We start from the raw sequence: 57,671 nt of genomic DNA on the forward strand, positions 1-57,671 counted from the left end.
GGCCGCAGAGGGCCTGCTCATCAGGTGCGGCAAAAATTGATGAACCATCCGGATCGTTCCCGTCAGATTGATATCAATCTCACGGGTTATGTTTTCCAGGTCCCTACTGGTGTCCTGAACGTCAAGCAACCGCATTTCACCCGCATTGTTAACGATCATATTCAGATCAGGGAATTGTTGTGTCACCTCTTTGTAGAGGCGCTCGATATCCTGCGGATCACTTACATCGCTCTGAAAGACGTGTACTTGGGGGAAACGCCTCTTGGTCTCATTCAAGGCCTCTTGTTTACGTCCTGTAACAATGATTGTTGATCCTTGCCGGGTAAGTTGCTTGACCAATTCCAAACCTATACCGCTGGTTCCTCCTGTGATCAGGATAGTGCTATTCTTTAAATCCATATTTTTCTCGCTGTTGTTGATACAAAGTTCAGCCAATGTCAATTGGCGGATGTATCCAAAAGTCGCCAGGTTGTAGTGAAAAGGAAGATTATCAGCTTCTGTGATAGAATGTGCACCTGATGGAACAATAGGCTGTTCAGGCAATTCATATTCCTTTTGACTACATCAAAAGGCGTTTTGGCTACTTCCGCTTTTTATTCCTGCTGCAATTTTGCAGAAACGAAAACAGGATAAAATGAAACAAAGAAGCAAGATGAAGACCTATGTACTGACCCTACTTTTCAGTATGGTGAGCCTGGCGTCATTCGCACAAACAACGGGAAATTTCAAAGGGAAAATTTTGGATCAGTCCACCAAGCAGCCGGTTATCGGTGCCACTGTGCAGATCGAGCACTCACAATTCGGGGCGGTCACCGATACATCCGGGATATTTACAATCAATAACATCCCGGCCGGTACTTATCCGGTAACGATCTCTTCCATAGGATTCCAGACCAGGAATATCAGTGAAGTCGTCATCACACCGGGTAAAACCTATTATTCCGAATTAGAAATTCTGGAAGCGGTAGCCAACTTAAACGAGGCGACGGTCCGCGCATTTAAGGGAGAAAACAATCTTTTGACACCAGTATCCACTTTTTCGTATTCGAGGGAAGAAATTTTCAGAAATCCCGGTGCTCAGGGCGATATCATGCGGGCCTTGGGAAGCCTGCCCGGCGTGGTAAGCAGCGGAGCCCAGTTTTCCGCCATTGCCGCAAGGGGCCAGGGCACTCAGGACAACGTTTATATGGTAGATGATATACCGGTGTTCAACTTGTCCCATTTGGAAGCGGAGGGTTTCAACTCGGGCTTTAATGATCCCAATGGCGGGCGGTTCAGCATTTTTGCACCCAGGATTGTCGACAACGTACAATTCCAGAATGGTGGTTTTGACGCGGTATATGGCCGGAGATCTTCGTCCTATCTCGCGCTTGGCATCAAGGAAGGTAATAAAGAAACCTGGTCGTTTGCAGGACAGTTTGATTTGCTGGGGGCTACTTTAATTGCCGATGGCCCGGTCTCTAAAAAGACAAGTATGTTCGCTTCGGGAAGGTATCAGAATTTTGCAGTGTTGCAAAGGGTGTTGGATCAGCAAAATCCTGTCAGCATCGGCTTTGGCGATTATTTGGTCAAAACGACAACAGAGCTCAATGCAAAAAATAAACTTTCATTTATTGCCATGTATAATCCGGAAAGGCCACGCCGGAGCATTGATGATGTCGATCCAAACTACAATATCAATGATGACAACAGTGGCGGCACCATGCTCTTTAATCATAGGGGTAGCAAAGCGCTGGTCGGGTTGAATCTGAGGACTCTGATCGATAGCAAAAGTTACCTCAGGAACGTCCTGTACTTCCGTTCATCGACGGTGGATAACAACTTCGGCAATTTTACGCCATCATTGGATGAAGAAGGCATGGTCTTAGACCCAAGATATGGCAGATACGAAGACGATCTCAGGCGGATCAAAAACAACCAGTCAGAGGTTGGTTACCGCTCGGTTTATACTAAACGCTTCAATAAAGTCACTTTTACCGCCGGGATTGATGCGGCTATGGTGAACCTGGATTATGAAAGGACCCTGAAACGTGTAGATACGGTCTACACTTTCCGCCGTACGGATCCAAGACCAAGCCCTGGCCAATATTATCAGATTCTGAACCCGTCCCAATACAATTCCAGCTTTGATAACAGTGCCTTCAACGGTTCTGGTTACGTTGCGGTATCATGGAAAATTGCTAATGGTTTTACCCTGAACCCAAGCATTCGCTATGATTACACAGGTTTCACCGAGCAGCATACCGTTTCGCCAAGAATAAGCGGCAGTATTCTGTTGGGTGATAAACAGAGTGTCAATTTTGCTTCCGGTGTCTATTTTCAGGATGCTGCTTTCTCCGACCTGGCAGGGCAAAGCGCTGCCAATAAGCTGAAAAATGAGAGGACCTTTCAAAACATTTTAGGCTATAAATACCAGTTTTCAGGCGATCTGAAACTGGTCGTGGAAGGTTGGCATAAACAGTTCGACGATGTGGTTGTCCAGCCTAACCGGGTGCAGAGCTACCTCAACAATAACGGTACCGGCTACGCATACGGCGCTGACCTGAGCCTTACCAAACGACTTTCACAAAGCTGGTACGGTACCCTCAGTTATTCATATATGGAAAGCAAAAGAAATGACAACAACGGCTTGGGTGAATATGATTACACTTTTAGCATACCACACAACCTTTCCTTACTGGGCAGCTACAAGCCTAACAATAAATGGATCTTTTCGGGTAAATTCCGCTACAGTACCGGCCGCCCTGCCGATGTCTCTACCCTTCATTCCAATGTGCTTGGCAATCCTAACATGCTGCGTTATTCGCAGGAAATCACTGAGATCAATGGCAGAAGATTGCCTGATTATGTCAGCCTGGACGTCCGCGTGGATTACAATGTGCCTTTGAAAAAAGGAATGTTCTCTGCCTTTGTAGACCTGGCCAACATCAACAACCAGTTTAATGTAAATACGGAGGTATTCATTCCTAATACCGGAAACGTGTACAGGGCCGGCCTGGGGATGTTTCCAACTTTTGGGGTAAGGGTTGAACTATAAAAAACAATTGAACATCAATGGACTTATTTGGTAATACCATCCTGATCACAGGCGGAACCAGCGGTTTTGGTCTTGAATTTGCAAAAAGATTTTTAGAGCTGGGCAATACGGTGATCATAACCGGAAGAAACATGGCCAGATTAGAGGAAACAAAAAAACTGTTTCCCGGGGTGCAAATCTTTCAAAGTGATGTTTCCGATATAGCGCATATTGGGAACCTATTCAGCCAAGTGACTCAACGGTTTCCCGAGTTAAACATCCTTATCAACAACGCCGGCGAAATGCGGAAGATAAGCTTGAACCAGCCTCATGAGCTCGCTGATCTCACCCGGGAGATAGACATCAACCTGTCAGGGCCGATACATTTGGTACAGCAGTTTTTGCCACATTTAAAGACCCGGAAAAAGGCTGCAATCATAAATGTAACTTCGGGTATCGCGTTAATGGCGTTTCCGATCTCGCCGATTTACAGCGCCAGCAAGGCGGGGCTCAGGGCTTATACAAAGGCGCTCAGGGTGCAGCTCAGGCATACGGGGATAAAGGTGATCGAGTTGGTCGCACCTGGTTCGAATACACCGCTGAACGAAAAATTTACAACCGACCGGGCTGTGAATGCAAGCGCGTTGATGTCACCTGATAAAATTGTGGATGCGGCCATCAAAGGGATAAAAGACGATCAGGATGAAGTTTACCCGGGCCTATCGAAGCTCATTCGGGTGATGAGCAGGATTGCGCCCCGCTTTTTGTTAGAACAGGCAAGTAAAGCGGGCAAGGAATTCTATTCCGCCAATTAAGGAAAGAGACAAAAAAGGTGGGCAAAAAAACGCATAAATTGATCTTATGATGAACATTGGTGAGATTGCCAGCAATGATGCATATCTACGTGGTTGGAAAAAAGCCACCTTTTTAACCACCTTGCTATTGGTAAGTATTGTCAGCCAGGTCGATAGGATTTTGCCATTCATTTTGGCGGAATCGATCAAAGGGGATCTGGGCCTTAGCGATACGCAGCTCGGGATGGTGACCGGCCTTGCATTCGCTATGTGTTACACGCTTGCAGCTTTGCCCCTGGCCCGCATCTCTGACAGGGGCGGTGCAAAAAATGTACTGGTTTGTTGTATTGTGATTTGGACGGTTATGACCGCCTTGGCCGGGCTGGCTAATAGCTTCCTGATATTGGTGTTGTTGCGCATTGGGGTAGCCCTAGGAGAGGCGGGGAGTACACCCGCCAGTCATTTTCTTATTGGCCAAAGAATTCCTGATTTGTTTCGGGGCAGGGCGATTGGGTTGTTCTCCATGGGAATTCCCTTGGGCACTATGCTTGGATTTGCCCTGGGAGGGTGGGCTGGAGACCATATTGGCTGGCGTAGCGCATTTTTTGCGGCAGGTGCCTTTGGATTGGTTTTAGCCTTATCGGTCATGCTGTTTGTGCCTGGAAACGGAGCATCTGCATTGACAACGGCAGAACCCGATGGGTTTCTCGTAGCAGGCAAAAAATTATTGATGAAACCCGCTTTCCTATGGCTATTTGCGGCAGCTAATCTGCTGGGTTTTGCGTCCGCGCCATTCTATGTTTTCAGCGCTCCATTCCTGATAAGAACTTACGGGCTGACGGCAAGTGAAGTTGGGCTCAGGTTTGGGTTGATACAGGGGCTGCTTGGCATCGCAGCAACGCTGCTGGGTGGAAGGTTTTTCGACCGGGCAATTGCCAAACATTCTAGGTATTTGTTGGGGCCACCAGCTGTCCTGATCATAATTGCTGCTTTCTGTACTGTTGCGGCCTTGTTTATGCCTACAAGCAATTGGGCCATCGCGTTACTGGTGCCAGGTATGTTTTCTTTTGCCTTTTTGTTGCCTTACGCATTTGGCAGCGGCCATTTGGTGGCTGGAAATGACAATAAAGCATTGTCCACGGGTTTGCTTTTGTTTGGGTCCAGTCTTTTGGGCCCGTCGCTGGCGCCTGTGTTGGTAGGTTTTATCAGTGATTTTGCTACGGCTTCAAACGCAGGCAATGGGCTCAGATGGGGATTGTTGATCGGCCCGATGGCAAGTGTGCTTTGTGCGGGTGCTTTATTTATCGCAAACAAAAAAATAGGCGTCACTTAATCGATCACTCATGGTGATTAATATCCTTTCAAGTTCTAACAAAAAATACGATGAATACACCGATTAGAATAAGTTCCATCTCTCAGGCCCATAAAATGCAGGGGTTCGCGCCGCCGCCGCATCCCATGATCAGCATTATTGAATGTGGCCAGCTGAAAGGAAGTCCCGGCATGAGCGTCGTGCTGGATTTTTATATGATTTCGATCAAACGGAATTGCAACAACCTGATGTATGGGCAGCAGAAATACGATTTTGACGAAGGCTTTATGGCCTTTGTGGGACCTAACCAAATTTTAAGCGGGCAGGAGCATGCGCCTGGATATGAACCCAAAGGATGGATGCTGTTTGTGCACCCGGATTTCTTTTGGGGAACACCGCTTGCCAAAAAGATTAAGCAGTACGAATTTTTTAATTACTCGGTAAAGGAGGCCTTGTTTTTATCGGAGAAGGAGGAAAAAGTAATGAATGATATCGTTGCAAATATTATACACGAATGCAACGGGAATATCGACGGGTTCACGCAAAACATCATCGTATCGCACTTGGAGACCCTGCTCAATTACTCAGAACGCTTCTACCAGAGGCAGTTCATTACCCGCAAGATCGCCAATCACCAGATCCTTGACCGGCTGAATGATTTATTGGACAATTATTTTGATAGTGATGACCTTGTGACCAACGGCTTGCCAACGGTAGAGTTTATTTCGGAGGCGCTTCACGTTTCACCAGGCTATTTGAGGAGTTTGCTTAAAAATTTGACCGGACAAAGCACGCAGCAGCACATTCACGAAAAGCTGATTGACAAGGCCAAGGAAAAACTATCTACGACCAGCTTGTCGGTCAGCGAGATTGCCTATGGCCTGGGCTTTGAGCACCCGCAATCATTCAACAAACTTTTTAAGACCAAAACCAAAGTGTCTCCTTTGGAATTCAGGGCATCGTTCAATTGATGATTTTTGATGAGACTGCAACGTAAATTAAAGATCGAATCTGTAAGCTGGATCATTTGCATTTTGCTGCTGACGGGTTGCGACAGCTTCGAATTTAGTGCCAACCAGGTCAGCGACAGGGACTCGCCCAGGGACCTTAATTCGAAAAATCTGACCAAGCTTTTTTCTAATCCGACCGACGATACGGTAACTGTTGTTTTTGTTGGGGATTCGCAGCGCTGGTATGATCAGCTCGACCGGTTTGTAAAAAAGATAAATACACTGGATAATGTCGACCTGGTTCTCCTTGCAGGCGACATCTCGGATTTTGGCCTTTTACAGGAATTTGAGTGGGTCAACGATCGCCTCAGCGGTCTGGAAAAACCATACGTCGGCGTAATTGGGAACCACGACCTGGTTGCGAACGGGGAGGAAGTATATACAAGGATGTTTGGGCGGACTGATTTCTCGTTTGTCTATGACAGCGTCAAATTTATCTGTCATAACACAAACAGTCTGGAATACTCAAATCGTAAAATACCGGACATGACCTGGCTTTCCCGGGAATTGTCCGGCACAACAGATGCTGCGTATATTGTGACCGTTTCTCACGTTCCACCTTTCAGCCCGCTGGAATTTGATCGTGAACTGGCTGAATCGTACCCATTATTATTAAGCCAAACGCCAAAAATGCTGCTGTCTCTTCACGGGCATGTTCACCAGCATCTGGATTTTTACCCATTTGGGGATGGGGTCAGGTATATGACCAGCTACGCTTTTAACCAAAATGCTTTTGTACTGCTTAAAATAGTAAACGGAAAAGTCCTCAAATCGATAGTGGGATACTAGAATGAAACCAAAAATAGGGGTAATGCTTGCGCTGCTGATCGGATCAGCAGATATGAATTGCTATGCGCAATCCGTGAGAAATTTGCTGCCTGATCACTTCGGGATTCAATATGCGGGGAGCATCGGGTGGGTTAGCGTGGGTGCCGGTTACGATTTATTCCGCAGCCGAATACGGATCGGCCTGCAGTACGGCTATGTACCTGAAGATTTGGGTGGGGAGTTGCACATACTTTCCGCCTCGGTGTATTACCAGCCATTGAAGATAAAGGTCAGCAGAACCGTTGCTATTCATCCGCTGGATATTGGAATAAAAGCAGCCTACCATTTTGGCGACCAGTTCTACCTTAACTGGCCCGAACGCTTTCCCCGGGGTTATTATTGGTGGAAGTCTGCGCTCCGGCTTCATTTGGCGACAGAGTCCTCTGTTACCTTTGAATTAAAAAATACAGGTGCAGTAAAAACGGTAACCGGATATATTGACTTAAACACCAATGATCTGTATTTGGTCAGCTATATACTCAATCCGACCGTACTGACAATTACAGATATTGTCAAGATTGGAGGCGGGATCAGGATCCGTTTTTAAAGCTATACTTTTTGGCTACAGCAAAAGGTGTTTTGACTAATTACACCAACTGTATAGATAGCACTTTTGCATTGTTCCCGCGATCGATGAAGTGAAAAAATTGCGAGGGTACAAACCTTGTTGCTATAGTCTTACAAAGTCGGTAAAATCTTTACTTGGAAAATATGAAAATAGCGCTCAAAATTAATGCCGAAGCCAGCACATTTGAAGCGGATCCTGACATGCCTCTCTTATGGCTTATCAGGGACGAAGCGAAATTAAAGGGGACAAAGTTTGGGTGTGGTAAGGGAATATGCGGAGCCTGCTCGGTCCATGTAAACGGAGAATTGGTCCGCTCATGCCTATATCCGGCACATATGGCCCATGGAAAAGAGGTGACCACCATTGAGGGTTTGTCAAAGGATCAGAATCGCTTGCACGTCGTACAGCAAGCATGGCTGGAAGTTCAGGTGCCGCAGTGCGGATATTGTCAGCCCGGCTTTATGATGGCTGCTGCCGATTTTCTGGAAAAGAACAAAAATCCTACGGAAGATGACATTAAAAACAGCATTTCCAACATTTGCCGTTGCGGGACCTACCCGCGCATTATCAAAGCGATTCTCCTGGCTGCGCAAACAATAAAACATGAAAACATCAACTGAAAAGCCAAAAAAGGGATTTTCCAGAAGGAAGTTCCTGGCACGTTCCGGCGCAACGATACTCGGGTCGGTTGCCTTGCTTTATTTTGGAAGATCCAGAGTCCGCGGTGCCCTGAGCAATGTGGCCGCTGATATGAAGTTTGACTCCGGCGTTACCGATTTCGACCCGACGGTGTGGTTTGAGGTTAATGCCGATAATAGCATCACATTGAAGTCTCCCAAAGTAGAAATGGGACAGGGTATTTTCACAGGTTTTGCTATACTGGCGGCCGAAGAACTCGATGTAGATTTTGACGCGATCAAGGTCGTTCATGCATCCACGTTATCGGGCCCGCAAACCACTGCAAGCACCGGTATGAGCAACAGCACCGCTTCTTTGTACACCAGTATCAGAGAAGTGGCTGCTACATTGCGGGAAACCTTAAAACTGGCCGCCTCGAAGTTATGGGGCGGCCCGATAACCACCTTGCAAACTGCCCATGGTGTGGTCACATCCGGGAGCCATCGCGCGACTTATGCGGAAATAGCCCGGCAAACCAAAAAATGGGAGCTGGCCAAAACTCCTGCCTTACGTCCGGCATCCGCTTTCAAAATGATCGGTAAGGAGCACAAACGGGTCGATGCAAGGGAAAAAGTACTGGGTAAAGCGGTTTATGGAATTGATACGGACATTCCCGGAATGCTTTATGGTGCCGTTTTGTATTGTCCGTACTTTGGCGGTGCGGTAAAAACGGCGGATACCACCCATGCCGCAGATAGCCCCGGCGTTTTAAAGATTGTTCAGGATAAGCAGTGGATCGGCGTGGTAGCGAAAACAAGGTATGCAGCGGAGAAAGCCGTCTCCGAGATTGAAGTTTCCTGGGCTTTTGAACCAAATTATTCAACAAAGGATGCGATTAAGGCCATTACAGTAGGCAACGGTACACCAGTAGTCATGCAAGACGAGGGTGATGCCACGATTGATACAAAAAGTGAGCGGGTGATCGGCGAGTACCGGACACCGCTTGGATATCATGCGTCGATGGAGCCCAGTGTCATGATAGCAGATGTATCTGGCGAAACCGTAACATTATATGCCTCTACACAGAATTCAGCTTTCATGCGCGAAACGATTGCCGCTGAAACTGATTTCAAGGAGGAAAATATTCAAATCATTCCAAGATTCATCGGGGGAGGATTTGGCCGCAGGGGATATAAACATAATGGAATTGAGGCCGTTAAACTTTCCAAAGCTGTGGGTAAGCCGGTACACCTGCTTTACAGCAGGCAACAGGAATTTCAAAACGGACATGTAAGACCCAACACGCATCATATCCTTCACGGCCAATTGGATACAAATGGTAAAATTTCGGTTTTGCAACATGAATTTGCGACTGGCTCTATGGCATTCTTAGCTGTTCCCATAGCAAAACCCATTATTGGAGCCGACTTCCCGGCGGCTGGTCACGGAGCCAGGATTCCGTATTCCATTCCAAACAAAACAGCAAAAATATGGGGCGGCGACCTTCCTTTTCAGACCGGCTTGTGGCGGGGTGTGGGCATGTTTGCCAATACATTTGCTATCGAAAGCTTTATGGATGAAATGGCGGACAAAGCTGGCGCTGACCCACTGACATTCAGGATTGCACATTGCGGCAATACCGAACTGTTGCAACGCCGTAAAAAGCTGTTATTGAAGCTTGGAGAAAAAGGCGGATGGAACACACCTAAAACAGATCCGATTGGTCGGGGCATCGCGGCCTGTGAAGACCGGGGTACCATATCGGCGGCGCTGGTTGAGGTACAAATTATAGATAAAAAAATAAGAGTTACACGGGTCGTTCAAGCCATTGACGCCGGAATCATTGTAAATCCAAATGGGGTCAGACAGCAGGTAGAGGGAGCTACGATCATGGCAGTCAGTGCTGCTCTTTTTGAAGAGGCCACCATTGAAAATAGCCAGTGTATGCAAACAAATTTTGTTGATTATCAGGTAGCTACGCTCAGGGACACGCCTCAGATCGAGGTGATCATTCAAGAAAGCCTGGAATTGCCTTCCGGTGTGGGAGAACCTCCCATTTCGCCTGTCGCACCAGCTATTGCTAATGCTATTTATCAGCTATCCGGAATACGTTTAAGATCGCTTCCATTGCAGGCCGCATTGGATACTCATTATCGGAACTCGGATCAATGAAATAATTAAGCGACACCAATCTGATGATGATGGAGTAAAGTGGCTCTCCAGGTTTCCTGGTCGATTTGCAGGTACAGTTAAAATAAAGGTGGGAGTTTATGACTTCCACCTTTTTGTTAAAGACCAAGCCCGCCACTCGTGGGGAAGCCTTTTATATGAACCGTTGAGGATGCGCGTTCAGGCAGGTCGCCCCATTATTCGCTTCGTAACGATTTGACTGGATTCATTAAAGCGGCTCGAATAGTCTGTGAACAAACGGTTATAACTGCCAACAGGGAAATCAGGATGAATCCGGGCAGGACAATGTTTAAACCGGCACTGATGCGGTTAGCAAAGTTAGTCAAAATCAAATCGCTGACATAAACTCCTAGTGGTATGGCTACGCAGAAACTGATAAGTAGCAGAAGCACAAATCCTTTGGATAAGGTTATAATAATATCCCGTTTAGTAGCCCCCAGTACTTTTCGTAAACTTATTTCTCTCTGCCTTTTTTCAACCGAGTAGATGGTCATGCCTAATAAGCCCATGATTCCGATTACGGCGCTTAGGAAAGTGAAAAAGGTGATAATCTTATTCACATCTTTCCCGATCGCGAAGTTGGTTTCAATAGTAGTTTTATAGAATTCGCCTCGAAACGCATATCCAGGGGCTAATTCTTTCCAGGCTGATTGAAGTGCGGCAACTGTTTTCTCGGTGCTATGCGGAGCAATTTTGACATTAAGCATCTTCCACTCGGACGGCTCATTCCTGAGTAGTAATGGCTTTAACGGATCGTCTGCAGGTTTGAATAAAAAGTCTTTTACTACGCCTTTTATCGTAGCCGTCGTAGAATCATTTAAGAAGATCTGCTTGCCTATCGACTCCGCAGCATTACCTAATTGATATTTTTCTGTGAAAAGTTCATTGACAATTACTTCTTTGTTCGTGGTATTTAAAGATGGATTGGACGAAAAATTTGTTCCTGAAATAAGTGTCAAGCCTAACCCCGGTATAAATTCATTGTCAACGGAATAACTGCTAACCGACTTATACTCATCGGTTTCATGTATCTTCATTTTGGCCGAAGCATTCGAATACGTACCTATCGGAATATCCATTGACGAAATACGCTCTACACCCGCAATCCCGGCAAATTTTGACCGGACAATCTCAACCGGAATACCTTGCAAACGAATAGAATAAACCTGATCTGCTGAAAAGCCGTAATCCATATTAATGGCAAATTCTATTTGCTTATGCAGGGTTGTTATTATCATTAAAAACAGCATCGTAAAAGCAAATTGAACCACTAAAAGTATTTTAACTAGCCCAATTCGTTTGAACATAGCGAGATTTTCGATTTTTTGAATCGCCCTGAGCGGATTGAGTTTTGAAATAGTAATAGCTGGTAATAAGCCAGCCATTGCGCCCATTAGTATAGCAAAAATGATAAAGTAGGCAAAGGAACTTAGCGTCGGGCTTACATTCAGATCGAAAAACTGAAAACTCTGCAACGCGCTCAACTCCGCTTTGAAATACATCACAAAACCTATCGCTATTATCAAAGCAATGAGTGCAAGTATGATTCCCTCACTAATGATCTGGAATAAAACCTGGGATCTGTTAGCGCCCATTACTTTCCTCACCCCTATTTCTTTGGCCCTGCTAAACGTTTTTGCCAACGTCAGGTTACTGTAATTAAAAATGGCAGAGACTATGACGATAAAGCCCATCAACGCCAAAAACCAGAGTAGATGGCTTGGCAACCCTTTTCCCATTGCATTGGCGATACTGTAACCCGGCGTAATGTCCGGAAGAGCCTGTAAATCAAATTTATAATGTGCATCCCGATTGTCTATTGCAAGGTTTTTGTAGTTCGGCAGCGCGTACTTGTTAATCGCCCTGATTGCCTGTTCGGCGTTGGTTTTGGGCCTGACTTTAAGGTACGTATAGGCTGCATTGATATTAGCCCAATTATCGACTGTGTCCTCGCTCGATTTTTCGGAAAGCAACGCATCGAATTCAAAATGGGTTTTACCCGGATTAGGCCCGAGAATACCAGTAATTTTGTATATATCCCGGTTACCTAATTGGATCGTGCTGTTAATGGGGTTTTTACTTCCAAAGAGTCTTTCGCTTAATTTAGATGTAAGAATAATGGAGTTTGGCTCCTTTAGAGCATGAGCAGCATCGCCACTCTGAAGGCTGAAAGAAAAGATGTTTAGAAAGTTCTCATCTGTGACTTTTCCTTGAAAATCAAACCGTTGATTGTTTTTAATAATCACATCATCAAATGGCTTTAAAACCGTCACGGTTTCTACCCACGTGAAGGTTGATTCAATAACCTTTCCGATAGGTTTGGGGCTAGTGGCATACGGTTCGATTTCACCATTTTTTCGGGTGGCTATCGTATTTACACGGTAAATTAACTCCGCATCTTTGTGGAATTTGTCGTAATTGTAGCCGTCTTGATACAACAGTAAAATCAGAAAACCCGCCGACATGCTCAAAGCCAGCCCGAATAAATTCAGTAGGGAAAAAGTTTTATGCTTTAAGATAGTTCTCCAGGCGATTTTGAAGTAATTGCGAATCATATGCGGATCGAGAAAAAGGGGGGATGAATAGGTGCTCCTATGCTTAGAGTGGCCACGAAGCCGACGGGCAATGAAATAAGGCCGACAAAATCTGATGGTTTGTTCGATGTACAAGCGTCTGGCAGTCGGCTCGCCCAATTCGGCAACTTGATGCTCAAATTGCTCATGTAAGTCGCCCAGCAACTCTTCGTGCAACTCTTCCGGGCATATAAACCTCAGCATCCGGTCGGCCCAAACAGGCGGTAACACTGTATGTGGTAGTTGCGGCATGGTCTACGAAAAGGACAGGTTCGGTATAGCCTCCCACAGGTCATTGCGGGTCTGCCGCAGCTCATCCAACGTGCGTTTGCCATAGGCGGTGATCGAGAAAAGTCGTTTTCGGCGGCCTCCCCGAGCTGCTGTTGCTCCGCCCAGCTCTGAATTGACGAAGCCTTTATCTTCCAGCCGGTACAAAGCAACATGAACCCCACTGAGATTGATGGAGCGGTCGGTCCGTAGCTTGAGCTCCTCGGCAATAGACAGTCCATAGGCCGTGCCGTTGAGAATGGCCACCGTCAGCAGGACGAGTTCTTCAAATTCTCCCAGATACGTTCTAGTCATATGTGCTCGATTTGATTTTCTTACTATTTGCTAAACAAATTAAGTGCCAGAAATTTAAGAGTATGATTATCAATACATTAAAAGATCAAACATACGCTATGTTGTCCGGAAACGCACAAGTTCTGTTCGCTGTTGGACGGCAGAGTAAAATCTTCCCGGTCGAAGCTCTGGCCGAGTCCGCACCATTTCCAATGACTGTTTGGAAAAGGCGGGCCTCACCGAGCTGACCCGGCGGTTAAGGCAATTGAGCTAAGCGGATCCCGCTTGCGAAAGATGTTGATCTATGGTGTAGCGCCAACGCGGACTATTTACCGTTACCCAATTCAGACGGCGTGCAATTAAACTGCTTTTTAAAAGCTACTGAAAAATGGGATAAGCTTTTGAAACCCAGGTCAAGATAAATATCGGCGGGTTTTTGCGCCTTTTTACTGATGAGCAAATGGGCTTCCCGAAGCCGTCTCTCCACAAGCCATTGACTGGGCGGTTGGTGGTATATCTGTTTAAAGTCCCGTTTGAAGGCCGAGATACTTCTGCCGGTCAGGGTTGCAAAACGTTCGACACCGACATTGAAAGTGAAGTTCTTGTTCATGAAGGCTTCCAGGTTAATTTTTTCCGGAGGTGCAAAATCGAACAGGAACGAGGAGATTTCCGGATGCATTTTCAACAGGATAATCAATAGCTCCTCATATTTCACATCCTCGAAATCTTTGTCCAGGGCCATCACACCCCGATAGTAAGGTTTGATGGACTCGATAAAACTGCTAATAAGCAGGTCGTTCTTGATCTCGATAATAGCATCCTTTATCTGGCGATCTGACCTCTCTGGCGCATATCTTTCCTGGAATCCCTTTAGGAAAGGTTCGTCAAAACAGAACACCACAGGTTCAAAGCCTTCGTCAGTAGACAAAAGCTCATACTTGGCCAGCCTGTTTTTTCGAGCGACAAACGCATCACCTGCTTTGATCATATAATTTCTGCTGCCATCGAACATCCGGATAGCGCCTTTAGCGATGTATATAAATACATGATCGGGAATAAACTGTTCCCGTAAAATGTCCGCGGTTACGTTTTCGGCTATGGCTCTCACTTGATGTTGATTTTTGATTTATGAGGTGATCGTTCTCAGCGGATGACCCAGGTAGATCTGGGCCAGCGGCATGATGACAAAAGGGATTTCGATGAGTGCAAAGCGGTAACTCCTGGCCTTGAGTGCCAAAGCCATCATTAAGACCAGCAGCATTGCCCTGACCGCATTACCAATAAAGAAGGTATGTGGTAACAGGATCAGCAATGCCGAGACAATGGATACGATGCCAATTAGAGGCCGCAAAGTTTGGGTGATCCCCAGCGATGCCATCATCTGCTGGTATTCGGGAGTTGGTTTCTGAAAGACGCGCGCGCCGTGGGTGATGCCGAAATAAACGGTTACCAGCATCAACAGCCCGCTAATGATTTTTAAAGTCATGATCAGCCTATTTTTTTATTAAATCATATTTGACTAGTGAATCTACTGCTGCCAGGACCGTTTCCTGCTGGGTTCCAATCGGCGACCATCCAAGTATCTCCTTTGCCTTTTGTGTGCTAACATCCCTGTTCATTCGGGCTAGCAGCAACCCCTCTTTTGCCTGGTCATTGAAAATGGAGGCTACCTTCAGCACCAGGCCGGGCAATTTTCTTTCCGCAACCTTTCCTGCAATTTCCGGCCTCTGTCTTTTGATCAAGGTGGCAATTTCCGGTAGAGAAATCTTCCCGTCCGCCGAGGCAATGAAACGGTTCCCTGCTGCGGCCGGGGTCTCCATAGCCCGGATATGCAGGTCGGCTACATCTCTGACATCGACGACATTCAGCGGGATATTAGGGACAGCTTTCATCTTGCCATTGAGCAGGTTTTCGAGCAAATGAAAGCTGCCCGATACGTGGACATCCAGCGAAGGACCCAGGATGGCCACCGGATTGATTGTCACAAATTCAAAGCCTTCCCCTTCTGTTCGGACAAAATCCCAGGCAGCCTGCTCCGCCAGCGTCTTGGACCGTTCATAGACGGAGACGGCGGTATTGCTGGTGTCCGTCCAATCCTCTTCTGTTGTTTTCCTGGTCTTGTCGGTCTGGGTAAAACCCACCGCGCCGAAATTGGAGGTCATCACCACACGTTTCACGCCAGTAGCCTTTGCAAACCTCAATATTCTTAGAATGCCCTCCCTGGCCGGGCGGAATGCTTCCTGCTCATCCTCTGGCTTGTCAAAGAAAACCGGTGCGGCAACGCTCAATACATATTTGCAGCCTTCCATGACTTCTTTCCAGTTGGCGTCGCCGGTCAATTCAGCCTGTGCGAATGAGAGCCGCTCAAAAGATGCGATCCCGTTTGCAGTCAAAGTCTTTTTTACTTTTTCGGCGCTTAATAAATCACGTACCGTGGTCCGGACGGTGTAGCCCTTTTGGAGTAGTTGCAGGATAACGCGCATCCCCACAAAGCCGGTCCCGCCGGTGACGAGTACTATTTCTTGCTGCTCTTTCATTTCCAGTCCGTTTTGTTGACACTACAAATTTCGGCGATATCCAGAAGGTAAGGTTTCGTGTACAGTCCAAAGTTACTTTATCCAGTGGTCCAAATTTGGCATGCCTGGGAACCGTTCTCGTAACTGACTAAAACACCGGTTTGTTGCCCCGGAGCTCTCAGGCACCGATAAGGCTACTTTCAGACACTGCGGCAAATCCAAGTCGGTAGCGCGGGCCGGTGGCAGGCTTTGCGCATGTCGTCAATTTGGGGTCCGAAGATTTTACGGCCAAAGTTAAGGAGAACACTGAAGGGCAGGGCGTCGACGTGGTTTATGACGGTACCGGTGAGTCCACATTTAACAGATCTGTCCGCTTGGTTAAGGTTGGCGGAACGGCAGTCCTGTATGGCTGGCCCTCGGGTATACCCGTCATAGATACAGATCTCCTGTCTCAAAAACAGATCAGTCTGTTACAGGCCGTGCTTAATCACTATGTCATGGATAAAGTAAAAACTAACACGGCCATCACGGAAATTTTTGAACTGGTGCGCAGGGGCATTTTTGAGCTCCAGGACCCGACGGTTTATGCCGTAGCCGATGCGGCGGCAGCGCATGCCGATCTGGAATCACGAAAAACGACCGGCAGCGTTATTCTCCGGCCCTGAGCAGGCCGTTCTTCAATCTCCGGAAGCTTCAAATCAGTGATCTAGGTTTGCAAGCTGCCCCGCGACCGCGGAAACAGGCCGACATTAGGTGAAATTGCTGGATTTTCTGTGATAGCCCGGTAGCCGCATTCTGTGTTCGGCTCGAAAGAGAAGGTCGTTTCATCGATTAGTACCGCGATGCGGTGGGTATAGCCCCAGCGTTCAAAACGAGCTTCAAATTCACGTTTGATACCCTGGTAGGCAACCGGTATAACAAATGGCTCGTTCATGCTGCCAAAAATAACAGTTAAGTATATTCTGACTGCCTCCTGCGGAAACAATGATGAATCTTTCGGCACTTTCTTTACATATAATTCTGTGTCCGGCAAGGCCGTAAGAAAGAAATAAACTGCGTTCTTTAAGACTGAAATACATCCAATCTCGTACCGCGATATGACATTGTGCTGATCTGACCGCGGATATGAACACCATATCCGTCGATTTGGTTAAGCAATCCGACTGATCAATGCGGAACTTTGTACGATGAAAATCATTATAACAGGTTCTTTGGGAAATATCAGCAAGCGTTTGGCCGAGCAATTAATCGCGCAAGGACATGCGGTGCACATCATTACGACCGATCCGGGGAAATCACGGGTGATAAGTGCTTTAGGTGCAACAGCAGCAACCGGTTCCGTAACGGATGCGGTATTTTTAGGCCGGGTGTTCGCCGGTGCCGATGCGGTCTATACGATGGTGCCGCCAAATTTCGCGGCACCCGACCCGATCGCTTATTACGAGCAGGTGGGGCAAAGCTATGCGGAGGCGATCCGGGCCTGTCGCGTCAAACGGGTAGTACAGCTGAGCAGTTGGGGCGCACATTTACCTGCCGGTACCGGCATCATTGTTGGTTCGCACCGGATAGAAGAAATATTTAATGGATTAGATGGTGTTGATATCACTTATTTGCGTCCCGCCTCCTTTTACAACAATTTGTACCACTATGTGGATATGATCAAAAATTCGGGAATGATCGCGACGAACTACGGCGGTGAAAACAAAGTGGTCTGGGTATCACCGCGGGATATCGCGGAAGCCACTGCGGAAGAATTGGTGCGACCGTCCGTTCAGAAGATACGTTATGTGGCCAGCGATGAGCGCAGTTGTAACGAGGTGGCAGCCGTGCTGGGTGCGGCGATCGGTATACCGGACCTACAATGGCTGTCCTTCCCTGATGAGCAGGTGAAAGCTACGATGGAGCAACATGGCGTGCCGCCTTTAACGGCCGGTTTGCTGGTGGAACTGAACGCAGCGATCCGCACGGGCAAGATGCGCGAGGATTATGATCTGCACCCACCAGTCTTGGGCAAAGTCAAGATCGAAGACTTTGCGCGGGAATTCGCTTTGGCATTTAAATAAGTATCTTGTCCTATGCTGCGGCAGATCAAAACGGTTAGTGAATACCATCGCCTGATGGGCTTGCGGGCGCCGGAGCACCCGCTGGTGAGCGTGGTTCGCTTTGAGGATATCAAAGCGCCGGAAAGTGATGAGCCTATGAGCCTGGTCAATGACTTTTATTCGATCGGGCTGAAACATAACTTCGATGCCAAAATGAAATACGGGCAGCAGTCCTATGATTTTGACTGCGGGATGATGACCTTCATGGCGCCGGGCCAGATCTTGCGCATAGAAGTGGAACCCGGAAAAGAATTGAAACATTCCGGCTGGCTGCTACTGGTGCACCAGGATTTCCTATGGCATACGCCGCTCGCTAAGAAGATCAAAAAATATGACTATTTCAGCTATGCCGTCAACGAGGCTTTGCACTTGTCGGACAAAGAGGAGGCGATCATTACAGGTATGCTGCAAAATATCGAGCGGGAGTACCGCTCGAATATCGACCGCTTCAGCCAGGAGGTGATGGTCAGCCAACTGGATTCCATCCTGACCTATGCCGAGCGATTCTACCACCGCCAGTTCCTCACCCGGAAGATCAGCAACCACCAGTTGCTGGAGCGCTTCGAAGAGGCCCTGCAGGGCTGGCCAGGCATCCCGACCGTGGCCGAGCTGGCGGAGAAACTGCATATCTCCCCCGGCTATCTTGGCTCTGTGCTGCGTGTGCTGACCGGGAAGAATACGCAGCAGCATATCCAGGACCATCTGATCGAAAAAGCCAAGGAAAAATTGTCGACAACGGAGCTAACCGTCAGCGAAATCGCCTATGAGCTTGGCTTTGAGTACCCGCAGTCTTTTAGTAAATTGTTCAAAGCCCGGACCAGCCTTTCACCACTGGAATTCCGGGCCTCGTTCAACTAAATTTATGGATTATACTTGTATGGGGACTCGTTGACGCTAATTCATACATATATATCGACTGATCCCAAACAAGGGAGCTCGGTTTATTCGCAAAAGACCATTGTCGGAAGGCGGAAACTTATTTAAATTTGTGCGTACTCTAGATGATCAGACGGTCTCCTATTGGTATCGCAGTGTCTTTGCTTTGATATATATGTTTGAGTATCATATTAGCAAGCCTTAGTCATATTAAATTCGAGCAGATGATTTTGAACCAGAAGCTTTGGGAACATGCGATTGTTCGTTACGGCATCTGAGGAGTGATGGTTAGATTTGTAATCCGACGGCCATTGCTTTAATCAAGTTACCAATATGCCTCATACTGCTGCTTTGTGGTTGTTTTGCACTATTTGAGTACGACTGCTAGCGGATGGGAGCTGACCAGAATTAAAAACTGCTTATCTATTGGAGGGTATACCTCATCATAATCACGCAGGCGTACGGTAAACTCGGAAATTTGTTGGTTGGCTGATTGTTGCTTTGAATTCAGCTCAGGCATGCCAGTGATCTCGCTGGCAAATGCATTCCGAGTCAGTCCCCATGGCAAGTCCCCTTCAATTAACTGATCATAGAAGGCTCTCCCTTTGCTTTTTTGAGGCGGGAATGTTTTCCATTTTACGGTCAAAATTGTGGTACAGCAAAGGGACCATCGGAATTCGGAAATTGTAGTCATAATGTTTCGGGCTGAATTGGCCATGCTAAGTGTCTAGTTTATTGCAAATTAGTAGTTTGATTAAGATTGCTGGTCGTTGGTCAATCTGCCACGCAAGCTGGCGGTCACTCCGTCGAAAATCTCCGCGTATTAGGGTCGTGCTTATTGAAATTGTTGTTTTAGAGAATGTCATCGTGATGTCCGATGATGTTGAAGGTTCTGTAAAGCACTTGAACCAACATGCAGTTTGATCGCCAAAGAAGGATTGATATATTTGTTGGACCGCTATCAAATAACAATATGAACCAGGATCAGACCATACACCTTGCTGACGACGATGAGGACGATAGAATGCTTATCAAAGACGCATTGGAGGAAATAAACCCTAAAATTAATGTTATTGAAGCTGAAAATGGAGAAGAGTTGGTTGACAATGTGAAAAGGTCAGGCGACCTGGGTGAAACCATGGTGATGGTCGATATGAATATGCCGAAAAAGAATGGCATTGAAGCGATCCAGGAAATCAGGTCGGAACCGAAAACGGCTGAAATTCCAACTGTAATGCTTTCAACTTCAAACAGCCCAGAGCTAAAAAGAAAAGCGCTTGCCGCCGGTGCCAGTGATTTCATAGTCAAACCCAACAACTTTGGTACTCTCGTTGAAATTTTAAAAGGGGTATTAGTGAGGTTAATGGGTAGGAAATAACTATAAACTCACATCTAATCAAATCATTTTTTGTCTTGTTCATTGGACTCTATTACAGATATGTTCGCACGAACTGACCTGAGTGGATAAACTGTCCAACGGTGACATCTATTTTAAGTTTATTCCGTCAGCTAGCAAATACGGCTATATTTTAGATGTTCGCTCCATCAACCGTAAACACTGCTGCGAAACCCATCTAACCGGTTTGGATGCAGGCTACCTAAAACCGCAATGAAGTATGGTACTGTAAGCTTTTTTTGGACGACACAATCGAGTTAGACGGTAAACCCGTTGAGTGTTTCAACCGATGGCTTCCTTTTTCATCGGGCGAAACCGTGAGAGAGTACCACCAGCATTACGTGGGTTATAGTTTAGGCATCACGTTGCTGGGCCGCTCTTTTTTGCGGAAGAAATCACCGTTTCTATTTTTATCGTCTTGCAGTAAGCAAAAGCAGATATACCGGCAGTCGTTCGCGGCTCATATGGGCAGATCCTGCCAACGGCCTGCGAAATTATACCTAGCAGTTGTTCTGATGGCGTGCAGGCTGCGAAACTCGAAGCTTTTGCCGCCGTAAAATGGATATTTCTACACGCGAAATTACTCGGGATATGTAAGTGCCCCATTTGTCAGACAGTTATTTGTTGGTGAATTTCCTTTTACCAGCGATTCTTTCCATTCAAAATGGTGTCAAATTACCCAGCCCTTCGTATGATCGTCGCTGATTATATTCTTCAATCTTTCGGTTGCTAATTGCCTGACCTGATCTGGGTAGAAGAACAAATATGCGTCTAACACTGCTTCTCGGTACAGTCGGTTAAATCGTTCGATATAGCTGTTTTGGGTTGGCCGCCTAGGCTGTATATCGGCGAGGCTATGGTTCGCATGAGTTGAGTAATGTTTGCTAATTATCTTCAAATGCGATGCAGATGCTTCATAGCGGTCCGGAGTGATTTCGTATCATCGTCAAATTCAGCGGATGATCTATTGAAACTCCGGCTAATTGAAATGGCCAGGATTAAAGAAATGACCCCAGTTGCAGCCCAAAACGCATCTGTAAGGGCAGTATAATAGAGTCCTTCCGACCATGCATCAAAGATCCAGTCACCTGTTGTGAATCCATTGACAAGCGGGACTAGAACCGAAAACAGCCCACCAACAAGCAGGTAAAACCAGGTGATCCTGGATTCGGTTTTCAACAGTAAACCTGCTATACTTAGCGCCAGCCACGATACGAAAAACACAGTTCTGACCAGAAAAACGTGATTTTCAATATCTGGCATCACTAGTTCCGTACTAAAAAGAATGGCTATGGCGGGAAAAAGGCTGAATGAAATGGCAAGATACCACATGGTTACCCTGTGATGGAACTGCTTTTGTTTGTCAGTATAGCTTTTTTTATTCCTCGCCTCTTTCCAGAGCAACACACCGCTGATGATTACGAAACAGGTAAACAGGGCCAACAGGAAATAGATCGCCTTCAGGGCAAACCCTCCGAAAGTCGCGAAATGCAGCCGGGATATTCCAAATAGCACGGATTCTGCGTAAGTCCTTTTGCCCGGTAATTTGTCGGAGATCAACTCTCCATCTTTCAACCTTACCGTCACCGAACCGTTACCCGCGAACGTTTTGCTGTTTTCCAGCGAAACCGAAACTATACCGTCTTGCCGGTCATAATGTTTGACTAGCAGGTAATGCAAATCCAATTCCGGATGTTTACTTTTTACTTTTTCAAGAACGCTGGTTAGCCTTAGATTCTTGGTGGTAAAGGCAGATTCTTCACTCACTTTCGTGGCACGTTCCGAAAAGATGTCATCGATAGCCTTTTGCTGACTGCCGTCATAGAATACCACGACCACAGGAAGTAAAACCAGAAATGAGAGCATATAGTAAGCCCCGGTAATCGCATACATTAGCTGAAAAGGCAGTCCAAGTAAACCAAAAACGGTGTGTGCATTAGTCCAGAGATTTTTCAGTGATCCTTTGAGTGAAAAGCCGTGAAGTTTGGTAAGCATATTTTGCCAATGGATCATTACGCCCGTAATCACCGCGAAAGCGAAGAACAGTGCCACAAAGCCGGAAAGGTATCTGCCTATAAAAGGGATCTGGTCAAAAAAGTGCAACCGGTATAAGGTCTCTCCGACCGTAGTTTTTTCATCCTTCAAAAATTCATCGGTCACCGGGAAATAGGTCGTGTAGTAATGTTGCTCGGGTTTGCCTTTGGGTACGATCAAATGCCCGTAAACCTTCACCAGAGGTCTTTTTGCGGATTCTGTGACGATGGTAATGTCTTCTGACAAATCAAATCGGGGGGTGGACTTTTTCAGGCTGCGCAGCATTTGATCATAGTTGACCGGCTGTGGCAATGCCTGCCGTATCACCGGATTTTCCCATTGGTAAAATTCATCCTTGAAGAGCGTGAATGCTCCGGCGAAGAATATTACGTATAAGGCAAAGCTGATCACAATGCCCGAAACGGTGTGGGTGTTAAAAGTGATGTTATAGAGCCGCGGCGATAAACCTTTTAGTTTCATAATCATTTTAGCAGATATATTCCTGCCGCGCAAAAAGTAATCGAAAGAAGATATATGGCCCATACGGTCCATGCATTACGAATCAGGAATGCGATGATCATCAGTGCTGTCCAAAGCAGAAAGACCGAAAACGCGCCCGTAAGGATAATTTCCATGCGATAAGGAAGCGCGGCCGCCAGTAGCATGTGAACGGCCACAGCCAGAAAATAGCCGCCGAAAAGCCCGGCAGTGATCTTGAGGGCACGCTGGCCAGGGGTTGTCAGATATTCCTTTTTAGCTGGCATCGCAGATCAATTGCATAAGTAACAAGAAGTGTATGACTACGGCCATCCCATAAAAGTAAAATTTACCAAGCACCGCAAAAAGCTGGACGATACTGATAGCAAGCACACTTGCAGCCAATGCAAGCAAAAGCCCGCCGGCCCAGCCACCAGTCCGCACATACAACAATGATCCGCCTATCGAGAAAAGCAATCCAATGAGCCGAGGGCTACGGATCCGCGGGCTGAACAAAAAGTGCGGGTAATATTTCGACTTGAAATAGTACAAGTACATCCCCACGAAAACAAGATAGAATTGCAGCATAAATTTTTTTTACAAATATTGATATTATTTAAACTAAATACAAATAAGTGTCTACATTTGACGAAAAATTCGAAAATGATCTATTATGAGAACATTTTTCCTTCTCTTTATCTTCCTGCTTATTAATGTAGTTGCATATAGCCAGGGGTTTACCTTGTCCGGAAAAGTTAAAAATGGAGAGGGCAACGCAATGCCCTTTGTTACGGTCTCGTTGAAAAATACCAGATATGAGACCGCGTCGGAAGTGGATGGTAAATTCCGGCTCCCGAATATTCCGGCTGGTGATTACAAGCTTGTTATAAGTCATGTGGGGTTTAAAACGTTTGAAAAAGACGTCAAGATCCTGGGCCATGTTGTGGTTGAAGACGCCGTTCTGATCGACGATACCAAAGATCTCGATGAGGTCTTGGTAAAAACCGAAAAGCAAAGCCACATGCAGCAAATAAGGCCGATTACGATCAGCAGCGTGGAGATCAAAAATGTGGTGAGCCAGAATGTGCTGATCACTGATATCATCGACCGGCTTTCGGGCGTGCGGATCAGGCGTTCCAGTTCACTGGGAGAACCTTCGGATATTTCGATTAACGGTTTACGTGGCAATGCGGTACGGGTCTACATCGATGGCCTGCCGATGGAATTCATCTACCCGAACTTCGACATTTCGACTTTGCCGATCGGAAACCTGAAACGGATCGATGTTTATAAAGGCGTATTGCCGGTCGACGTTGGTACTGATGCGTTAGGCGGGGGCATTAACCTGGTAACCGAGCAGAAATCGTTCAATTCGCTTCGCGCTTCTTATAACGTGGGCTCTTACAATACGCATCTGGGCGATTTTGCACTGGGGTTGGCCAATAAGAAAAATTACTTCGTCAATGTTACCGGCGCTGTCAATTATTCTGATAACAGTTATAGAATGGACGCCAGGATTTTTGAAAATGGCAACCGGATTGAACGCATCAAGCGCTTTCATGACCAGTATAAGATCTTTTTTGGCGGTATAACCGTCGGCACCCACAGTAAGCCGTGGGCTGACGAGCTGAAACTTTCGGTAAATGTCTCAGGCGGAAACAAGGAGTTGCAAAACGGCGCCAGAGTGAGCGGGACTGCGTTCGGAGAGGCGAAGTACAGGGCCGAAAACCTGACTGCGGTTATAAAGTATGAAAAGGCATTCTGGAATCAACGTGCGTTGTTTTCCACGGCCGCTAATTACAGCAGTCAGACTTTGAATTATGTGGATACGACCAAGAATGTGTACAGCTGGAGTGGAAAAGTAATTGGCAGAAAGCAGAGCCCTGGCGAATATTACGAGGCAAATTCGGATACTTACATTCATGGCTGGATCAACCGGAGCAGTTTTACCTTTAAAATAAACCCTGATCACAAACTACTTTTTTCCAATTTATATGCCAGACAAAAGCTGACCGGCATCGATTATCTGGAAGCGGACCCGATGCAGGATTACCTGCGCATTCCTCAATATCTGACCAAGAATGTCGCCGGAGCGCAATATGAGGGCTTCTTTCTGAGAAGGTTTACTTTTTCAGCCGCCATTAAGAAATACGATTATATCCTCGATGGTGCGGAAAACAACACATTTGAGCTGGTTAAGAAAAAGGATGGCATCTGGGGCTACAACACGGCACTCAAGTATGATATCGCCGAAGGTATTTTTACCCGCGTATCTTTTGAAAAAGGTTATCTGGTCCCGCAGTTTGCCCAGTTCGTAGGCAACGGCTCAGATATCGTGCGCAATACGGACCTGTTGCCGGAAAGTAGCGATAATGTGAATATGGGTGTTGTAATGAGCAGGCCGGTCGGCGGAATTTTAAACATCGCTACGAACATAAATGGGTTTTACCGCAGCCAGCACGACCTTATTTTCATAGGAAATGGTGTGATCAGAAGATACGACAATGCCGACCAGGTGCGGACATTGGGTGTGGAAGGCGACTTGGCACTGACCTTCAAAGATGCATTCAGCCTGAAAACAAATCTGACTTTCCTGCGTAAAACTTTCACAAAAATGAAGCTGGCAGAAAGTCAGTTTCTGGTCGGCACCGACTTTCCAAACAATCCCAATTTTTATGGAAATTCTGAGTTATCATGGCAGAAACCAGGATTATTGAAAACCGAAGATCGTTTCCGGGCTTATCTGTTTTACAACTACATCGCCCCGTTTAATCACATCACCGTTGGCAAAGGTAACAGCATCAAAAATACGCCGGAAGCATACGTGCCCGTTCAGCATCGCCTGGATGCGGGTTTCTCCTACAAGTTCGTGAAACGTAGCCTGACAGCTTCCCTGAATGTCATTAACGTCTTCAATGCCAAGCTTTTTGATAACTACCTGGTGCCGCGCGCCGGGACGAATTTCAATGTAAAGCTCATCTGGGAGGTATCAAGCTTTTAGCAGAATGTGTCTGGCATTAAGCTATAAGCCTGCCTATTGCTTAATACCGACTGCCACCGACCACAACTTTCCAACCAAATCCAATCCCAATGAAAACAACCAATCTATTATTGTCCATTTTTTTTGCAACCGGGCTGATCTCATGCAGCAGCGATGATGAACCCAAATCCGAACCCGAGTCGCTTTATCAGCAAGAAGGATTTTTGTTATCGAGCATTTCGCAATCGACGGCAGGGTACAGCTATTACGCTGGTTTCTTTCCGCAGCAGCCTTCCGGCGAGGTTGATCTGACCAAGAATACGGCTTACAACACCTTCATGGCCAGGACTTCTTATAAAAATTTCCTTTATGGAATTTCGCTGGATGGCGACAACAAGCTATCCAAGCAGGCAATTTTGAAGTCTTCGGGAGCTGTGGTGGAAGTAGCCAGCATTCCATTGCTGGAATATTTGCAGTCTGTGCTGATCGTCAACGAAAACCTGGGTGTTTACTCGACTTCGGGAAACAGGTCCTTGTTCCTTTTTAACCCGGCAACGATGGAAAACCTGGGACAGATCGATATGTCGAAAGCCAAGAATTTTCCTGAGAACGAGTTAAATGTGTATGCGCATCTTACTTACAGGCCCAATGATCACAAGTTATTTGCCTCACTTGTTACGAACAGCAACAAGACCGGCCAGTTTTACGATGCACAGGACGTGTACGTGGAAGTGGTGGATTTGACCACAAGAAAATGGGAGAAGACTGCTGTTTTTAAACAAGCCACTTATCCGGTTTCCCGCGGCTTGGAGCACAGCGTTGTCGATGAAGCGGGAAATGTTTACATCAGTACACAAGGTCAGTATGGGCTGGACGGGCAACTCGGGCCAAATTCTGCGAAAAGGTCCAGGCCGCAGATATTGAAAATTCCAGCCGGGAAAACTGACTTTGACTCGACTTATGCCTTTAACCCGATCAATGCGGTAGGACAGCAGAGTTCGATGTTTCAATTGCTTTTGGGCACTATCTACGATGCGAATGGAATCGCTTACGCCTGCATTTCCGCGGCGCCGTATCCTCCGAGATTACTGGAACTGATTGGTAAGCTGGCGGTTAATTCCATTACGGCAGCAGAGTATGCCGAACTGTCAGACCTTGCCTTTTACAGTCCCGTTCAGCGGTGGGTGAAGCTGGATCTGAATGCACAGACTGCGACGGTTATTGCAGATTTACCGCTGACGGCAGCTTACAGTTATCCCAGTACGCACAAATACGACGGCGAGTTTTACCTTCCGATTTACAATTCCAGCATGAATTTGAACGGTTACTACAAATATGATCCAGCGACAGGACAATCGGAAAAGATCGTGAATATAACTGCCGGTGGATTGGTAACGGATCTGTTAAAGTTAACGAAGTAGGCGTTCAGACAATGATAAAAGAACTGGGCGAAAGCGTTTTGCCCGGTCATTTTTGTCAAACGACGAAGTGAGTTGGATTTAAATCAGAAGAGTAACTTTTCGCACTTAGGATAATGATTGATGCGTTGTTTATTTATCGTTTCATCCATTCGTGAAATCTGAAACATACCGGGCCTCCCTTACGGAGTCGGCAAGCGACCTCCCAGAATTTTTGATAAACCTTCTATTCAAGCTGCCGGGAGCTTTGTTTAAAGACATGGCTATTTGAGGAATAGTTGTTTTTTTCAGGATCATGCAAATTTGCTCCATTATTTCTAAAATACCCAGCGGCAGGTTAAGTGTCTGTGTTGAATGTACATGCTGAGCATCAGCTCTTACTGCTATCCTGATAATGTTCAGTGCAGAATTGAGAATAATCTCATCTGAATAATTGCATTGGGGTATTCACTTCCATGAGTATCATTTTTGCCAGTGCATTAATCGAATTCCGATCATCAGGACTCGATATCCGATGTTCAAAAGTCTCTGCGGTGATCGGCATTAATTGAATCACGTTGTCTGCTGTCCGGAGTTACCATGTTCTTTCTGCTGAGACTCTACGGTCTGTAAAAGGGATCTTGTTGAAGACTATCAGGACGGTTGAAATCAAATCTGATGACATGATTTCGACAGAGCTCGCGGTTCGAAATGCATACGATGAACCGTCCACAAAGTCGAATTTGTCTTGATCGAGTTTGACTGGCCCTGTGCCCTCAACAATATACAGAAATTTGTGCTGATGCCTGTAATTACCCCCCGAAAACTGCTTGGCACTGTTGATGAAATGAATTGCCAAAAGGTCCTCGAAATTAAAGGGACTCAGCTTCGGTTTGTCGTTTAATTCAATTGGCCGCATCGGTATAAAGTTGCGCTACATGCTCAAACGTTCCTGTTGGTAGAGTTTGGGACTGACGCCGTAGAATTGTTCGAAGGATGTCGAAAAACTAGAAAGGCTCTCGAACCCACCTGGTAAAAACCTCACTCGGTTTTTTCTGTGTTGTATCAAGAAAAGAGCCGCCTGCTGTAGTTTCCGATACAAGAAAGATTTGTTTGGAGAGGTTTTTTAGATCCTTCAAAAACGTCTTTTGAAAGAGGCTATGAGATAAATTCAGAACCAGGACCCGAAAATCGGATCCTGGTTTTTTGTTTACAAAACCATCCCGCCGGTCACTTCGATGCGCTGGCCGTTTACCCATTTAGCGTCTTCGCTGCACAGAAATGCAACTACGCCGCCGACGTCATCAGGCAGTCCCACGCGGCCAAGCGCGGTCATGCCCTGTACCCACGCGCGGATTTCAGGAGAATCCTGCATGGCAGCGCCACCGAATATCGCGCCCGGCGCGACTACATTTGCAGCGATTTTTCTGGTACCCAGTTCGAGCGCGAGGTAGCGTGTGTACACATCGATAGCGCCTTTCATCATCGCATAAACAGATGCGCCAGCAAACGAATAGCGCGACACGCCGGACGAAATATTAACGATCCGCCCGCCGTCATTGATGAGATTAAGTGCTTTTTGCGTGAAGAAGTAAACGCCCCTGAGATGGATGTTAAGCATTTCGTCGAACTGCGCTTCGGTCGTTTCGGTCACCGGTGCAGTGAGGCTTGTCCCTGCATTGTTAACAAGGAAATCGAAGCGTTCGGCATCGAATGTAGCTCGTAACGCTTGTTGTACCTGCTTGAAAAATGCGTCGAAACCTGACGTGTCGGCTGTATTCAGCGGAAGGGCTACCGCTTTTCCGCCCAGCGATTCGATGGCCGAAACGGTGGCCTCCGCCTCGATACGGTTGCTGAGATAAGTGAGAATGATGCCGGAGCCTTTCCGGGCGAGCGTCAATGCGATGTCTTTACCGATTCCCCGGCTTCCGCCGGTTATCAATGCGATCTTTTGAGTATTCATTGGACTTTGGTATGGTTATAAATTATACAAAAATCCACCAAATGACAGTGAGCCGGTTTGTCAGGTTCAATCCATTTTATGTAAAATTCACACTTTTTGCTTGTGATCGAAATGCGCCGGGTGATAGGGATGTACCGGTTTTGAAGAACTTTGCAAAATGCGCGAAGTCGGAAAATCCCAGGCTGTCGGCAATTTCGGCGATCGTCCAGTCGGTGTGGTGTAGCAATGTCTTGCTTTCCTGAACGATCCTGCCAGCGATCAGCTCGGTGGTAGTCAGTCCGGTGGTTTCTTTCAGTATTTTGTTTAAATGGTTGATATGCACGGAAAGCTGGTCGGCAAACTGTCTCGCCGTTCGCAACGCGATTGTTTGCTGCGGACTTTCGAGGGGGAATTGCTTTTCCAGCAGCTCTATGAACAACGAAGTCAACCGCGCGGATGCGCTGTGGTTCGGGTGCAACATGGTGGCCGACTGCAATTTTTGCGCGAGATGGATCAGTTCGAGCGTGTAGGCGCGGAGCAGGTCGTACTTATAAACGTAATTAGACCTGATTTCGGCCTCCATATTATCAAAAATGGCCTGCACCTTCGCAATGTCGCTTTCCGAAAGTGTGTAAACCGGGTGCTCCGGCGATTTGAAAACAGGCAGCTCATCGAGGATGACCCCGCTTTGATTCGGATGCAGGAAGTCGGCTGTGAAAACGCAGAATTGTCCGGTTTGCCGGCCCTCGGGCGCCCAGAGGAATGGTTTTTTAGGCGTCGAAAAAATCAGGGCGGGCCGCAAGATTTCGATTGTCTTGTCCGAGTATTGCGCCATCGAGCGCCCGGTCAGAAAACTGATTTTATAATATGCCCGGCAAGGGTAGGGGATCGCAGGCTTTTTCCTAGGCGTCGGACCCATTTCGGTAAGATTAAACACATTAAAGTGCCCTACTTCATGCTGCAAGCTCTGGGGCAGCAACGCGCTCAGGTCCGTCGACAATCCGCTGGAAAGGCGGTAGCATAAATCCTCAAATGATTTTGATTCCACAGTTTTTGATTTTGTAAAAATCAAAGTTAGGGCAAAATCAGTGAAATGCCGAGCCAGGGTAAACAGCGCCTGCACGAACGGACCGAGCTTCCGCCTTTTGAAGTTCTGCAGAAAGTATAATTAGAAGCTTCTTAGCATGACCATTCCGTTGAGCGCTAATTACACTGCGGTTGGTAGAAAGGTGTGTGATGCGGGCCTGAACTCCGCACGGATTTTCCGGGATGTTTGATTTACGCAAGAAGCTGTTTCTTTTCTGCTAACCTGGCCTTCTTAGCCCAATATACCTTTGCTATATCAAAAGTTTAACCACTTAAACGATAGCAAAGATGAAAACTGCATGGATTACACTAAACGCAAAAAACGCCGAATCTGCACAGAATTTGAAGGAATCGCTCTTGAACCTGCTTACGCTCTCCGGCTCGGAACCTGGCAAAGTTGCCTATGAGGTGTTCACGGCCGAGTCCGACGAAACCCAGTTTCATGTCAGAGAGTCTTGGAGCGACAGCAAGGCTTTTGAAGATCATTTGAATACACCCCAACTTAAAGCATTCACTGCCAGCACCAATGATTGGCTATCCCTGCCGATGCAGGCAACAATGCTGAAAAAAGTAGAGCGGTTTGATAATAAGCAGGTTATAGAAAAGCTCTATCAGGCTGTCAACGCGAAGGATCTGGAATATATCAAAAGCCTTGGGGCGGATTTCAGTGAATGGCTTGATGTGCCTTTCGATTACACCACAACAGGCGAGAATGCGATCATTGATCCTTGGGTGAGCTGGTTTGGCATTTTTCCGGATGCTACCTGTGAAGTTAAAAGCCTCGTTGCATTTGGCGATTATGTGATCGCACAGGGGATAGGCAAGGGAACTCACAAGGGCGTATTCCATTCACCGGCAGGAACCTTGCAACCAACTGGCGTTAGTATGCGGGTAAACTTCTGTGACGTCTACAAACTTCGCCAGGGCAAGATCGAGCGCGCTGATTCCTACTTTGATTTTTATGGACTGCTCCGCCAACTGGCTCCTGAGAAAGTCAATGCTCGGGAAATGGTTTAGCAACGATGGCTAAGCTTATGAAAACCTTTCAGCTTGTCAGGGCAGGCGTATCGGCCGCCCTGACGATCTGGCTCATTCAATGTAAATCCAACCAACCTGTCGCTATGGACACCAAACAAACAATGCAGGAAAGTAAAGACTATATCGGCATGTGGGTAACTGCCGATGGATACATACGCCATAACCTGTTGCCTGGAAACCGTTATGATGAGGCCAGGGGGAAGCGCGAAAGCGCCTACCGGGGTTCTTACAAAGTCACCGGAAACCATATTGACTACAAGGACGATACAGGCTTCACCGCCGATGGCGACTTCAGGGACGGTATTTTGTACCACGCCGGAATGGTACTCTATAAACAGCAATAACATGCCGTCATACTGATATGGAAGCGTCCGCCACCAACATTCTGGCCGGAAGGCTCGACAGCCACGCCGGCAGCAGCCCGATCACAGCAGGGCTGCTGCCGGGCTATTGGGTGATCCAATATTTAACAGCGCCCGATCAGCTATTATTTTCAAATGGGGAAGCTCTGCCGGCAGAAAGTGTAGCACTGGCAGGCCGGAAGGGGTACTACTGTGCATTCAGTCCCCTGTTCATGCCGGAAAGATTAAGGAGCCGGATTAAACGACTTCCAGTATTTGCTCATCCGGATGAAGGCCTGGTCATCTTAAACGCGGCCGGGGCAGCTGCTGTGAGCCAGGTTTTTGAACTGCTGCTGGCGGAGGCGGGGTCCCAATACGATCATAAGCTCGACCTGATGCGTATTTATGTGATCCAAATTATCCATTTTGGGCTAAAAGACGCCGGTAGGAGCTTCTGAGGCGTCATTTCAGTTGTGTATCTTTACATATTCCCAAAGGTATTCAAACATCATGGCCAATACAGAAACGCTTGAAGAGTTTTATCAGCACAAGTTTTCGGGGACGCCGGCCAACATTCAGCGTGAGATCGGTGATTTCAATGTGTTTGTGGTTGAAGACAGTGTTAACCCTCAAGGGCAGGTAACGGTCCCATATGCACGCAGGGATTTTTACAAGATCAGCCTCATTACCGGCGACAACCTTTTCCATTATGCCGACAAGACCCTGCATGTAAAAGGAACCTCCCTGATTTTCTTTAATCCGAATGTCCCATACCGCTGGGAGACGCTTGCCGAAGGCAACACGGGATATTTCTGCATCTTCAAGGAAGCATTTTTCATGGAAAAGCTCAGGAGCAACCTAGGAGAGCTGCCCATGTTTGCGATCGGTGGAAAACCTTCCTATATCCTTGATGAGCAAAAGAAGGATTTTGTCGGCGGCATATTTCGGAAAATGCTTGATGAAATAGGCTCTGATTACCGATTCAAACAGGATTTGCTGGTGAGCTATGTGACCGAACTGATCCATTATGCGTTGAAAATGGATGCCACCGAAACACTTCACCAACAGGTCAATGCAAATGCCCGGATCACCTCGATCTTTTCCGAACTGCTCGAAAGGCAATTTCCGATCGATTCGACCGATCAGCGTTTTACGATGCGCTCGCCGAAAGATTTCGCCGACCGGCTTTACGTGCATATTAACCATCTGAACCGCGCCGTAAAGGAAACGACCGGCAAGACGACGTCGGCGCTGATCGCCACCAGGCTGGTCAGCGAGGCAAAGGCCCTGCTCAAACATACCAATTGGAGCATTGCTGAAATCGGTTATTCGCTGGGTTTTGAGGAACCGGCCCATTTCAACAACTTCTTTCGGAAGCATACAGAAGTGTCACCTTCCGCATTCCGCTCCTTGTGAAAGGAATCCTTTAGATCTGGATTGGACTACCTGAGGGTGGTCCTTTTTTTTGTTTGATATTAGCAATAATCTGATGTTTCCTTGCAAGGGCCGTTTGGTGCAATAGCCTGAACTTTGCAATAACAACTCAAAATTCAAGCATTATGAAAACGACATATGAAAAACAGGATTTTCCCGTGGATGGCATCCGGCGCTATTTGGAACCAGGCCCGATTGTGCTTGTAAGTTCAAGCTGTAATGGAGAAGACAACATCATGACGATGGGGTGGTACACGGTGATGGACTTTAATCCTTCATTGTTAGGTTGTTACATTGTGGGGTACAATCAAAGTTTTGAAATGATCAGAACTAGCATGGAGTGTGTCATCAACATTCCCGAACTGCATTTGATCGATACCGTGATAGGTATTGGGAACTCCACCGGAAGAGAAGTCGACAAGTTCAGAGAATTCAACCTGCATAAGGGCAAAGGACAATATGTGAAGGCGCCGCTGATCAATGAGTGTTACGCGAGCTTCGAATGTCGGGTGAAAGATGCCAGTTTACTCGATAAATACAGCTTCTTTATCCTCGAAGTAGTCAAAGCCCACGTGGCCACTAGTCCTGAATTTCCTAAAACCGTGCATTACCGGGGCGGGGGCACTTTTATGGTTTCAGGCGATCATGTTTCTTTTCCCGAGCGGTTCAGGCCGGAAAATTTGTAGGCGCTTACTGACCTTATCAGGCTAAAGGCCAGGCCCATTTGCCGCGTGGCTGTGGGATCCGGCCTTTCTTTTTGTATTTGAAAAAGGATCTTCGATTGTTTGTTTTTCGCAATTCTCGGTTTGAAGCTTGCATCTGCTCAGCCATGGCGGCAGGTTACCTTTGTAACATCAGATCTGATCAAACGAGTCAATTTCCAATCAAAGATTCAAATAATTAAAACAATGGAAACGCAATCAAAAGTCGCCCTGATAACCGGCGCGTCAAGTGGAATCGGCGCTGGTACTGCCAAAGTGTTAGCCGCAAACGGATTCAAAGTCGGCATCGCCGCCCGTAGAATAGACAAACTAAACGAACTGAAAAATGAAATTACAGCATCCGGCGGGGAAGCCTTATCAATTCAAATGGACGTTACTGATCCTGAATCCGTTAAGCGCGGCGTTGAAGAGCTTGTTGCTGTTTATGGTACTATTGATATTCTGGTCAATAACGCGGGACTGATGCCGCTCTCAGACATTGAAAGCTTAAAAGTCGAGGAATGGAACCAGATGATCGACGTCAACATCAAAGGTGTCCTCAATGCGACGGCCGCCGTGCTGCCTTACCTGAAAAAGCAGAACTCGGGACACATTATCAATATGTCTTCGATCGCAGGCCGGAAGGTATTTAAAGGGCTCTCGGTCTATTGCGCCACCAAATTTGCCATCGCCGCCTTTTCTGATGGTTTGAGAATGGAGCTTGCGCCAAAATTCAAAATCCGGGTCACCAACATCCAGCCTGGTGCGGTGGCAACAGAGCTTTACGACCATATAACCGACGCTAAATATCGCAATGATATGGAGGAGCTGGCCAAACAAATGACCTTTTTAACTGCCGAGGACATCGGTAACAGTATCCTGTACGCAGTTTCACAACCAAATCATGTGAACGTTTCAGAGGTATTTGTTCTGCCTACCGATCAGGGATGGTAGGTATTAACAGCAAAAGCAAAATCCGGAGGTGAAATATTTCACCTCCGGATTTTGCTTTTGCTATAGTCCCTAATATTTAATTAGGTTTAGCGTTGCTAGCGCCCCTTTGGCCTGTTGCAGCTTGCTTCCCTGGCTGAGCGTACCCAAATCTATCGGAGCGAAGCCCAAAGAAGCTATTACGCTTATTACCTCGCTTTTCGAAGTCTGATCATTTCCCGAGACGAAAAGCGCCCTATTGCCACCTGCAACGTGCGGATCTTCGGCCAACGTCTTGTAAAAAATGGTATTGAAGGCCTTCACGATTTTGGCCCCTGGCAGTAGGGAAGCAACAACTTCGCTGGACGCCTTACCTCCCAGATCTTCTACTTTGAAATCGGGAGCATAAGTAATGAAGTGGTTTGTTGCATCTATCACCGTCTTCCCCGTCCAGTCCGTGATATCTTTTAATGTCGGAACCTGCGACCAGGGTAGAGAAAGCAATACAATATCGGCCTGGGCGGCTTGCCGGGCCGTTCCTGCGACTGCGCCGGCCCCGAGCGATCGGGTGATTTCCGCTAGGGAATCGCCTCCGCTGTTGTTGGCAAGAATTACCCGATGCCCCACTTTAAGGAGATGGCGCGCTACAGTCTGACCGATATTTCCCGCGCCAATAATTCCGAATGTCTTTTTCATTGGATCTGTTTTTTGAAAGTAGAACTAAATATTGACAGCCGTTCTCAGCCCGAAATACAGGATGTCACTTTTTGTTAAAGAATTGCCTTTTAAATAGGACCCTCTGGCGTAGTACGCGCCAATGAGCTGAAACACCCAGTGTTTGCCGCCGCGGTACTGCATGTAGAGGTCGATCATCTCCCCAATATGTCTCCCCGCGTCAGAGGCAGGCAGCAGAAAGGAGCCGTTAACGGCATAGATTCCATCAGCCACATTTTGGCGCCAAAACTGGTAATAATTCAATGTCAGAGTCAATTCGGTTGTTACCCTTAACTCGGTCTTCGGGTGAATTACAATCAGATTGGATGAGCCTGCATTATCGATGAAACCGTAAAATATAGCTTTGGGATAGATTGGATTAAACGTTTCTAGCCTGCCATCACCAGCGTCGCTATCCCCGCTGGAAATTGCCGCCTGAATGGACACCACCGGATGCAATGGTAAGTAGTCAAGCCGGTATCCCAGTGAAGGAGCGATCTTCCATGCGAGAATTTTGCCTGTGCCTAATTTACCCCATTGAAAATCAAGCTCCGAGAAGCTAAACCAGGGCTCATCATTTAAAGTAAGACCTATTCCCGTTGTATGCCTGCGCTCCCTTCCGCTGCCTTGGTTATAGTGGCTGTTTTCGCGACGAATCAGCAAATAGTAGCTGTAAATCTTTATTGATGGGTTTGTATCAAAGCTTCGCGTTATCCACAGGCCCCCGATCTTTTGACCGTGATCGATTGTATCGTCAAATAAACCTTTTTGTGATGCTACGGCCTTCATGGCAAAAATATCCAGCTTCGTATGCGCCGTCTCCAACTGTAATTTGCCGCCCAGGAATGACCTGCGGACGTTCGCATCCCGCAAATCCAAAAGTGTACCTTGACCATAATTCAGATGCTGCTTCCCCAGCCGTAATTTAAGCCGGGAGGTGGCTGTTTCTTTAATTGTCACCTGGGCGAAAAGTTGGTTGGCCACGAGCTTGTTCAAGTCCTGGATAGGCCGAGGTCCACCATTCCGGCCAGTGATCAGGCTGCTTTGCAACTCGGCAAAGACGCGTAGGTGTTTGCTGTACCGAAGATCGCTGTGGGCCAAGATGCGGTGAAGCAGATATCCGCTACCATCCTGCGGACCAATGCCCCATAAGTAGCCTCTGAAAGATTCAAAACCATTCCTGATGCTGACACCATTGCTTACCGAACCTTTTCCATGAAGAATAGGGATATTCTTTCTGATGTGCGATCGCGTACCCAGCGAATCGGCTGGCCAGTATTCTTCGGATGCGTCCGCTAAATAGCCCGTAGGCTTTAGTTGTAGCTCCTGTGCCCGGACCGGTGCATCAATCATCGCGGTCAAACAAGCAGCGAGCGCGATGATTCCTGGCTGGAAAGGTATTTTCATCTTAAATAGACGGAGAGGAATCCGATCAGGAGCGCAACAAAAGCCTACGGGCACGGGTTTGTAAAAATGACCGCCTTTTATGACAGCACTCCTGATCATAAATCAATGGGGTGTTAAGAAGCGGGAACCGGAGTGGCAAGCAATTGCAGTTCCCAGGTCAGGCTTGTTCCCACGTTGCCCATGTGGTCGACGAGCATTTCTGCCAGCGCCGGCACGGTTTCGGTGCGGGCCCAGTCGCGCTGCAGTTCCGAGGCAAATACTGTCCAGGTAATGGGTACAGCACCTGCTTGTACCATACGCATCACGGCCATTTCATGCGCTTCAAGGCTTACGCCGCCGGATGCGTCGGTCACAATGTAAACTTCGTATCCTTCGCCCAAAGCCTGGATCACAGGCATGGCAAGGCATATTTCCGTCCACAAGGCAGCCATTACAATTTTCTTTTTCCCGGTCGCTTTCACCCAGTCCGTCACCCTGGTGTCTTCCCAGGTATTGATGAAGGTGCGGTCAATGGGCTTTTGATCAGGAAAAATGTCTTGCAGTTGTTTGATCAAGAAGCCGCCCCGGTGTTCGACTACCGTTGTGAAGAGAGTAGGCACGCCGAATGCTTTTGCGGATTTGGTCAGTCCCACGACGTTATTGATAATCGTCTGGGTGTCGTGGCTTCTGAGCCCGGCAAATTGGAATGGCTGGTGATCGATCAATATCAAGGCACAGTTGTCCGGTGTCAGCAATGCTCCAAGTCCTGCCTTCGTGTTCAATGCGGTGTTCGCTTCCATGATGTTTTGTTTTTTTGAGTTAAGAATTTGATCGTCTCGAATGCCGCCTGTTGTTTTTCGTTTGGTCGTTTTCGATGATGCAAAGTTGGGGTATGGTTGCGACGGGAATTTTGACCTGGATTAAGAAATGCAGTTGATATGGATCAAGAGAAATGTACTTTTTTAGATTATCGGATAGTTCGGCCTAAAAGCGAAAGACCGCCTCAGTAACTACCAAGGCGGTCTTTCACTTTCTAAATCCGCTAGCGGGCCAGTACCTGCTTTCGCACCCTGCTCATGGTTTCTGGGGTTAGGCCAAGGTAGGATGCGAGCATGTTTTGGGGAAATCGCTGGATAAATTCGGGGTTAGCCGCCATCAAATACCGGTATTTTTCTTCGGCTGTCATAGTAATGCCCGCTTCAATCCTTTTTTGGGCGGCGATCGAATGGTTCTGATCCAGGATATGCGCCATTTTTAGAAAAGAAAGCGACTGTTCCCTGAGAACGTTCAGCTTGTCAAGTGTTGTTACCAAAAGCACCGAATCTTCGACCGCATCGATGTTGTACCTGGACGGCGTCTGACTCAGAAGACTGCCCCGGTCACTGATCCACCAATCTTCGATGGCAAAATTGACAATATGTTCAAAACCATCCTCGTCGATGCTGTATTGCCGTAATGCGCCCGTGACCACGAAAGCCATATACCGGCAAACGGTGTCCTGATGCAGCAAGAACTGACGTTTCCTGAGGCGCTTGACCTCAAATGCTTTTTCTATGAAAACAAATTCTTCGTCCGGGATCACGGCCGATGTTACCCGATCGATATACTTGCGTAGCTTGTCGAACATGTTGGTTGAGACGGAGAGTTAGCCGGAATCTGGTCTGTTAAGGCAGCCCGAAATTAGTATTTTCTTTGAAATTGGGTGTGCCAGTCAACCCTTGGTTTGATCTAAGACAAGCGGATTCATTGATCTGCGTCAATTTTTGCTGGAATAAGTCAATCTAATTTTGCCGTCGAACAAAAAAAAGAAGTCATGGCAAGATTAAAACACAAAGTAGCGATTATTACCGGAGCCGCCGGTGGAATGGGAGAAGCGGAAGCAAGATTATTCGCCGCGGAAGGCGCGAAGGTATTGCTTACAGATATTGATGAAGATGCCTTAAAAACTATCGTCGAGCAGATCCTTGCGCAGGGCCAGGTGGCAGCATACATGACGCAGGATGTGTCATCTGAAAGTGGCTGGAAGCAGGTTGCAGCACGGGCCATCGATCTTTTCGGCAAAATAGATGTGTTGGTCAATAATGCCGGGATAACGGGCAATCTGCTGGCTCCATTCGAAGAGCGTACACTCGAAGAGTTTAACAGGGTCGTGTCTGTGAACCTGGTAGGCCAGTTTCTGGGAACGAAGGCCGTGTTACCGTACCTTCGAGAAAACGGCGGCGGCTCGATTGTGAATATTTCCTCGATCGGCGGAATTATCGGCTCAGCAGGGGCAACAGCCTATACGGCGTCAAAAGGTGGATCTCGCGCGTTCACCAAAGGAGCTGCGGCAGAGCTGGCGAAAGACAATATACGAGTTAACTCTGTTCATCCGGGTTATGTAGAAACGCCGATGACGACCCAAATGGAAGGCGCAGGTGATTTTGCAAAAATGGCTATAGGTGCTACGCCTCTCGGACGAGGCGGCAACTTGAACGAAATCGCTTATGCTGTGCTTTATCTGGCTTCAGATGAATCAACTTTCACGACCGGAGCGGAGTTTGTGATCGATGGAGGCGCAACGGCTTTATAGCTTGAAATGGTTTTTGGGGACGCATTAGCTGGATCGCCAAGTTTACCGATAAATCTGAAAGTGTTTAGTCTTAGTAATTGTACCAAAGTCAAAGGATTTATCTTGATTTATTGAAAAATAGAGTCTTTCACTACGAGTGAATAGGGGCACAACCCCCAATATTTGTTCAGTACTTTCCGGAATCCCCCGCCGGGGCATGATCTACTATGTGCATATTGAGATTGCAGCTCATAGGGAACATGTCTAGGGGTGAAGCATGTGCCTTGCTTCGCTGGCTAACGGGGTGAGGTCAAAATTAAAATTACCATCATGAAAATTATCATCATCGACAAATATCCCGTCGATCGTTCGGGATTGTCGTTACTCATAAAGGGCATGTTCACCAGTATCGGGTGCTGTCTTTCCGAGTGGGTAATTTGTTTGTCCTAAATCCGTATCACCGTTTCTGTGCATACTTTAGTAGAGCGGATATTGTCACTTCTTCTTGCCAATGTCGGTGAATTATCAAGAAAATTTCATTCATGTCGCCACAATCCCTTCAATTGAAGAGCAGTGATCGTGAACGAGAAATTGCATGCCCTGGCCGGGACGTTCTGGGGATGGACAGGCAGGGAAGCTATTGAAAAAGGCAGGAATTGTTCGATCATTGAGAGCAAAAGGAGAGATGTAATCATGAAAACTAGACCTGGACAGCACTATGCGCCTAAACCGTTAGATTTGGACCGTCTTACTATGCGGTAAATTCCAGATTTGTTCAAGCAGCATGGGGCTATACTTTACCAGTTCCTGCCAGCGGTGAAAGGCAGTGAGTTGTTGCCTGGAGAGGTGAATACGGCTATATAATTTTATCTGTCGGAGCATGCTAGTAGGCGAGGTGTGTTTTATTTATCGACCCAAAAGGATATGGACACGTTGAAATCACGATCCAAATTTTGTCCAGGGGAGCGAAGAAATATTGAAGGTTGCTTGAGTAATCCAGCTTTTAGGTTTTCGGACGCCTCACCGGCAATGCCGACGGGTGTGTGTGATTTCTGATCTTATTGGCATGGTCGATGCTGTCCGTATTAGCCACACGCTCCGGAAGTACTCCGATTCAAGGACGGGTAGCATTGCCACCCGTCCTTGTTTTTAATTAAGGTACGTAACCATTGGATACGACCGTAGCAGCGCTCTGGTTTTGCTCAGCAGTGTGCTCGTTTGGATCGTAATCATCCGGGAAGTCGGCCTGACAGATACCCGAGCTTGTCTGACAACCTGAAACCTGCCCCTGTTCCCAATTCTGGCTGGCTGCACCGCCTGTACGGGTCCACCTTTGGGCCTGGCGGATTGGCAAGTTTGTAGCCAGGGCGAGGCTGCCGCCCAGGATCATGGCGAGCAGCGGAAGAATGCTTAATTTACTTCTGGTTTTCATAACAGTAATTGTTTAGCGTTTGAAATTGAGATGTTTTTACAGGCAATTGGCGGGTACCTGCTGCCCTTCGGACAGTCTCCCTGGGAGTGTGACCGGTCAGTTTAGAGTTTTGAAAGCAGGCCTCCTTTCATTTGGTGGATGATGTATATACCAATCAGCGCGATGGTCAGAAAGAAAGCGTTAAATACCAGGTGGGCCTCAAAGCCCATCTGTTGTAGTACGCCGCCGCAGCTGCAAGGCGTTTTCTCGAAAAAACCGGCTACCACAACGGCCATGTATCCGGTAAAAACAGCCAGTAACGCTGCGGATATATAAAGCCCGTAGAGCCTTACTGTTTTGATTAGCAACAGACCACTGACTACCAGCTCAGTGATCGGGATCAGCAGCGCCAGTGGCCTGACAGCCCAGCCCGGAATAGGCTGCATCGCAAGCTGTGAGTGAAAAATCTGAAGGGCCGCTAATTTGGAAATCGACGTGTAGCTGAAAAGCATAATCAGCAGGGCTGTTACAATAGTCAACACAGAATGTCTTCTCATAACGCTGGTCTTGGGTTCGGTGGCAGAATTTCTAAGTGACTGGCGGGTTATATTTCGAAATATACCAGGCGAAAGCTTGCTCGCACTTCGGGAATATGAAGCGCCAAGTCGAATGTTTTTGCTATGTGGGCCTTAGCGCGAGCTTTTTCTGATCTCGCTGATGGTCTGCGGGGTTATGCCAAGGAAACTGGCGATATCGCGGAGTGGAATGCTGTGATGCGGGAAGAATCGCTGGAATTGCATGTAGGCCTCCCTGGCAGAGAATGAGCATAGCAACGCCTTCAATTCGGCCATATTCCGGTCGAAAAGAAGCAGCTTTGTAGCCAGGAGTGCAGTCTGGGAATCAGAGAGCCTGAGCTGGCCTGCTCCGTACGGGTTGATGGCCGAAAGGCGCGCCTTCTCAATGCCTTGCAGGCAATCGGCTGTCGCAACGCTCGCCTGATGGGCGCTGCTTAGAAGGATCATCTGATTTTTCGTCCAAAACCGGGTCACCTGCTCTTTTCCTTTGATGTCATAATAGAAACCTTTTACAAGTCCCTGGTGGACAAACATGGCCGCTGGGGAAGGACTTTCTTTAAAAAACAGCTGACCGCGGGCCAGGGTTATGTTGACCGGGATTTTGCGCAGCGCGCGCCAAAGAAGATCATCTTCCCGGTAGGCCTGAGCCAGATAGCCGATTAGATCGTCTCCTCCCATCCGCAGCTCATCTGTGGGGCTGATCTTCCGAAATCCACACCCTGACCTTCTCCAAGACTCTTAACACCTGCTGGCGGTCTGACTCTTCGAACTGATAAGCCTTGGTGCGCATGCTTTCCCAGGAAATATCCTTTTTTCGAGGAGTGGATAGGTAGGGGGCAATGTGCTGAAAAACACTGTTGAGCGACCTTGCCTGGATAATGCGAAGCGAATCCAGCGCCCTGAGAATCAGCGCGATCTGGTCTATCGAAAGAAAGCAAAGGACTTTGGTCAGTTCGCTGCCCGGTGCAGGTGTGCTGGTTGCGGGCAAGGGCAGATCCCACTGGCGTTGTTTTTCAATAAATTGCAGCTCGGCATCAAACCAGCGGCCGATGGCGGTCTTGACATCTGGTTGGCCCGGATGCAGCGAAAGCTCGGATTGATAATGCAGTTGAGTGAATTCCTTACAGGCTCGCAGCAGCGCATATCGTTTCTGGGCGGCGTCTTGAAGCATTTCGACACCTGAGCAGATGCCACTTGTATAATGATCGATGAAGCTTCTGCTGTTAAAATTTAGGAACACAAGCATATTTACAAGTTGCTTGCGGGCCTGCTCACCAGTTGTCTGCGAAGATGCCAATTTTTCGAGCTGGTCGATCAGTTCTTTCAGGTAGAACACTTGCCGAAACGTGGCACGTTTCACTTTTGGAGATGCCTGGGTGAGAGGGCTTAGTGCCTCTGATAGCATAGCTGTTAGTGGGGTGCCCGAGCAGGTGATTTCAAGCCATGGCCAAACCCTGCTGATTCTTTCAGTGGCGCTTTCCCTTACATTGGATAGATGGGCTGAGGGGACCCAGCTGTCAAGGTCAATATACTCCCCGAAACGGTGCTCAATAAAATCAAGCAGCTCATTGATGGCTTCGATCGCCGTCTTTCCCAGACTCTTGGCCTTCTCGCTGGTAGCGGTAATCTGGGGGTGGCGCTCGACGGCCGTTTCCAGCAGCAGGAAAAGCGACCGGTGGTACTGGCCGACCATGCGCTGGATTTTGCGTTTGCTGAAAATCCGGAAGGCCGCCTCTGATAGCATTGTTTTGTTCTGGGTGATTTCCTGCCGCATCAGAGAACCGAAACTTTCCAGCTCCTGGGAGCCGATTGCTGATATATTTGTTTTGACAGGGTCCAAAATCGTAGTGACCACAAGATCGACCCACCGAAGGGCATACTTTTCGTCCATTACATCCACCAGATTAATCTTCGTCCTATACCGGTAATCAGCAGTTTGAGCACTTGGGTTGCGGCAGGCTGAGTCTGTAAATGTCTTTTCGAAGGGCGCGTGAGTCAAATTAAGTAGACCAGACAGGGAAAATTGTATAGCGGGCGGGGCTTAGTCGGCACTTCTCGACGGCTTGCTGTATCTGGCGGATGGCAAAGAAAAAGCCAACCGCAAGGCGGCTGGCCGGGTAAAATAGGTGCTTTGTTAACGCAGGTGCCGGGGAAAACCGCACGTGGTGCCGCTGGTGGTAATCGTATCCTGTTTCCCGTATTGATTTGCCCGTGGCCCGACCTGGGCAAGGCTGGCCACTTCACGTTTTTTGAGAACCGGATACTGATGAATCTGTTGAGTTTGCATCTGAATTGTGATTTGTGTTAGACAATGAACCGCCCCAAATCACAAGCATTCTTCTTCCAATCTCAAATTTAGTAGATCAACCCCCAAAGTTTGTATACCACCTTAGGGAGTCAGGGGGATTTGCAAATAGACTAAGAAGCTTTCTGACTGTTCTGTGACCCTAAGACGATATCTGTCAGGGAAGTGGCCTTCGAGCCTGCGGCGAAGGTTACTAAGTCCCAAACCGCTTTGAATCGATTTGCTGTGCTGAGGCGCTTTAAGTAAAGGTTTACTGTTAAGGACCTGAAGGGTTACCTTGTCGGCTTCGATGTGGCAACTGATTTTTACGTACGATGGCCCGTGGGTTGAATGCACGCCGTGTTTAAAGGCGTTTTCAATCAATGTCGTCAGCATCAATGTGGGCACACGCTTAGCAGTTTTTGTTTCACCAGTGGATTCAAAATCGATTTTGCTTCGCTGGCTGGTTCTCATTGCCTCCAATCTTAGATACCTTGCTATAAATTCAAGCTCTTTGTTGAGCTCGATGAATTCTGAGCGCGTATCATGCAAGGCGAAACGAATCATGTCTGCGGCATGTGCCAAATATTCGGAGGCTTTCTGTGAGAAGGTTCCTACCTCACTACTGGCTGCATTAAGCACGTTTAAAATGAAGTGCGGCGCTAGCTGCGCCCTGAGTTCTTTGAGCTCTTCCTGGATGTGTTCTTTTTCCAGGGCAGCCCGCCTGCGATCAGCTATTGCGCCAAGCCTTATGTATTTGAGCCCGATGGGTAGGGCCAGCAGTTGCATGTCCATCAGATCATAAACAAATACATACCAATCTCTGTCAGCTGCCGGAATCCAGCCTTTAAGATAGTATTTTCCGATAAGCTGGAAATTCCCGGGCAGATTAGCAATCCCAATGTGCTTATCGTAAAAGTGATATAGCGGCTTTGTGAGAATGTGTGTTATCAATATGCACGCAAATAGCGTGATCAGCGGACTGAACCATCTCTGAAAAGGGTGACCGCTTAGCCCCACCAGAAGCACCACGACATAGTAGATCGGGATGAATCTTGCGTAGTACAACAAGTATGCAAGTCTTGTTTCCGGGCTATATACACGATCGGGCATGATCGGCAGGAAAAAAATCATGTGATATCCGATAAAAATCAGCCAGAAGATCAGATGGCTCAGAACGCGCATACGCGGCTCGCTCGGCAACAGGAGCCTTGCGTAAACCCCACGGTTAGCTTGGTCTCTCATATCCTCCGCTGACGAGCTAGTAGCTGGTTGATGATGCTTTCACGACCCTTATAGCTGGGGATCGTAAAATCGGATCCGTCGGGCATCCGAACCATGTTTCCTTCGATAACCCTGATCGCCGACCGATTTACGATATACGAACGGTGAATCCGGAAAAAGTGGGATGGGGGTAGTTTGCGTTCGATCGATCCAATGTTGCCTTTCACCAGGATTTTACCTGCCAGGCAATGGATCTTCACATAATCTTTCAGTCCTTCAATCGCATAGACCTCATCTAATTTGAGATGATGGAATTTTTTTCCTGAATAAATCCAGATCGAATCGTCCAGGTCGTTGTCGGCAGGGCTTGACTTTTTTTCGTCTGAAATCATCTTGCAAGGCAGGCCTGCAGGCGGGTGCGCGTATCCCGTCATATCTGTATAGACTTTGCGCGTATATTTTCTCTTACGTTGATCACCGACCGGTAAAAGCGGGCTGTTTTGATTGGCTTTAAAAGAAAAGCATTCACTTCATTTTCAAAACCGTCAAACGCATAGTCCCGGAAAGCGGTGGTCAGTATGATTTGTGGCCTGGGTTCGGGAAGCATCCCAATCAAGTCCAATCCGCTCAGCCCTGGCATTTCGATATCCAGGAAAATCAGCTCCGGGCGGAGTGTTGCGATCATATCAATTGCTTCTACGCCACTATTGCAGCGGCCTTTCAATTCAAGCCAGGGAACGGTCTCGATCAACCGTATCAAGGCAAGATGAGCGGCCTGCTCATCGTCGATGATCAGACAGGAGATTACATGAGAAAAATTGGTGTCCATTTTGTAGCATTTTCATGGTAGATTCCTAGCGATTGGGTGAGGAGAAGTTTGATTGTCTATTTAATTAAACTATTGGTTACAAAATAAAGAATGCGTTCCAGAATTGAAAACTGATTTTTTAAATTTCATGCTGATCTTCAATTAATTGGTTGATTTGTGCAAACTTTGGCTGCCGATTGATAGTATTTGCTTAAAAAGTAAAATAGAATCATTTCCTGTTTCCGGTGGTTGCTTTCAAGGACCCGGTTCAGGCACATGTGAACATAGCTGGCAATTTCTGCTGTTGAGATTGCCGTTGACCGATGTTGGCCAATGGTTAAAGACCTTTCCTTAAAGCAGCCTTCAAGCATCAGTGACAATACGGCCTGGCCTGCGAGTGTTTGCTGGATTTGTATGCGGTGCTGCCTGTATTTCCGGTCGAGCTGCCTGGTGAGCGCCTGATCCTGGCCGAATTCGGATAAAAAACTTTGATAACTTAATTTGGCAAAATCTATTCTTTCACTGATGCCCAGGTCAAAATCATCGAGCATCCTGTCTACCGCGTAAAGCGCTGCAAGCCACCTGTGCTGATCATCGGGCTCCTGCTGAAGATGCGAAATCACCTTAATGCAGGCCAGCGAGTCCTTGTAAAAGATTGATTCTGTCTTTTCAAAGCCCAGGCTATGATACCGATCAAGCTCTCTTTCGTAAGTGTCGGTTTGAATTTTTTCAATTACACCATGGAAAACGCTGCTTTCAAGCGCGATTTGAAACCGGGCCAGGACCAGGTGCCAGCATTCAGGCCTGCGAAGCTGGAGGCGGATTCTCAGGTGATGCGACGGATCAAAATACCGTACATAGAACCACTTTTTCAGTTGTCCCTCACTGGTCAGCTGCTCGCAGATTCCGGCCAAGGCCGAGGTCAGTAGCCCGTCGGCTTTATCGACGGAAAGAAAGACCTTTACATAGAGCCACTCGCTTCCCAGATGAAAAAGCCGCTGGCCTTCCCGTGGCGCTGGCAAGTGAACTGGCGCTTGGGTTTTCTGGGGCTTGAAGGCCAGTACCAGCTCATGTGAATAGCGCCACGATTTATCTTTTACCACTTGACAACTGCCGGATTGCAGGTATTCCTGAATTTTGAGATGAGCCGTTTTCCGGAGCTCTGCCTTGAAAAGCATTCTCGCAAAATGGTTTTCAAAATCGATCAAAAGCAGATTGTCCCCCTGGCATATCTGGACCTGTCTTGGAATCCTTAATTTATGCCGCAGCAGGTTCCAGCGCCGGTCCTGATCGATAACCTCTAGGACTTGTTGACGGGTCTGCCCAGAAAGACCCCACTGCGCAGGGCTCAATATCAAATGCCGGAATGATACCCGCGGAAGAAACGAAAAGGCTTCCAGCTGCCCCCAGTCCCAGGCCATGAGCTGGTTATGCTGGTTGGCTACGTCCGATAAAAATTGATAAACGGGAAGCCCGTGGCCGTAGTTGTGGGCAGTGGTATTATGCGGGATGATTCTTTTTGCAAGGCTTTTGCTCGTCAACACAAAGCCCTCATCCTCCGAGATCGAAACCAGCATGTCGCTGACGGCAATTTGCCTGGATGCGGGCATCACAGAGTACGCAAGATAGGGGATCTCATACGGCCATAGATGGGGCCTGCTTACAACGGCGCCTATTCTCGGGTCCGGGATATGGGCGATTTCAGCATGGATGTTTTCGTTGTCGGTCTCTGCGAGCGCTCTTGTGGCTTCACTTAGCCGGGCTGCCAGCAGCGGATCGTCCTGCGCGAAGCGCGCCATCAGCTCCAGCCCGGAATGACCACCCGCGGCTTTCAGATAGAACTGGAAGTCGCCGCGGTCTATATTTTTGGCCGAGCTGGCAAGGACCTCGCCCAGCCAGTAAAACCCTGTCCCCTGGGCGGGCTGCCGCGCAAGCGGTTTCAGATCATCCTCCAGAATCTCGACCTGGTATAGCTGGCCTGAGAGTGAGCGGTCCAGGATCTGATGCTTGATGCGGCCGGCTGCTGTTTCGGGTAAGGCCCTGAGATAACCCGTCTGGGCGAAATCCAGTTGGGCTAAAAGGGTTGGCGGTTTGCCCGCCTGCATAGCCAGCCCGGCGTACTCCATACCCATTTCACTTTCCAGCAACTCGCAAATGGGAATTGGCCCGGCGCCATAACGCGCCCGGAATTTTTGTTTCAGCACCGTCAGTGGGCTCGACTGCTGGCTGGGGCGTAAAAGTGCTTTTACTGCTGCAAAATCAGCAGCCAGTTTGGCTACGGCTTTTTTGCTAAGCGTTGGCTCTTTGAGCGTGCTAATTTGCGCACGGAATAGCGGTTGTTCCGATAATGCGGGAATTATGCGGATAAGTTCTTCTGCCGTATCCTGCAGGCAGCAGGCGGCATCTTGGCTGGAAAGCCCGGTGAGCAGCCCATAGAGCCTGTTGGCCTGCTCGGATTTTGGGCGGCACTTGTCAAGATACGCCTTGATCCGGTCTTCAAAGTCGGGTCCAGTCGCATTGGGTGATAGCTCACTGAGCAGAAGGCCCGAGTCGATCAAATCCTGTATCAACCGGCTGGACTGACCGGTTGTCAATCGCCCGCTTAGCCTTTTGGCCAGTTCGTTTTTTGTCCGTGGTATTTTTGCCGCCTTCAATAGCCGGGTTAGTTCAGGAAAGTCATCGACTTCTGACATGATTCGCTCTGCGGTATCCGCGCTTTTTTTAATCTCGATATACCGGTATGCTGTCCGGGCCCGGTACAAGCTATTATTAGCCACATACCGGATGGGATGCTCTGGATGTTGTTGGTTTTCAATCCAGCTGGCTACTTGTATCAACACATTCATCTGTAACCTGATCGTCTTTTTTGCTTTCGTGATCACGGGTCCGCTCAGCTTACTGCCCTCAGCGAGAATTCCAGTGCCGGTCACCGAGAAGAATCCAAACGGGGTTGGCCTTGTGCTCATTCTGATCACATACTTGTAAAGCGAGAAGAGTACTTTCCGCCTGGATTTTTCGGGCGACTGTTTATCGTAACCCGCTAGGGCGGAATGAAGCGAGGGGGAGGCAAGATAGATGGCCTGGCGGAAGTGTCCGGTTTGACAAAGTTCGAGTAGCGCTGCTTCCCACTTTTCAAAATCATCGCCACACTGCTCGTGTAGGATCGTTAGCGTGTGGCTGGGCATGGCAGCCCGCCTGAGCATGAAAAAATCATAAGGCTCGTTGTGCATGGTGGTAGTTCCCTGGCTGGAGTGAAATGTCCCAAATTCGGCGCTGCGGCCCGTCTATGCCAGTTAAGTATACCAGTCTTGCCAGATAGTAGATTTGGGTTAAATCTCTGGTTCTTCCCGACTGCTCGACGCAATTCCGCGGTTTATGTACCGCTGTACCCTGATTCGTCGGTCGTTCCGGTTGGATCAGTGAGAATTAATGCTGCTTTTTCGATGAGAGGGCTGCCGCGTTTGCACAGCCGCGCTAAGAGATACTTGTAAGGTCTTTGCCCCGCAACAATCGAAAAGGGCAGCTAAGCTAATCCCGGCCGTGAAAGACTTTCTTTGGGCTTGGCAAAAGTGTTCGGCATAACCGCCGTATGCGCCTGGCTTTCCTAATTCCGCTTCCCTTTGCCCCGGGTTGGCCGGGATTGGGGCCGAGCTTTCTTTTCTTCTTGTTTGGTTCGGGTCAAAAAATGCGGTTTTTGGCAGTCTGACCCTGAAAGGCAGCAGCGAAAGAACTGGTTTCATTTTTTACTCAAACCTTTAAGCTCATGGCGTACAACATTCATTTCAACCAGAACACGGGTAAGCACTCTTTTTTCTCGGTCAAGCAGAAGGCTTAGCATGGCCTGGGCCAAATTGTCGATGGGTGCCAGTTAAGTGGCGATGCCATCCAGTTTGCCGGGCTGGACTATCAGGTCGTCAAGACGCCGCTCTTCACCAGCCAGATTCACCAGACCCTTCGGGAACATGTAACAATCTTTCATAGCGAGCCTACCCCGGTGACTGGCTACTACGCTCTGTGCCGGGCTGATAACGGAAAGCCGCTGGGCGTTGTCGGCCCGGGTTACCAGGTCGTTCAGGCCCGCGATGCTTTCACTTTCTTTGACAGTATTGCGGACGGGAAAGGCATCCGCTACGAAACTGCTGGGGCATTAGGGCAGGGGAGCGGATCTTTATCCCGGCTAAAATCGATGACCATATCATTGTCGGAAAGGACGACCTGATCGCGCAGTATCGTTTCCTGACAAATTCGCACGACGGCCAGGCAGCATTACGGTCGCCTTCACGTCTGTTCGCGTTGTTTGCCAGAAGAGTGCGACCCGTTGCACAGGCCAATAAGCTGAACAAATCTCAAGCGAAACAAACCTGGTTCATAGGTTGTAGGCACCTCATTAAGTAAAGCGTGTTCTTCAGCAAGTTTTTGTTGGATGATTTCTGTTCATAGTAATCTTCCGGTGCCTGATGCGCAGATGGCTTCTTGGGCCAAACCGAGATAAAATCAAGGTAACTATTTATGAGTTTCTTATTAAGTGCATCGTCTTGCAAAATGATCCACGGTAGCAAGCGTCGGCCGGGGTTCATCGCTCGCAAAGTGCGTCATTTTTGAAAAATTCGGAAGCCGGGCAAAAGCTAGACACACGTCAAAACCGAAGAAATTCCTGTATTAAAGCTTTTACTATATCAAGCATTACAAGGGGTACCAAACAAGTTATCTCGCAACCGGTGTCGTCAAAGACCCAGGAGTTTTCATCAGAACCGATTATGGCGAATGATATGTACAACGATGTATTGTTGGTTGCGTATGATTCAGGCAAGAGCATGGAAATGAAACTAGCGCTTCATACGGGCAAAGATGAGGGAAGGATTACGTAACCAGCTCCTTTTTGTGCTGGAAACAAGGTGTGAGGGGATGACTGCTTTCGGCGAAACATTTAACAAGGGGGGAAGACCGATATCCTTTTAAAATACCCCAAGGATGTGAGCAGCCTGTTCGTTGCCGAATGTAAGTTCTGGTGCGGGGCCATCCCAATGTACTCCTGCCCATCCAGAAGGGTGCCAGAGAGGATCTCTTGTTTGTAAAAGGCACCGGCAGCCGTGGGGCATCTTCTTTCAGTTTTATCTTTTGCCTCCCCAAAGACAAACAAGTCTTGTTTGAAGTGATGGCCCTCCATTACGACAAGCAGTACAATAGCATGTACTTCAAACAGATCTGCCTTACTTCCTGGTAAAAATCTTATCGTCCCCTTTTTCTGAATCAATTGTTTCAGAATTTAGCTATCTTTGCAAAAAGGAAATTATGGCAAGGACAGTGGAATTTGACCAGCATCAGGCAATTGAAAAGGCACTCGATGTTTTTTGGCAGAAAGGATACAACGGGACTTCTATGCGCGATTTGACAGATGCCATGCAAATCAATTCCAGCAGCCTGTACAACACCTTGGGCGATAAGCATCAACTTTTTGTGCAGTGCATTAAACACTACACCAAGAAAAGAAGGATACTGCTGGAAGAACGAGCCCGAGCATTCGATTCGCCGTTGAAGGCACTTGAAAGCTTTATCAATGACGTGGCGGATGTGGTCATCAACGATGCCCAGGGATGCTTTGCGATCAAGACTGCTTTCGAGGTTTCGCCCGACGAAAAGGATATACAAGCACTACTCAAAGACGACAATGATTTCACCCATTCCTTCCTGGACACCTTGATCCGTGAAGCAGTCGAACAGGGAGCTATGAATAAGGATACGGATCCGGGTCTGGTCGCAGACTACATGATCAGCACCTACACGGGTTGGTATGAGCTCTATATCCTTCACAGAGACCCGGCAAAAATCAAAAAACTTGCTGGCTTCATGGTGCGGCAGTTGCTGCGCTAAAATATTTTTGTCCTTTTCTGAAACGATCACTTCAAAAAAGAAGCATACGGTAGCGGCAAAGCGGCAACAGGGGATAACATCGCCATGTACAGATAGACAATACCCGTAATTAATTTTGAAACAATCATTTCACAATTCACATCCAATGCAGTACAAACAAGAAACCGGCTTAGTGCTGGAAGGTAAAATTGCCCTTGTAACGGGCGGAACAAAAGGGATCGGCAAGGCCATTGCCCAAAGATTGAAAGCCTCAGGGGCGACCGTGGTGGTGAGTGCTAGGAGTAAGCCGGAGGAAACAGGCGAAGGGGACCACTTTATCGCAGCGGACCTATCGAATGTGGCAGCGGTAGATCACCTTGTGGCGGCAGTCAAAGATAAATTTGGCGGGCTGGATATCCTGATCAACAACCTCGGCGCGAATACGGCCCCCGCCGGTGGTTTCAGTGTGCTCAGTGACAAGGACTGGAATGATGTTCTGCAAGTCAACCTGCTTGCGGCAGTCCGGCTGGACCGGGCTTTCCTGCCGGGCATGATTGAGGCGGGCAGCGGGGTCATCATCCACATCTCGTCTACCAGTGGCATGTTTCCGCTATGGGATACAACGATGGCTTACAGTGCTGCTAAAGCAGCCCTGAATGCTTACAGCAAGTCTCTGGCCACCGAAGTCGCGCCGAAGGGCATACGCGTGGTGACAGTTTCTCCCGGACTAAACAAAACCGGGGCAATGAGCAGTTTCCTGGAAGGACTGGCCGCCTCGGCAGGCATCGGTACCGAAGAAATGACCCAGAACTTGCTGCAGCGTGTTGGCGGTGTGCCGCTGGGCAGGATGGCTGATCCGGCAGAAACAGCGGAAGTGGTCCATTTTCTCGTGAGTCCGGCGGCTTCTTACCTTACTGGGACGAACATCGCCGTCGACGGCGGTAACTTCCCGGTTGTTTAGATGGGCCAAGCCCGGCGCTTAACACATGCCGGGCTCATTTCTATTCCCCAGGGCTGTCTATTGAGAGTGTAATGGTTTCTTTAGCTGAAAAAGAGAATTTGCATACAAGGAAACCGCTTTTTTATTCCTGGCGAGCCATCGTGGGTGGCATTTGTATTGTTTATAAAAAACATCGCAAATGAAACAGACCATTTTGACTACAGGGGGTAGTACGGGTATCGGAAAGGCAACTGCACAGTTATTTCGGGCCAAAGGCTGGAATGTTATTGCCACCGTGCCAAGCCCGAAGACGAGTCCCGGTTCAGCGGGCTTGAGAATGTACTGTTCACCCGGCTAGATGTGCTCGACCTGGATTCGATCCAGCAAGTCATCGCAGCGGGGATCGGAAAATTCGGCAGCATCGACGTACTGCTTAATAATGCCGGCTACGGCGCCTACGGCCCTTTGGAATCCTTCCCAATAGAAAGATACTCCGCCAGTTTATTACTAACGTGACTGGCCTGCTGGATGTAACCCGCGCCGTGCTGCCGCATTTTCGTGCGAACAAATCCGGCACGATCGTCAAAATCCGATCCAGCCTTCCCAAATCAAATGTCAAGTTTATTTTTAATTAGTATAAATAATTTTACTTTTGCGTGAGAATTAAACGTTCACTTAATGAAAATAAGATTACAATCAATACTATTCTTTGTCGCTTCCATTTGTTCCTTCCACTTCACTTACGCCCAATCTGCCTTGGGAGTTATTAGGGGTACCGTGATGGATAACAACAAACAGCCAGTCCCATTTGCTTCTGTCGTCGTGAAAGGGACTAATATAGGTACTACTGCAAACGGCGATGGAAGTTACCGGCTTGGTAATTTGCCCAAAGGAAACATTTCGATCAGAGCTTCTTTTATCGGATATACGATTCAGGATAAAGACATTACACTTGATACTGACACGGAACAGAGCCTCGATTTTGAACTAAAAGAAAGTTCTTCCCAGCTCGACGAAGTCATTGTTTCCGCAGGCCGCAGGGTAGAGTCGCTGGCCGAAACGCCATCATCTGTGACGGTTGTAAACGCGAAGGAAATCGGCGCGCTCTCTACCATAAGCCCCAACATCGCTAACATTCTGGCGTTTTCGGTTCCCGGTTTGGGGGCCTCTACCAATCAAACCGGCAATTCGGGACAAACATTGCGTGGTCGTAATCTGCTGGTTCTCATTGATGGAATACCGCAATCAACTCCACTCAGAGCCGGGGGGCGGGATATCCGCACGATTGATCCGTCGGTGGTCGAGCGGGTGGAGGTGATTAAGGGAGCCACAGCAATTTACGGAAACGGTGCCGATGGCGGATTGATTAACTACATCACGAAAACGCCAAAAACAGATCAGAAAATCGGTGGATACAGCCAGTTGAGCCTTACGGGCAATACCCGCGGAGATAGCACGCTGGGCTTCCGTGCTTCACAGCAATTGTACGGACGGGTAGCCAAGTTCGATTATGTAGTTAGCGGGATGTACGAAAAAACCGGCGTTTACCGGGATCCCAAAGGATTGGTGATATCTCCCGATTACGGACTGGGCGAAACCAAAATATACAATGCGTTCGCGAAGGTGGGTTATAATTTCAGTGGTTCTCAGCGCATTGAGGCTATGTATAACTATTACAGCTCCAATCAGCATTCGGCTTACGTTGCCAAGGCCGGCGTTTATAGACAATCTCCCGCAATCGGCGTGTGGGGAACCCGGAAAGGAATCGACGAGGGAACCCGCTACAATCACAATGCTAATATCCAGTATACCAATAAAAATATTGTTGGCCGGACTTCACTGACTGCCAATGTGTATTTGCAGGATTTCTGGACGGTTTATTCCAATTCAGAATCGTTTTTTGGCAGCGGGCAATCGGCTATTATTTCGACCAAGAAAGGTTTCAGGCTCAACTTGAATACACCTTTTACGATATCGCCCAAACTGTCGGGTGACGTGACTTATGGCGTGGATATATTGAACGATAAGACGGAGCAAAATCTGGTTGACGGCCGCTCCTGGGTGCCGCGCATTAATATGAATAACCTTGCTCCGTATGCACAGCTTACAACGCAGTGGTTTAATTACCTAAACTTGAAAACGGGATTACGCGCTGAAAACATCAAGATGGATATTGCCGATTACGCCACTTTGGCTACTGGTCCCGACGGTGCAGGAAGCATTAACGTGACGGGCGGAAAGCTGGATTATAATGCTTTTGTATTTAATGCAGGACTTCGGTATTCAAAGTTTAAGCAGTTCAATCCATTCGTGAGCTATTCACAATCGTTTTCTATTTTCGATCTGGGGAGAATATTAAGAGCTGCGAACGAAAATACAGTGGCCGGCCTACAAACCGAACCGATCATTGTAAACAATTATGAAGTTGGTTTCAGCAGTGCTTTGGGACCATTGAGTGTGTCGGCTGCCTATTATTACAGTACATCGAAATTGGGTTCTAATTTACTTCTGGTGGATGGTAAATACGTTGCCGAAAGACTGCCAGAGCGGGTTTGGGGTTACGAATTTCAAGTTGACTATCAGGTAACTGCCAGTTTTGTTTTGGGAGGTAATTATGCTTTTGTAGAAGGCAAAGGCGATAAAGACGGTGACGGAAATTTTAATGGCCCGACCGATAAATACCTGAACTCGAACCGTATTACGCCGGCCAAAATTGCGACTTACGCCAGGTACAACAAGGCCCGGTTTAATGCAGACCTGAACTGGTTGTATGTAGGAAAAAGGGATCGCTTTGCACCCAATGAAAAAGGCGTTTATCCAATCGGGGAAGGGCCAATCGACTCTTATAATACATTCAATTTATCTTTGGGATACAAAATTACCAAAAACCTGAAAGCTGATTTGGGTATTGAAAACTTGCTTAACACAGTTTATTACCCGTCTATTGCACAATTTTATGGAACTGCAATTGATTACCGGAGAGGAAACGGGCGCAGATTTAACCTTACGGTAGGATATCGCTTTTAGCAAACGTGAAATTTAAAAAAGTAGTCAGCTTTTTACACCCTTGGCTCGGACTTGTGTCCGGGCTTTTTGTGTTTTTGATCGCGATCTGCGGCTGCCTTGATGTTGTTTGTTGACGAGCTTGACTCATCATTTACCGTGAGCGTCTTTTTGTAACCCCGGGGAATCTCCTGCGCGACATTGAACTACTTAATGGTGAGCTCGCAAGCGACTCGTTTGTCGGGTCGGCAAAGCACCTGGTCAATGAGCTTTGCGATAGCAATTAAAAGAGCTGGCATCCAATTGAAGTATTTACCCTAAAACCGTCCATCGGTCCAAGTATTCCCAACCTACATCTTCCGGATCATTTTCCTTACTCCTTGTGGTAGATGCCCAGGATTATCCATTCTAGTATAACCTTGTGCTTTCCGGTCTGGCCTCGCTCGGTTACATGCAAAAGATACGCTCCCGGCCGGGAATGTACGGTGAACGTCACTTCGACCATGCCTGTTTTACTGCGGGGTGTACGAACTGGAACCAGACGGTTCCTTATATCCTTGTTTATACATATCCAAAGTTTACACATAATTAGGATTATGTGTAATTCCACATAACAAGGATAAGGCACCGGTCGAAGGCCATGCCAAGATCACATATCAGCGCCTCTTTGCGCCTTTACGCGTTCAGTATCAAGAGTTGATCGAAGGTATCCGCAGGCAGCTGGAAGTGCACAACAATAAGAACTTCCAAGGCAAGAGTTAATCGATCACCCTATTCCCCATCGGCGGGCGAGTTGATCCATCGTAGCTTTTATGATCCTGGTCATACCGAAGATGAAGATCTCGGGACGTCATTCTGCACGGTTCGGGATGAAATCAAGGAGTACAGCCGTGAATTTATCCATCAAAAACTGCCTGCACAATGGCCTTCACCATTCGCCCCCTCATTGTATGGGACTGGCAGCAGGTAAAACAGGTTTACCAGCTAGGTATGGATATGGTGATGCGACATACGAAACCGGGGCGCTGAAGTCGATGCGCTAAAAGTAAAAATTTCTTTCCCAGCCGCGGCTTGTGGCCGAAGGAAACGGTCAGGTGATTCGATGGGCATTACTGTCCGCTGTTTCAAGCCGGTGCGTATATGGCGATGTGGCTGAAACGGCATCTACATCCATCCGGAATCTCACGGGCGCGGTGTCGGCCGGGAGCTATTATCAGATCTGGTGCCGTTAAGCGAAAAACTCAGTTTCTGAACGTTGCAAGCACAGATATTCCCGGAAAGCAAAGCGAGTATTGCATTTCAAGAAGGCCAGGGTTTCCGGAAAGTAGCTTATCGGGAAAAGTTTGGAAAACGTAATGCAATCTGGCGCGATGTAATATTCCTGGAACGCCGCAGTGCAATCGTTGGAAATGATTAATCACAAACACTCTATGAAGGAAAAGCAGCTTTCAGTCGTTGGCCCTCATTTGGCCGGTGATCGAAGTGCCGGTTTTGATTCTAATGGTGGTCAAGTATGCCCAAAGTCAGCGGAAATCATTTGCTCCGCAGAATGGGTATTTTAGCGAATGCGGTTAAACTGCCCAGAAAGATTCCCTATCAATTACAGCAGGCTAAGTTTGGGAAACTTCTTCCCGAGAATAGCCACATCGTCTGCTCCAAGCCAATCTTCCAACAGCGTCGCATAAATGCTCCGGAAATCAATGGTGAACTTTAAATCTCCCATATCCAGATTGTGCAGATCAGGCGCTTGATCGTAAACACGCTCGCTGCGAGTCCCGCTTAGACCTCCTCCCACCAGAAAAACACTGTTGGCCGTCCCGTGGTCAGTCCCGTTGCTCGCATTCTCCTTTACCCTGCGCCCAAATTCGGAGAAAGTCATGACCAACACGTCGTTTTGTCGGTTGGTCGACTTCATATCACCCATGAACGCTTTGACTGCCTCGGCATACTGCCGTAAAAGTCTTTCCTGCTGACCCGTTTGCTTTACATGTGTATCGAAGCCGGAAATGGAAACATAATACACCCTTGTCGTGGTGTCTGACTGGATCAGCTCGGAAACAGTTTTTAACCGTTTACCCAGCTCAAGCGAAGGGTAAGCGCCCATGGTACGATGCACCGGTTTTGCCGATTTATTGTAAACATAGGCTGCAGAGGATACCGTCTCGGCCAGTGTTTTATAAAGGTAACCTGCGTTACTGTGCGTTT

52 protein-coding genes and 2 pseudogenes (1 of these 54 running past the window's edge) are annotated in these 57,671 nt (G+C 47.7%); 26 read left to right on the top strand and 28 right to left on the bottom strand.

Annotation, left to right across the window (positions count from 1 at the left end; genetic code table 11):
• Nucleotides 1–543: SDR family NAD(P)-dependent oxidoreductase (locus tag AAHB90_RS29995; RefSeq protein ID WP_342089002.1), on the bottom strand; the 543-nt coding region annotated here is incomplete at its 3' end.
• A 91-nt stretch (nucleotides 544–634) separates the two neighbouring features.
• Here AAHB90_RS29995 and AAHB90_RS30000 point away from each other — a divergent pair.
• The 8 genes from AAHB90_RS30000 to AAHB90_RS30035 all read left to right on the top strand — a co-directional run bounded on the left by AAHB90_RS30000 (nucleotide 635) and on the right by AAHB90_RS30035 (nucleotide 10,318).
• Entirely contained in the window at nucleotides 635–3,037 is a 2,403-nt protein-coding gene (locus AAHB90_RS30000; RefSeq protein ID WP_342089003.1) for a TonB-dependent receptor, read from the top strand.
• A 17-nt stretch (nucleotides 3,038–3,054) separates the two neighbouring features.
• The gene (locus AAHB90_RS30005; RefSeq protein ID WP_342089004.1) at nucleotides 3,055–3,831 is read left to right on the top strand and encodes an SDR family oxidoreductase; all 777 of its coding nucleotides are present in this window, start codon (nucleotides 3,055–3,057) and stop codon (nucleotides 3,829–3,831) included.
• Between the two features lie 46 nt (nucleotides 3,832–3,877).
• Entirely contained in the window at nucleotides 3,878–5,143 is a 1,266-nt protein-coding gene (locus AAHB90_RS30010; RefSeq protein WP_342089005.1) for an MFS transporter, read from the top strand.
• 50 nt (nucleotides 5,144–5,193) lie between these two features.
• Complete coding sequence (locus tag AAHB90_RS30015; protein ID WP_342089006.1) at nucleotides 5,194–6,093, top strand: helix-turn-helix domain-containing protein; 900 nt, start codon at nucleotides 5,194–5,196, stop codon at nucleotides 6,091–6,093.
• A 9-nt stretch (nucleotides 6,094–6,102) separates the two neighbouring features.
• Nucleotides 6,103–6,921 (top strand): metallophosphoesterase family protein, encoded by an 819-nt coding sequence (locus tag AAHB90_RS30020; RefSeq protein WP_342089007.1) that lies wholly within the window; start codon nucleotides 6,103–6,105, stop codon nucleotides 6,919–6,921.
• A 22-nt stretch (nucleotides 6,922–6,943) separates the two neighbouring features.
• Nucleotides 6,944–7,507, top strand: coding sequence for a hypothetical protein (locus AAHB90_RS30025; RefSeq protein ID WP_342089008.1), 564 nt, complete (start codon nucleotides 6,944–6,946; stop codon nucleotides 7,505–7,507).
• A 164-nt stretch (nucleotides 7,508–7,671) separates the two neighbouring features.
• Complete coding sequence (locus tag AAHB90_RS30030; RefSeq protein ID WP_342089009.1) at nucleotides 7,672–8,148, top strand: (2Fe-2S)-binding protein; 477 nt, start codon at nucleotides 7,672–7,674, stop codon at nucleotides 8,146–8,148.
• Nucleotides 8,132–10,318, top strand: a complete 2,187-nt coding sequence (locus AAHB90_RS30035; RefSeq protein ID WP_342089010.1) for a xanthine dehydrogenase family protein molybdopterin-binding subunit — start codon at nucleotides 8,132–8,134, stop codon at nucleotides 10,316–10,318. The genes AAHB90_RS30030 and AAHB90_RS30035 overlap by 17 nt, the downstream gene beginning before the upstream one ends.
• Nucleotides 10,319–10,512: 194 nt before the next feature.
• Here the strand turns inward: AAHB90_RS30035 and AAHB90_RS30040 are convergent, their stop codons facing one another.
• The 5 genes from AAHB90_RS30040 to AAHB90_RS30060 all read right to left on the bottom strand — a co-directional run bounded on the left by AAHB90_RS30040 (nucleotide 10,513) and on the right by AAHB90_RS30060 (nucleotide 16,007).
• Nucleotides 10,513–13,161, bottom strand: a complete 2,649-nt coding sequence (locus tag AAHB90_RS30040; RefSeq protein WP_342089012.1) for an FtsX-like permease family protein — start codon at nucleotides 13,159–13,161, stop codon at nucleotides 10,513–10,515.
• A 3-nt stretch (nucleotides 13,162–13,164) separates the two neighbouring features.
• Complete coding sequence (locus AAHB90_RS30045) at nucleotides 13,165–13,491, bottom strand: PadR family transcriptional regulator (RefSeq protein WP_342089013.1); 327 nt, start codon at nucleotides 13,489–13,491, stop codon at nucleotides 13,165–13,167.
• Between the two features lie 304 nt (nucleotides 13,492–13,795).
• Nucleotides 13,796–14,578 carry a helix-turn-helix domain-containing protein gene (locus tag AAHB90_RS30050; RefSeq protein WP_342089014.1) on the bottom strand — a complete coding sequence of 261 codons (783 nt, stop codon included), beginning with the start codon at nucleotides 14,576–14,578 and terminating at the stop codon, nucleotides 13,796–13,798.
• 18 nt (nucleotides 14,579–14,596) lie between these two features.
• On the bottom strand, nucleotides 14,597–14,956 hold the full coding sequence (locus AAHB90_RS30055) for a DoxX family protein (protein ID WP_342089015.1): 360 nt from the start codon (nucleotides 14,954–14,956) through the stop codon (nucleotides 14,597–14,599).
• A 7-nt stretch (nucleotides 14,957–14,963) separates the two neighbouring features.
• Nucleotides 14,964–16,007 carry an SDR family oxidoreductase gene (locus AAHB90_RS30060; RefSeq protein ID WP_342089016.1) on the bottom strand — a complete coding sequence of 348 codons (1,044 nt, stop codon included), beginning with the start codon at nucleotides 16,005–16,007 and terminating at the stop codon, nucleotides 14,964–14,966.
• A gap of 218 nt (nucleotides 16,008–16,225) precedes the next feature.
• On the opposite strand from AAHB90_RS30060, the gene AAHB90_RS30065 reads away from it, so the two are divergent.
• Nucleotides 16,226–16,651, top strand: coding sequence for a zinc-binding dehydrogenase (locus AAHB90_RS30065; RefSeq protein WP_342089017.1), 426 nt, complete (start codon nucleotides 16,226–16,228; stop codon nucleotides 16,649–16,651).
• A 41-nt stretch (nucleotides 16,652–16,692) separates the two neighbouring features.
• On the opposite strand, the gene AAHB90_RS30070 is transcribed toward AAHB90_RS30065, so the two are convergent.
• On the bottom strand, nucleotides 16,693–16,920 hold the full coding sequence (locus AAHB90_RS30070; protein WP_342089018.1) for a hypothetical protein: 228 nt from the start codon (nucleotides 16,918–16,920) through the stop codon (nucleotides 16,693–16,695).
• Between the two features lie 253 nt (nucleotides 16,921–17,173).
• On the opposite strand from AAHB90_RS30070, the gene AAHB90_RS30075 reads away from it, so the two are divergent.
• Both AAHB90_RS30075 and AAHB90_RS30080 read left to right on the top strand, forming a co-directional pair.
• The gene (locus AAHB90_RS30075; RefSeq protein ID WP_342089019.1) at nucleotides 17,174–18,049 is read left to right on the top strand and encodes an NAD(P)H-binding protein; all 876 of its coding nucleotides are present in this window, start codon (nucleotides 17,174–17,176) and stop codon (nucleotides 18,047–18,049) included.
• A gap of 12 nt (nucleotides 18,050–18,061) precedes the next feature.
• Nucleotides 18,062–18,946: a helix-turn-helix domain-containing protein gene (locus tag AAHB90_RS30080; RefSeq protein ID WP_342089020.1), complete on the top strand. Its 885-nt coding sequence runs from the start codon at nucleotides 18,062–18,064 to the stop codon at nucleotides 18,944–18,946.
• 385 nt (nucleotides 18,947–19,331) lie between these two features.
• On the opposite strand, the gene AAHB90_RS30085 is transcribed toward AAHB90_RS30080, so the two are convergent.
• Nucleotides 19,332–19,682, bottom strand: a complete 351-nt coding sequence (locus tag AAHB90_RS30085) for a hypothetical protein (protein WP_342089021.1) — start codon at nucleotides 19,680–19,682, stop codon at nucleotides 19,332–19,334.
• A gap of 195 nt (nucleotides 19,683–19,877) precedes the next feature.
• Here AAHB90_RS30085 and AAHB90_RS30090 point away from each other — a divergent pair, with 195 nt between their 5' ends.
• A complete protein-coding gene (locus AAHB90_RS30090; protein WP_342089022.1) occupies nucleotides 19,878–20,342 on the top strand; it encodes a response regulator in 465 nt (154 codons plus the stop codon).
• 688 nt (nucleotides 20,343–21,030) lie between these two features.
• Here the strand turns inward: AAHB90_RS30090 and AAHB90_RS30095 are convergent.
• The 4 genes from AAHB90_RS30095 to AAHB90_RS30110 are packed head-to-tail and all read right to left on the bottom strand — an operon-like array spanning nucleotide 21,031 to nucleotide 23,459.
• Entirely contained in the window at nucleotides 21,031–21,258 is a 228-nt protein-coding gene (locus AAHB90_RS30095; protein WP_446717942.1) for an integrase core domain-containing protein, read from the bottom strand.
• A complete protein-coding gene (locus tag AAHB90_RS30100; protein ID WP_342089023.1) occupies nucleotides 21,255–22,874 on the bottom strand; it encodes a PepSY-associated TM helix domain-containing protein in 1,620 nt (539 codons plus the stop codon). Before AAHB90_RS30100 ends, AAHB90_RS30095 begins: the two co-directional genes overlap by 4 nt.
• 2 nt (nucleotides 22,875–22,876) lie before the next feature.
• Complete coding sequence (locus AAHB90_RS30105; RefSeq protein WP_342089024.1) at nucleotides 22,877–23,158, bottom strand: hypothetical protein; 282 nt, start codon at nucleotides 23,156–23,158, stop codon at nucleotides 22,877–22,879.
• Complete coding sequence (locus AAHB90_RS30110; protein WP_342089025.1) at nucleotides 23,148–23,459, bottom strand: hypothetical protein; 312 nt, start codon at nucleotides 23,457–23,459, stop codon at nucleotides 23,148–23,150. The genes AAHB90_RS30105 and AAHB90_RS30110 overlap by 11 nt, the downstream gene beginning before the upstream one ends.
• 85 nt (nucleotides 23,460–23,544) lie before the next feature.
• On the opposite strand from AAHB90_RS30110, the gene AAHB90_RS30115 reads away from it, so the two are divergent.
• Together AAHB90_RS30115 and AAHB90_RS30120 are read left to right on the top strand one after the other, a co-directional pair.
• Nucleotides 23,545–25,872 (top strand): TonB-dependent receptor, encoded by a 2,328-nt coding sequence (locus AAHB90_RS30115; RefSeq protein WP_342089026.1) that lies wholly within the window; start codon nucleotides 23,545–23,547, stop codon nucleotides 25,870–25,872.
• Between the two features lie 89 nt (nucleotides 25,873–25,961).
• A complete protein-coding gene (locus tag AAHB90_RS30120) occupies nucleotides 25,962–27,272 on the top strand; it encodes a hypothetical protein (RefSeq protein ID WP_342089027.1) in 1,311 nt (436 codons plus the stop codon).
• Between the two features lie 1,186 nt (nucleotides 27,273–28,458).
• Here the strand turns inward: AAHB90_RS30120 and AAHB90_RS30125 are convergent.
• Both AAHB90_RS30125 and AAHB90_RS30130 read right to left on the bottom strand, forming a co-directional pair.
• Nucleotides 28,459–29,211: an SDR family NAD(P)-dependent oxidoreductase gene (locus tag AAHB90_RS30125; RefSeq protein WP_342089028.1), complete on the bottom strand. Its 753-nt coding sequence runs from the start codon at nucleotides 29,209–29,211 to the stop codon at nucleotides 28,459–28,461.
• Between the two features lie 76 nt (nucleotides 29,212–29,287).
• Complete coding sequence (locus AAHB90_RS30130) at nucleotides 29,288–30,238, bottom strand: helix-turn-helix domain-containing protein (protein ID WP_342089029.1); 951 nt, start codon at nucleotides 30,236–30,238, stop codon at nucleotides 29,288–29,290.
• A 326-nt stretch (nucleotides 30,239–30,564) separates the two neighbouring features.
• On the opposite strand from AAHB90_RS30130, the gene AAHB90_RS30135 reads away from it, so the two are divergent.
• From AAHB90_RS30135 to AAHB90_RS30160, 6 genes are all read left to right on the top strand, one after another.
• Nucleotides 30,565–31,293 (top strand): ester cyclase, encoded by a 729-nt coding sequence (locus tag AAHB90_RS30135; protein ID WP_342089030.1) that lies wholly within the window; start codon nucleotides 30,565–30,567, stop codon nucleotides 31,291–31,293.
• A 17-nt stretch (nucleotides 31,294–31,310) separates the two neighbouring features.
• Nucleotides 31,311–31,658 (top strand): Atu4866 domain-containing protein, encoded by a 348-nt coding sequence (locus AAHB90_RS30140; RefSeq protein WP_342089031.1) that lies wholly within the window; start codon nucleotides 31,311–31,313, stop codon nucleotides 31,656–31,658.
• 17 nt (nucleotides 31,659–31,675) lie between these two features.
• Nucleotides 31,676–32,113: a hypothetical protein gene (locus AAHB90_RS30145; RefSeq protein ID WP_342089032.1), complete on the top strand. Its 438-nt coding sequence runs from the start codon at nucleotides 31,676–31,678 to the stop codon at nucleotides 32,111–32,113.
• A 52-nt stretch (nucleotides 32,114–32,165) separates the two neighbouring features.
• A complete protein-coding gene (locus AAHB90_RS30150) occupies nucleotides 32,166–33,071 on the top strand; it encodes a helix-turn-helix domain-containing protein (RefSeq protein WP_342089033.1) in 906 nt (301 codons plus the stop codon).
• Between the two features lie 143 nt (nucleotides 33,072–33,214).
• Nucleotides 33,215–33,775, top strand: coding sequence for a flavin reductase family protein (locus AAHB90_RS30155; protein ID WP_342089034.1), 561 nt, complete (start codon nucleotides 33,215–33,217; stop codon nucleotides 33,773–33,775).
• 222 nt (nucleotides 33,776–33,997) lie between these two features.
• On the top strand, nucleotides 33,998–34,744 hold the full coding sequence (locus AAHB90_RS30160; protein ID WP_342089035.1) for an SDR family oxidoreductase: 747 nt from the start codon (nucleotides 33,998–34,000) through the stop codon (nucleotides 34,742–34,744).
• Nucleotides 34,745–34,813: 69 nt separating this feature from the next.
• Here the strand turns inward: AAHB90_RS30160 and AAHB90_RS30165 are convergent, their stop codons facing one another.
• From AAHB90_RS30165 to AAHB90_RS30180, 4 genes are all read right to left on the bottom strand, one after another.
• Nucleotides 34,814–35,416, bottom strand: coding sequence for an NADPH-dependent F420 reductase (locus AAHB90_RS30165; protein WP_342089036.1), 603 nt, complete (start codon nucleotides 35,414–35,416; stop codon nucleotides 34,814–34,816).
• A 24-nt stretch (nucleotides 35,417–35,440) separates the two neighbouring features.
• A complete protein-coding gene (locus tag AAHB90_RS30170; protein ID WP_342089037.1) occupies nucleotides 35,441–36,841 on the bottom strand; it encodes an alginate export family protein in 1,401 nt (466 codons plus the stop codon).
• Nucleotides 36,842–36,954: 113 nt separating this feature from the next.
• On the bottom strand, nucleotides 36,955–37,620 hold the full coding sequence (locus tag AAHB90_RS30175) for a hydrolase (protein WP_342089038.1): 666 nt from the start codon (nucleotides 37,618–37,620) through the stop codon (nucleotides 36,955–36,957).
• 242 nt (nucleotides 37,621–37,862) lie between these two features.
• Complete coding sequence (locus AAHB90_RS30180; RefSeq protein WP_342089039.1) at nucleotides 37,863–38,447, bottom strand: Crp/Fnr family transcriptional regulator; 585 nt, start codon at nucleotides 38,445–38,447, stop codon at nucleotides 37,863–37,865.
• Nucleotides 38,448–38,633: 186 nt separating this feature from the next.
• Here AAHB90_RS30180 and AAHB90_RS30185 point away from each other — a divergent pair, with 186 nt between their 5' ends.
• Nucleotides 38,634–39,392, top strand: coding sequence for an SDR family NAD(P)-dependent oxidoreductase (locus tag AAHB90_RS30185; protein WP_342089040.1), 759 nt, complete (start codon nucleotides 38,634–38,636; stop codon nucleotides 39,390–39,392).
• Nucleotides 39,393–40,524: 1,132 nt separating this feature from the next.
• On the opposite strand, the gene AAHB90_RS30190 is transcribed toward AAHB90_RS30185, so the two are convergent.
• From AAHB90_RS30190 to AAHB90_RS30230, 9 genes are all read right to left on the bottom strand, one after another.
• Nucleotides 40,525–40,803, bottom strand: coding sequence for a DUF6520 family protein (locus tag AAHB90_RS30190; RefSeq protein ID WP_342089042.1), 279 nt, complete (start codon nucleotides 40,801–40,803; stop codon nucleotides 40,525–40,527).
• A gap of 101 nt (nucleotides 40,804–40,904) precedes the next feature.
• On the bottom strand, nucleotides 40,905–41,339 hold the full coding sequence (locus AAHB90_RS30195; protein WP_342089043.1) for a MauE/DoxX family redox-associated membrane protein: 435 nt from the start codon (nucleotides 41,337–41,339) through the stop codon (nucleotides 40,905–40,907).
• A gap of 132 nt (nucleotides 41,340–41,471) precedes the next feature.
• Nucleotides 41,472–42,035: a Crp/Fnr family transcriptional regulator gene (locus AAHB90_RS30200; RefSeq protein ID WP_342089044.1), complete on the bottom strand. Its 564-nt coding sequence runs from the start codon at nucleotides 42,033–42,035 to the stop codon at nucleotides 41,472–41,474.
• Between the two features lie 7 nt (nucleotides 42,036–42,042).
• Nucleotides 42,043–43,248 (bottom strand): hypothetical protein, encoded by a 1,206-nt coding sequence (locus AAHB90_RS30205; RefSeq protein ID WP_342089045.1) that lies wholly within the window; start codon nucleotides 43,246–43,248, stop codon nucleotides 42,043–42,045.
• Nucleotides 43,249–43,491: 243 nt separating this feature from the next.
• Nucleotides 43,492–43,644 carry a hypothetical protein gene (locus tag AAHB90_RS30210; protein WP_342089046.1) on the bottom strand — a complete coding sequence of 51 codons (153 nt, stop codon included), beginning with the start codon at nucleotides 43,642–43,644 and terminating at the stop codon, nucleotides 43,492–43,494.
• A gap of 102 nt (nucleotides 43,645–43,746) precedes the next feature.
• On the bottom strand, nucleotides 43,747–44,886 hold the full coding sequence (locus AAHB90_RS30215; RefSeq protein ID WP_342089047.1) for a sensor histidine kinase: 1,140 nt from the start codon (nucleotides 44,884–44,886) through the stop codon (nucleotides 43,747–43,749).
• Nucleotides 44,883–45,257, bottom strand: coding sequence for a LytR/AlgR family response regulator transcription factor (locus AAHB90_RS30220; protein WP_342089048.1), 375 nt, complete (start codon nucleotides 45,255–45,257; stop codon nucleotides 44,883–44,885). The genes AAHB90_RS30215 and AAHB90_RS30220 overlap by 4 nt, the downstream gene beginning before the upstream one ends.
• Before the next feature lie 38 nt (nucleotides 45,258–45,295).
• Nucleotides 45,296–45,694 carry a LytR/AlgR family response regulator transcription factor gene (locus AAHB90_RS30225; protein ID WP_342089049.1) on the bottom strand — a complete coding sequence of 133 codons (399 nt, stop codon included), beginning with the start codon at nucleotides 45,692–45,694 and terminating at the stop codon, nucleotides 45,296–45,298.
• A gap of 137 nt (nucleotides 45,695–45,831) precedes the next feature.
• On the bottom strand, nucleotides 45,832–48,903 hold the full coding sequence (locus tag AAHB90_RS30230) for a lantibiotic dehydratase (RefSeq protein ID WP_342089050.1): 3,072 nt from the start codon (nucleotides 48,901–48,903) through the stop codon (nucleotides 45,832–45,834).
• A gap of 533 nt (nucleotides 48,904–49,436) precedes the next feature.
• Between AAHB90_RS30230 and AAHB90_RS32880 the strand changes: the two are divergent.
• From AAHB90_RS32880 to AAHB90_RS30250, 5 genes and pseudogenes are all read left to right on the top strand, one after another.
• Nucleotides 49,437–49,983: pseudogene (locus AAHB90_RS32880) on the top strand (DUF932 domain-containing protein); the annotation flags it as partial.
• A gap of 982 nt (nucleotides 49,984–50,965) precedes the next feature.
• Nucleotides 50,966–51,544, top strand: coding sequence for a TetR/AcrR family transcriptional regulator (locus AAHB90_RS30240; RefSeq protein WP_342089051.1), 579 nt, complete (start codon nucleotides 50,966–50,968; stop codon nucleotides 51,542–51,544).
• A 145-nt stretch (nucleotides 51,545–51,689) separates the two neighbouring features.
• Nucleotides 51,690–52,484 carry an SDR family oxidoreductase gene (locus tag AAHB90_RS30245; RefSeq protein WP_342089052.1) on the top strand — a complete coding sequence of 265 codons (795 nt, stop codon included), beginning with the start codon at nucleotides 51,690–51,692 and terminating at the stop codon, nucleotides 52,482–52,484.
• A gap of 339 nt (nucleotides 52,485–52,823) precedes the next feature.
• Nucleotides 52,824–53,098, top strand: a pseudogene (locus AAHB90_RS32885) (SDR family NAD(P)-dependent oxidoreductase).
• A gap of 43 nt (nucleotides 53,099–53,141) precedes the next feature.
• Complete coding sequence (locus AAHB90_RS30250) at nucleotides 53,142–55,490, top strand: TonB-dependent receptor (protein ID WP_342089053.1); 2,349 nt, start codon at nucleotides 53,142–53,144, stop codon at nucleotides 55,488–55,490.
• Nucleotides 55,491–57,066: 1,576 nt separating this feature from the next.
• Here the strand turns inward: AAHB90_RS30250 and AAHB90_RS30255 are convergent.
• Nucleotides 57,067–57,671: the 3' portion of a DUF1501 domain-containing protein gene (locus AAHB90_RS30255; protein ID WP_342089054.1), read on the bottom strand. The gene runs 565 nt beyond the window's last position; the window shows 605 of its 1,170 coding nt (coding positions 566–1,170); its start codon lies off the right edge, out of view; it ends in the stop codon at nucleotides 57,067–57,069.

It is taken from the genome of Dyadobacter sp. OTU695, from assembly GCF_038440355.1.
In the GTDB taxonomy this organism is placed as follows: Bacteria; Bacteroidota; Bacteroidia; order Cytophagales; family Spirosomataceae; genus Dyadobacter.

Excerpts from the sequence above, each read along its gene's own strand:
- AAHB90_RS30020 (WP_342089007.1), top strand. The coding sequence starts at position 6,103 with ATGAGACTGCAACGTAAATTAAAGATCGAATCTGTAAGCTGGATCATT.
- AAHB90_RS30225 (WP_342089049.1), bottom strand. The coding sequence starts at position 45,694 with ATGGACACCAATTTTTCTCATGTAATCTCCTGTCTGATCATCGACGAT.
- AAHB90_RS30015 (WP_342089006.1), top strand. The coding sequence starts at position 5,194 with ATGAATACACCGATTAGAATAAGTTCCATCTCTCAGGCCCATAAAATG.
- AAHB90_RS30170 (WP_342089037.1), bottom strand. The coding sequence starts at position 36,841 with ATGAAAATACCTTTCCAGCCAGGAATCATCGCGCTCGCTGCTTGTTTG.
- AAHB90_RS30185 (WP_342089040.1), top strand. The coding sequence starts at position 38,634 with ATGGCAAGATTAAAACACAAAGTAGCGATTATTACCGGAGCCGCCGGT.
- AAHB90_RS30110 (WP_342089025.1), bottom strand. The coding sequence starts at position 23,459 with ATGCTGCAATTCTATCTTGTTTTCGTGGGGATGTACTTGTACTATTTC.
- AAHB90_RS30090 (WP_342089022.1), top strand. The coding sequence starts at position 19,878 with ATGCAGTTTGATCGCCAAAGAAGGATTGATATATTTGTTGGACCGCTA.
- AAHB90_RS30000 (WP_342089003.1), top strand. The coding sequence starts at position 635 with ATGAAACAAAGAAGCAAGATGAAGACCTATGTACTGACCCTACTTTTC.
- AAHB90_RS30135 (WP_342089030.1), top strand. The coding sequence starts at position 30,565 with ATGAAAACTGCATGGATTACACTAAACGCAAAAAACGCCGAATCTGCA.
- AAHB90_RS30125 (WP_342089028.1), bottom strand. The coding sequence starts at position 29,211 with ATGAATACTCAAAAGATCGCATTGATAACCGGCGGAAGCCGGGGAATC.
- AAHB90_RS30010 (WP_342089005.1), top strand. The coding sequence starts at position 3,878 with ATGATGAACATTGGTGAGATTGCCAGCAATGATGCATATCTACGTGGT.
- AAHB90_RS30165 (WP_342089036.1), bottom strand. The coding sequence starts at position 35,416 with ATGAAAAAGACATTCGGAATTATTGGCGCGGGAAATATCGGTCAGACT.
- AAHB90_RS30055 (WP_342089015.1), bottom strand. The coding sequence starts at position 14,956 with ATGACTTTAAAAATCATTAGCGGGCTGTTGATGCTGGTAACCGTTTAT.
- AAHB90_RS30100 (WP_342089023.1), bottom strand. The coding sequence starts at position 22,874 with ATGAAACTAAAAGGTTTATCGCCGCGGCTCTATAACATCACTTTTAAC.
- AAHB90_RS30160 (WP_342089035.1), top strand. The coding sequence starts at position 33,998 with ATGGAAACGCAATCAAAAGTCGCCCTGATAACCGGCGCGTCAAGTGGA.
- AAHB90_RS30025 (WP_342089008.1), top strand. The coding sequence starts at position 6,944 with ATGCTTGCGCTGCTGATCGGATCAGCAGATATGAATTGCTATGCGCAA.
- AAHB90_RS30060 (WP_342089016.1), bottom strand. The coding sequence starts at position 16,007 with ATGAAAGAGCAGCAAGAAATAGTACTCGTCACCGGCGGGACCGGCTTT.
- AAHB90_RS30040 (WP_342089012.1), bottom strand. The coding sequence starts at position 13,161 with ATGCCGCAACTACCACATACAGTGTTACCGCCTGTTTGGGCCGACCGG.
- AAHB90_RS30180 (WP_342089039.1), bottom strand. The coding sequence starts at position 38,447 with ATGTTCGACAAGCTACGCAAGTATATCGATCGGGTAACATCGGCCGTG.
- AAHB90_RS30150 (WP_342089033.1), top strand. The coding sequence starts at position 32,166 with ATGGCCAATACAGAAACGCTTGAAGAGTTTTATCAGCACAAGTTTTCG.
- AAHB90_RS30030 (WP_342089009.1), top strand. The coding sequence starts at position 7,672 with ATGAAAATAGCGCTCAAAATTAATGCCGAAGCCAGCACATTTGAAGCG.
- AAHB90_RS30240 (WP_342089051.1), top strand. The coding sequence starts at position 50,966 with ATGGCAAGGACAGTGGAATTTGACCAGCATCAGGCAATTGAAAAGGCA.
- AAHB90_RS30035 (WP_342089010.1), top strand. The coding sequence starts at position 8,132 with ATGAAAACATCAACTGAAAAGCCAAAAAAGGGATTTTCCAGAAGGAAG.
- AAHB90_RS30200 (WP_342089044.1), bottom strand. The coding sequence starts at position 42,035 with ATGGGAGGAGACGATCTAATCGGCTATCTGGCTCAGGCCTACCGGGAA.
- AAHB90_RS30230 (WP_342089050.1), bottom strand. The coding sequence starts at position 48,903 with ATGCACAACGAGCCTTATGATTTTTTCATGCTCAGGCGGGCTGCCATG.
- AAHB90_RS30215 (WP_342089047.1), bottom strand. The coding sequence starts at position 44,886 with ATGAGAGACCAAGCTAACCGTGGGGTTTACGCAAGGCTCCTGTTGCCG.
- AAHB90_RS30005 (WP_342089004.1), top strand. The coding sequence starts at position 3,055 with ATGGACTTATTTGGTAATACCATCCTGATCACAGGCGGAACCAGCGGT.
- AAHB90_RS30115 (WP_342089026.1), top strand. The coding sequence starts at position 23,545 with ATGAGAACATTTTTCCTTCTCTTTATCTTCCTGCTTATTAATGTAGTT.
- AAHB90_RS30140 (WP_342089031.1), top strand. The coding sequence starts at position 31,311 with ATGAAAACCTTTCAGCTTGTCAGGGCAGGCGTATCGGCCGCCCTGACG.
- AAHB90_RS30190 (WP_342089042.1), bottom strand. The coding sequence starts at position 40,803 with ATGAAAACCAGAAGTAAATTAAGCATTCTTCCGCTGCTCGCCATGATC.
- AAHB90_RS30155 (WP_342089034.1), top strand. The coding sequence starts at position 33,215 with ATGAAAACGACATATGAAAAACAGGATTTTCCCGTGGATGGCATCCGG.
- AAHB90_RS30085 (WP_342089021.1), bottom strand. The coding sequence starts at position 19,682 with ATGGCCAATTCAGCCCGAAACATTATGACTACAATTTCCGAATTCCGA.
- AAHB90_RS30210 (WP_342089046.1), bottom strand. The coding sequence starts at position 43,644 with ATGCAAACTCAACAGATTCATCAGTATCCGGTTCTCAAAAAACGTGAA.
- AAHB90_RS30175 (WP_342089038.1), bottom strand. The coding sequence starts at position 37,620 with ATGGAAGCGAACACCGCATTGAACACGAAGGCAGGACTTGGAGCATTG.
- AAHB90_RS30105 (WP_342089024.1), bottom strand. The coding sequence starts at position 23,158 with ATGCCAGCTAAAAAGGAATATCTGACAACCCCTGGCCAGCGTGCCCTC.
- AAHB90_RS30245 (WP_342089052.1), top strand. The coding sequence starts at position 51,690 with ATGCAGTACAAACAAGAAACCGGCTTAGTGCTGGAAGGTAAAATTGCC.
- AAHB90_RS30195 (WP_342089043.1), bottom strand. The coding sequence starts at position 41,339 with ATGAGAAGACATTCTGTGTTGACTATTGTAACAGCCCTGCTGATTATG.
- AAHB90_RS30075 (WP_342089019.1), top strand. The coding sequence starts at position 17,174 with ATGAAAATCATTATAACAGGTTCTTTGGGAAATATCAGCAAGCGTTTG.
- AAHB90_RS30145 (WP_342089032.1), top strand. The coding sequence starts at position 31,676 with ATGGAAGCGTCCGCCACCAACATTCTGGCCGGAAGGCTCGACAGCCAC.
- AAHB90_RS30120 (WP_342089027.1), top strand. The coding sequence starts at position 25,962 with ATGAAAACAACCAATCTATTATTGTCCATTTTTTTTGCAACCGGGCTG.
- AAHB90_RS30070 (WP_342089018.1), bottom strand. The coding sequence starts at position 16,920 with ATGAACGAGCCATTTGTTATACCGGTTGCCTACCAGGGTATCAAACGT.
- AAHB90_RS30045 (WP_342089013.1), bottom strand. The coding sequence starts at position 13,491 with ATGACTAGAACGTATCTGGGAGAATTTGAAGAACTCGTCCTGCTGACG.
- AAHB90_RS30220 (WP_342089048.1), bottom strand. The coding sequence starts at position 45,257 with ATGATTTCAGACGAAAAAAAGTCAAGCCCTGCCGACAACGACCTGGAC.
- AAHB90_RS30205 (WP_342089045.1), bottom strand. The coding sequence starts at position 43,248 with ATGGACGAAAAGTATGCCCTTCGGTGGGTCGATCTTGTGGTCACTACG.
- AAHB90_RS30250 (WP_342089053.1), top strand. The coding sequence starts at position 53,142 with ATGAAAATAAGATTACAATCAATACTATTCTTTGTCGCTTCCATTTGT.
- AAHB90_RS30080 (WP_342089020.1), top strand. The coding sequence starts at position 18,062 with ATGCTGCGGCAGATCAAAACGGTTAGTGAATACCATCGCCTGATGGGC.